Source organism: Plebeiibacterium sediminum (assembly GCF_026013605.1).
In the GTDB taxonomy this organism is placed as follows: domain Bacteria; phylum Bacteroidota; class Bacteroidia; order Bacteroidales; family Marinilabiliaceae; genus Saccharicrinis; species Saccharicrinis sediminus.
This window is the reverse complement of record NZ_JAPDPJ010000004.1, coordinates 57672-115342: the sequence shown is the minus strand read 5'-3', so window position 1 is coordinate 115342 and position 57671 is coordinate 57672. Positions and strand designations below refer to the sequence as shown.

Sequence of the window (57671 nt, the reverse complement as noted above, 5' to 3'; positions counted from 1 at the left end):
ATTTTTCAACAATGTACTTTTGGATAGATTATATCCTAATGTGATGGATCTAACTTTCATATATGATGATTTGAAATATCCAAGTGTTGATCCATATTTTGGATTATCACCACTTCTTACAGCAGCAGGATTTGGATATCTTGCATCAGTATTGCTTTCTGTCCAATAATCAACATCAACATTATTTCTTCTACCTGATAACATATTTAAGTAACCTGAAGAAGAATGTAATGTACTAATCAGTGTACCTCCATTTCTAAATGCTCCTACAGCAGTAAGATCTAAGTTTTTATAAGCTACTCTTGTGTTAAAACCACCTTCAAATTTAGGCTCAATATTAATTACCTGCTGATCATCTGGACCGATTGCTCTTACTGGAGTTCCATCTGCATTATACTCTCCGGTATATTGTACTTTAATCATACCTACATCACCTCCTGGTTCAAGAATATCTAGATATGGATCATCAGCTTGCCATAATCCTTCTCTTTTGTAATCATAAATCACATCGATAGGCTCACCTACGAACCACCATTGTCCAGTATTTTCTTTCTGCCCAGAATCTAATTTTACTAGTTTGTTTCTGTTTGCATACAAGTTAAAACCTGCATCCCATGACCATCCATTCTTATTGTCAATGATGGTACCGTTTAATGAAAGTTCAAAACCTTTATTTTGAGTCTCTCCAATATTAGCCCAGTAGCTATCTACACCAGCTGTCTGTGGTAGGTTAACTTCTAACAATACATCTTTTGTTTTGGTAATATAATATTCTAATGTACCAGAAAGTCTACCATTCAACAATGTAAAATCAGCACCATAGTTCCATGTTTCAGAATACTCCCAACCTAAAGCATCATTAGGTACTTGATTTACATAATAACCAGTTGTGTATAAGTCGTTGAAATTATATTTTCTATCTGCTAAACTTCCTAGTGTTGCATAAGGTGCAATTGCCTGGTTAGAAGTTTCTCCATAACCAACACGAAGCTTTAACATATCGATTGCAGTAATTGATTCCATAAATGGCTCATTTTTAATATTCCATCCAGCACTTACTGCAGGATAAGTATGCCATTCGTGTCCTGAAGCTAAAACAGAAGCACCATCAGTACGAACTGTTGCCGATAACATATATTTATTATCATAGGCGTACATTACACGACCCATATATGAAGTTAAACCACTTTTGTAGTAATCACCATCACTTAATGTCTTTTCACCTGCGGCTACATTTAAGTTGTAAAACTGGAAGTGATCAGAAGGAATGTCTTTTGCTGATGATCCAGATTTTGTATACATGGTTTCTTCAGCAGAATATAATGCAACTACGTTGAAATTATGCTTTCCAATAGTTTTATCATAGGTAATAATGTTTTCAACAGCCCAATTAGTTTTTAATGAATTGCTAATAGATGCCTCAGAAACGCGGTCAACCTGATCAGTAAAGATTCCCTGACCTCTGTAATTACCGTAATTTTCTAAACGTAAGTTTAAACCAAGGTTCATTCTATATTTCAATCCTTCTACACCAGGAATTTTTACTTCACCGTATACATTATTGTATGTACCAAGAGCTCTTGTTTGATTCTTATATTTATCCCCTAAATCATTTAGTGTTTTCTCTGTATATGCCCAGTTGTTATCAAGAGGCATTGAAATCACTGGATCAATAGTTCCATCTTCGTTATATGGAGAAGCAAGAGGAGACATACTCAAAGTGCTATATAATCCTAAATTAGCACCATTCATTGTTGAATAGTTGTTTGTTGTAGATAAACCAACACGGAAATATTTACCAATCTCCTGATCTAAAGAAGCACGTAAAGAAATACGTTCATAATCTTGTAAAGGAATTGGTGACTCATCTTTATAATAACCTAAACCAGCACTGTAATTTCCTTTTTCACTACCTCCAGAAACACCAATATCATGACTTGTAACTGCTGCAGATCTATATAATTCATCCTGCCAATCCGTATTTATACCTTCAGCCTCATCTTCTCCCATACCATAAATATCAGCTGCAGTTCTTAATTTCATCAACTGATCTCCATTCATCATTGGATATTTGATTGTCGATTTCATTCCATAATATCCATTGTATGTTACGGTAGCTTTTTCACCTTTATAACCTTTATTAGTTGTAATTAAGATCACACCATTAGCACCACGAGAACCATAAATAGCAGTAGCAGAAGCATCTTTTAAGATATCTACACTTTTAATATCACTTGGGTTAATATCAGCAATAGAACCTGCAAATGGAATTCCATCTAATACTACCAACGGATCATTATCGGCATTTAAAGAACGAGTACCACGAATACGAATCTGCATTACAGATCCTGGTTTAGATGAAGTTTGAGCCATTTGAACACCAGCAACTCTACCTTGTAATGATTGAGATACGTTTGCTGCAGGTACACTTCTCATTTCTTCACCTTTCATATTTGCCACCGATCCGGTAACAGCTTCCTTTCTTTGTGTACCATAACCAACAACAACAACCTCATCAATACCAACTACATCCTCTTCAAGAGTAACATTGATTGTTGTTTGTCCATTAACAGCTATAACCTGGCTGTTAAAACCTATAAATTGAAATGTTAATTGTGCATCAGATGGAACCTCAATAGAATATTTTCCATCGAAATTTGTAATTGTTCCTTGTGTTGTACCTTCAAGAATGATACTAACACCTGGTAATGGTTCTCCTTTAACATCAGAAACCGTTCCCTGAACTGTCACATTTTGTGCCATGGCAACAAAATGTATTGATAGAAAGAAAAATAACGTAGTCATTATTTCTTTCCAATGTAGACTTCTTTTTTTCATAAAAAACAATTTGATTATTAATTAAACTAATTATGGTGTGTCATATTAAATTTTAATTTTTTAAGATCTTCCAATTTATGAACCGGTTTAAAAAGTTCATGAGGAATAGGTCTATCCGAAAAGGTTTGAAAGTAAAGAACACATGCGTCTCTCCACCAAATTGCTTCCCGAACCTGAGTAGCTAATTTTTGTTGTACTTCCTTAAATCTATCCATATCCACTTTGTTTTGTAAAGTATTCCATGTTTCTTCAAACTGCTGTGCTTGTTCAACTCCAAGATTATAGCGATAGCATAGTTCCGTCCATAAATCCTTACCATTGTTTAATTCATAATCCCATGGTAAATGATGGAACCATAACAGTAATTCTTCCGGGCAAAGTTTTGGATCATCGTATACAGATTTTAGTGGTTCGGCATATTGCGCTACGGCATTTGTTCCTGTAGAAGATCTGTTGAAACCGAGACCAATACTATCTGCTTTATGATAATATGTAGGTAACCAATCCGGACGCGCGCCTTCAATTACACACCAGGGTTCTGGTCCGTAATGATGCCCCCAGCCCATCAAATGATGAAGTCCTAATGGAGTCATATAATTTACAACAGCCTCTCTTGATTCCATCATCACACGACTCATCGATGAAACAAAATCCTCATCATGAGAAAAGGTTTGCATTAACCATTCTTTAGCAACATCTCTTACCGATAACTGATTATTCCATGCTAATTTTCCGAAAACATACCAATTGGCTTGTGCAAAATGATGACCACACCAGTTTGTATCTAAACCTATATTTGCAACACCTGCAATCGCTGTGATAGAATCATTAAATACACTTCCATCAGTAACTTTACTCACAGTTGTATTTCTTCCTTCGGTATAAGTATCCGTATCCAAAAATTCCTTAAACAACGTTCCTAAAAAACTTAGGTGATCAGAAAAACCTAAATACTCCTTTGTTATTTGAAGTTCGGGCATTAGAGTTGTATGCTTCATTTGTCCAAATAAAGAGCTAATTGGTTCGCGAGGCTGAAAATCAACCGGACCATTTTTAACCTGTATAATCACATTACTTCTGAACTGACCATCCAATGGCATAAACTCATCATACGATTGTTTCGCTCTGTCATTTCCTTTAGGATTATAAACAAAAGCCCTCCACATAACAATTCCTCCATAAGGCTGTAATGCATCAGCTAACATATTGGCACCGTCAGCATGAGTACAGCCGTAATCATTAGGACCAGGTTGACCTTCGGAATTTGCTTTTACTAAAAAGCCTCCAAAATCAGGTATTATCGTGTAAATTTCTTTTGCTTTATCTTTCCACCACTGAATAACATCTGCACTTTTAGGATTAGCATCTGATAAACCACCAATTACACTTGGCGAAGCAAAATTTACAGATAGATATACTTTGATACCATATGGCCTGAACACTTTTGCTATTACTGAAACTTTGTTTAAATATTCTGTTTTTAGTATATCTGGACTAGCATTTACGTTGTTAAGTACAGATCCGTTTATTCCTATTGACGCATTTGCTCTGGCATAAGCTTCATATCTTGGACTTATTGTTGCTGGAAGTTCATCCCATTGCCATAATGAATGCCCTGCATATCCTCTTTCAACAGTTCCATTTAGATTATCCCAGTGATTTAGTAATCTTCTGTCATAAGAAGGAACTTCAACAATATTAAGATTAACTAAATCATCTTTTGAAGTCTGAAGTAATCTTATGTAATGATAAGTACCGTAAAGGGCACCTATTTCTGTATTGGCAATTATAATTGTATTATTATTTTTAACAGTTCTGATAATAAAACCATCATTTCCTAATTCTTTTAATTCACTATCAGAAAAATAAGTGGTTAGATTTTTTTGTGCTGTAGTTCCAACACATAAACTACCTGGTTTCAATTTTTTAATAACCTTCACATCTTTGTTAAACAAAGTGTTTAGATTATCCTGCAACTCCTTTTTAATAATATTATATGTTTCTGATTTTTGAGACAAATAAATATAATCAGGACATGCTTTTATAGTTTCTGCATTTAACTCTGTATTTGTAAACCATAATTGTGATCCGTCAATTTTTGTTTGACCTGTAGCTGGAGTACACAGGCTTGTAGAAACCAAAACCAACAAAATTACTATGAGAGCTTTATTATACATACTGAATATTTTTATTAAAACAAGCTTAAACTTACAATTTTGATTTTAACATCTATTTTACACTTTAGTGTGTTTAATATTAAAATGTGTTCAAATGCGTTAATTTATACAAACAAATATAAAACAGTTCTAAAAAACTCTGTAGTCCACTAGTTACAATGGTTTTTCTTTTCGTTACAGCTACTATTCTATTTGTAACATTTCCTTTTCTCTTTGTAACATTAGCGCTTTAATAAGCCTATTTGAGCGAATTTTTAACATTTTTTTCTACTTTAGGACTTGTGAAAAAAATGTGAAAACATGTCTCTTAAAATATATCTGGTCATACTCTTTTTATCAGTACCATTTTTGGTATTCTCACAAAAGAAAAAGCTTTTTGATTCAAACGATGGTTTATCAAATAGTTTAATCAATGAGTTATATCAAGATCACCAAGGCTTTATTTGGGTTGCAACAGAAGATGGGTTAAACCGATTTGATGGTATCAACTTTAAAGCATATTCCAAATCAAACCAGCAGAATTCACTTAAAAACAATTTTATTACAGCTATTACCGAAGATAAAAAAGGTAATTTATGGGTTGCACAAATAAATGCACTCCAAATATACAGCCATGAAAAAGAATCCCTTACTGAAATTAAGCTACCAATAATTGATCCAACCATACATATTAATATATCATGCATATTAGAAGCTTCAAATGGAGATTTATGGCTTACAACTTCAGGAAATGGATTAATTCACATAGATAAGGACACTTATAAAGCAAACATTCCAATAAATATTAATAATCGTTTAAATGCAGAACTCCTGGAGTACATTTATGAAGATTCTGATCATATTTTATGGATTGGTTCAAAAGATAATGGTTTAATTGCCTACAATCCTACAACTGATGAAATTACTCATTATAGAGAGAATATAAACTCTGATAATTCCCTACCCAGTAATGAAGTGTCATGTATCACTGGCGATGATGAAGGATATATTTATATCGGCTTTTTAAATGGTGGATTAGCCAAGTTAAATAAAAAGACCGGTGTAATTGAACAAATTAATTCCGCTAACAAAAATGAAAAAGCGCTACCCGTAAAACATATTTTACTTGATTCAAAAAATAGGTTATGGGTAGGCACTGATGGCTCAGGATTAAAAATATTAAATAGGAAAACAAATCTTCTGGAAACTTATATTTCTTCAAATACTTCTTTTGACTTTCAGAAAAGTAAAGTTCATACAATTATTGAAGATAAAGCAGGTAATATATGGCTTGGTATTTATCAAAAAGGCGTTTACTTAATCCCGGAATCCCCTGAAATTTTTATCAATTATGGTTATAGTACTATTAAAGAAAATAGTATTGGATCGAGTTCTATTACCAGCATAGATGCCAACAGTAAGGATATATGGATTGGAACAGATGGTGACGGTTTATATCATGTCAAGCGTAATTCAAATACAATTACACACTTGCCATTGAAAGACAGAACAGGTAATCTTTTAGGCCAAAATATATTAACGATCTACAATGATTCGAATCAAAATTTATGGGCCGGGAGATATATTAATGGCTTAATTGTTTACGATAAATCTTCCCAAACTTTTAAAACCTATAACGATAGATTTGACAGACCTAAAGATAACCTGTTCAACAATATTACTGCCATTCAAAAATTAAACGATGACCAACTCATTTTGGCTTCTTTAGGAAATGGAATAGGACGATTTAATATTAAAAGTAAAATTTTTCAACCAGGTTTGGGTATTCCTGATTCATTAAATAAACAAATTCCACAATGGGTTATTTCCTTATTTATTGATAATGATGAAAACATATGGTTTGGTACATATGTCGGCCTTTATTGTATCAATATTAAAGAAAACAAACTCACTCATTTTTCAGAAGAAAATGGTCTTTTAAAAAATAATACTGTAAACTGCATCCAGTCAGATAGCAAAAACAATATCTGGATAGGAACTTATGATGGCTTAGTAAAACTAGATCCAAAAACATTTAAAACCAAAATTTACAATACAGAAAACGGCATTTGTAATAATTCAATTTGTGCAATAGCAGAAGATGAGTATGAGCAATTATGGATTAGTACACATCACGGTCTATCGCGATTTAATCCTAAAGATGAATCTTTTACAAATTATTATTCATACGACGGAATACAGGCCAATGAATTTTCTCGAATGGCCGTATGTAAAACCAAAGAAAACGAGTTATTTTTTGGTGGAATAAATGGAATAACTCAAATCAAAAGAGATTACCTAAATTACTCACATCATCTTGATGATGTATTACTTACTGAATTTAGCCTGTCTAATAAAAACATTAAAATTGGAGATAAAACAGGAAATCATACCATTTTAAATAAATCTATTGTATTGGCCGACACCGTAAGAATACGAGAAGAGGATAACGTATTTACATTAGGCTTTACCTCTACCGAAATAGCTACTCAAACTCGTGTAAATTACGAATATACAATGAAAGGTTTTGATTTGGAATGGCATAAAACCGATGCTCAAAACCGAAGAGCCACTTATACTAACCTAAATCACGGAATCTATAAATTTTATGTGAGAGGCGTTTACAAAGATCAGTATTCTACTCCTCGTGAACTTACGATTATCATTTATCCTCCCTGGTATAAAACCTTTTGGGCAAAGTTACTTTGGACTGTTTTTGTTGGTTTATTCTTTTATGCCATTGTTTTATTTTACATGGAGAAAGTTCGGCATCAGCAGTCTGAAAAAGTCAATGAGATGAAGATGCAATTCTTCATCAATATTTCTCATGAAATTAAAACACCTTTATCTTTAATTATTGATCCTTTAGAAAAGTTATTACAAACAGATCCTGATGCAAAAACATCACGCTTGTATAAATTGATGCAACAAAATGCCTATCGCTTGCTTAGGTTAGTTGGTCAGATGATGGATATTAGAAAGATTGATAAAGGACAAATATTAATGAAATATCAGTCCACCAATATTTATAATTTCATTAATCAGTTGGCTAGTTCATACGAAACTTTTGCTCAGGATAAAAACATAAAACTAAGTGTGGATACAGTAGATCCGGACATTGAGGTTTGGATTGATACTCTTAATTTTGAGAAAGTCATCTTTAATCTATTATCCAACGCGTTTAAATTTACACCATCTGATGGTTCTATTGAAATTAATATTTCCAGAGAAACCATTGCTAATAAAACATCACACATTCATGATTACATTAAAATTGATGTAAGTGACACTGGTATTGGAATAAAAGAAAGTGATCAACAACGAATATTCGATCGTTTTTACCAGGCTAATAGCGAAGAAACCCGTCATGCAGGAGGTACTGGTATTGGCTTACACCTGTCAAAATCATTAGTTAATTTGCACAAAGGTGAATTAACCGTTACCAATAGGAAAGACCAACAAGGAAGCGTTTTTACCATTTTACTTCCTGTTGGAAATAAACATTTACCTAAAGAGGATTTACTAACACAAAGCAATGTTTTACCAACTCCAGGTAAGATTATTCCATTTGAGTCTCAAAGTAAAAAAGCAGATAGCGAGGATAAAACAAAACCAAAAACTCATTATAAAATTATGGTGGTTGATGATGAAGTGGACATCCGAAATTATCTTGTTACTGAATTATCGCCATATTATAAAATTGTTGCATGCGAAGATGGACAAAAAGCCCATTCAATAGTAATTGATGAAAAACCGGATTTAATTATAAGTGATATCATGATGCCTCGTATGGATGGTATTACTTTATGCAAGAGAATTAAATCAAATATTTTAACCAATCATATACCGGTTATACTTCTAACAGCATTATCAAAAGAAGAAGATAAAAACGAAGGTATTGAAACTGGTGCCGATATGTATTTAATAAAACCTTTTAATACTGAATTTTTAAAGAAAATTATTGATAACATACTTGAAAACCGAAGTAGAATTTATCAAAAATTACAACCTAAAGCAGAACTTGAAATCGATAATATTGAGCAAGAATCACATAATGAGGTACTGTTACAAAAAGTAATGACTGTTATTAAAAATAAAATTGGAGACAGTGACTTAAATGTAGAAATCCTTGCTGACGAAATTGGAATTAGTCGAGTACATATGCACCGCAAATTGAAGGAACTAACCAATCAATCAGCTCGTGATCTGATCAAAAATATAAGAATGAAACAGGCTGCCTATCTACTAACTACTCAAAAAACAAACATTAGTGAAGTGGCTTATGCTGTAGGATTTACAAACCTTTCGCATTTTTCAAAGTCATTTAAAACCTATTATGGAGTATCACCCAAAGAATATATTTTAAAACAACATAAAATTATTGATCCATCTGATCTGGAAGATGATGAGAATAACTAATGTATTAAAGTTCTTGCATTAGTTTGTAGTGATAGTTTTAAGCCATATTACAATTACACTTTTGTACGTTGTTTATTGAGCTAAAAGATGTGAAATTATTCAATTTAATAAGAATTATTACCTTTGCTGCGTGAACACAAAAAAAATGGCAAAAACAAGTACTTCTACAAAATCCAACTGGTTGTGGAAAATATTTATCTGGTTAAATAAGCATATCAATTTCCTGATGGGCAGTCTTTCGGGTATTGTAACCGGATCGATAGTATTCTTTATTAATTATGAACATGGCTTTAATCCAGCTTTATATAGTTTTTTCAAACAATTCTCTTTCAATTTATTAATGGGCGGTTTTAACATCAGAGTATGTGAAAAAATAACTCAATTAATACAATCAAGGAATACAGCAATAATGACCGCAACGATCATTCCATCCATTCAGGCATTCGTCATTCTGTATTCGATACACTATTTTGGTCAAACACCCAAACCAGGTGCCTCTACTTATTGGCAGTTTGGCGTTAATATGGTGGTGTTTTTCTGTATGGCTCTTTTTTATCGAGATAAAATTGAAAGTAAAGAACAATTTAAATCTGTACTGCAAAAGATTTACTTAAAGTTGAAACTCAAGTTTTAATTCTGCTGAAATTTCATTGTTAACATGTAGTTTATAACCTTATCAACTGAAATTAAGAAGTTTTAAACATCCATCTGTCAAGACTTCTGCTTAAAAGAAAATGGCATATTGAAGTCCTTACAAATCATTTGTGCTAAATGATTTCCCATAACTATAACCAAATTTAATCCGCCTGATACACCAGCCCATTGTCCTGTCATATAAAAGTTATTTAATCCTTTAATCTTCCATGCGTTGGGCTTTTTTGCAGTTTCCTTTTTTGCTTTCCAACTATTTTGTCCTCCTGTCCAATTACCTGTATACCTAATATAAGTTGCTGGCGTTGCCACATCAATCATTTCTACATGATTTTTAAAATCTCCTAAATGATCATCTAAAGCTTCTATTAATTGATTTGCCACACGTTGTTTCTGTTCATTATATGCTGTGATATCTTTCTTCCTGAGGTCAACCCAATATTCCCAGTCTAATGATTCTGGCATCAATGTAAGTAATGATTTACCTTTAGGCGCAGCTTTAGGATCATAACAGTAGTGTGTAAACTCAAGATGATCCAACGTGGTCTTTTGATCAATTTTAATCGGTTCTTTTAACAGAAAATAGGTTTTATGAGGTTCTTTCGAAAGGTCTTTGTTGACACCAATTGATACATATAAAGTTTTATCAATGGTTTCAAATGTTGATGTTTCATATCGTTCAACAATATGCTCATCTTTATATTTTCCATCAAGCAGATTATAAATGGTTGACTTACCATCTGCTGCAGAAATTACAATATCTGTATGATGTACTTCCCCATTTTCAAGTTCTATAGCTGTTGCTCTGTTATTATTGGTATGAATTTTAGAAACGCCTTGCTGGTAAGAAATAGTACCACCCAGATCAATGTAGTTATTGGCCACTAAAGATGACAGATGAATAGCGCCTCCTTTAGGATACCCCATTTGCTGATTGTGCCGCCAAACGAACATTAACATTGTAGAGAATACAGGAAGTTCATCAACAAAGCCTATTTGGAAAGCTTTTTTAAGATGCGGATTTTTTAGTTTTTCAGTAAATTGTTTATTGGATATTCTAAAAGCCTTAAGCATCCTTATCGCATAAGGCAGCATCATTTTTCCTACCTTCATTTTATCTGGCAAATCCATTATTTCAATGGGTTTGGATACGGGCAATTGAATGGTTAAAAATTTACGTATTCCCTTTATCAACCAAAGAATCTGCTTTTTATCTTCTGGAGCTTTTACCAGTAATTCTTTCTCCAGTTTATCCACGTTACTATAAAAAGTAATCGATTCTTTACCTTTATCCATTCTAAAATGACTATCATGATATACACAATCCAGCTTCTGCATATCAATTAATCCATTTAATATTGGATAAGTAGATTCTCCTTGACTTGTTCCAACCAAAAAATGAATACAACCATCTATTAAATAGTCTTTCCTTTTCCATGAGGTACACAACCCTCCTGGTAAATTATGCTTTTCAAAAACCTGAGTTTCAAAACCATTCATTTGTAAATAAGATGCTACAGAAAGTCCACCCAATCCTGCACCAATAATAATTGCCTTTTTCGGGGCCATAATTTGAAACTCTGGGTTAATCGTTAAAATATTCTAAATTATTACAAGAATACTTTAATTTACTGATATATCAATACTTTACATGATAAAAAAGCCTTAATAATAAGGAATTATTACTGAAACGCATTCTATAAGGATAAGCCAAGAACAATAATATGATTATCAACACAAAAGGAAATAGCAATCAAAACACAGGAAAAATCTATTGTTGGCCATAAGTTACTCTTCCATAAGCTTTTGCTTGTACTCTGTTGCATTCATTCCGTAAAGTTGCCTAAAGCACTTTCGAAAATGTGAAACATCGCGAAATCCAACAGCATATGAAATTTCATTTACTGTCATTTTATCTTGCTGAATTAATTGGGCTGCTCTTTTAAGTCGGATATTACGTATAAATTCTTTCACAGTCATATTTGTCAGAGCATCTAACTTTCTGTATAACTGCATACGGCTAACTCCAACTTCTTTGGCAAATGTTTCAATATCTAACTCGGGATTTGCAATGTTTTTTTCAACACTTTTTACAGCACGCTGCAGAAATTTTTCATCAGGTGAAGATACCTTTACATTTTTAGGTTGCAGTGTAATTTCATCTGAAAACTTCTTTTTCAGAGATTTTCTTAAAGCCAGTATATTTTCTAGTTTTGCCTGTAAAATATTAAGATCAAATGGCTTGGTAATATAATCATCCGCCCCACAGGATAATCCTTTATATTCATGTTTTGAAGAATGCAATGCGGTTAATAAAATAACCGGAATATGAGATGTTCTTTCATCATTCTTAACTTTAAAACAGAACTCATATCCATCCATTTCGGGCATTAAAACATCACTAATAATTATATCTGGTAAAGTATCTAAAGCACTTTCCCAACCTGCTATTCCATTAGTGGCCTCAATTACGGTATATTTCGACTCAAAGTGAGTTTTCAATAGCATTCTAACATCTGCATTATCCTCTACTATCAATAAGTATTTTGCTTTTGCTACTGGTTCAGATTTTACTGTGTTCAATTCATTCTCATTACTCTGATTTTCATACTCACTATCTTCAGAAATCCATAACTCTGAACAATCTGTAATGAGAGGAATGAGTACTGTAAACTCACTTCCTTTACCAGGCTTACTTGAAACGGATATTGTTCCGTTATGAAGTTCTACAAGCTCTTTAACGTAAGATAATCCGATTCCTGTTCCCTTCATTAATTCCCTGTCTTCAGCCTGATAAAAACGATCAAAAATTCGTTGAATACTATTTTGAGAAATACCTCTCCCTGTATCTTTTACAACAATCTTAATAAACTCTTTATCAATCTTTTGATTCATTTCATCTTCTACCGAATCAAAAATCAACGATAAATTAACCAAAACAGTTCCTCCGCTTTCAGTATACTTAAAAGCATTGGATAATAAATTATTTAAGATATTTTCAATCTTATCCACATCAAAGCAAGTCAACAATTTATCTTTTAAAGAATTAAAAGACAACTCGACTCCCTGCTCCTCTGCAAAACTTTTAAATGTATTTACCTCATCTGCAATAAACCGAACCAAATCACCCTGCTTTAATTGAAGTTTTAAATTCCCTGATTCAAGTTTTCTAAAATCAAGCAATTGATTAAATAAACGACTTAATTTATTGGCACTCTTCCTCATTATTTGAAGATGCGATTGTACTTCATCTACAGATAACTTTTGAGAGGTGAGTTTTTCGAGAGGTGTAATGATTAATGATAGTGGCGTTCTAATTTCATGAGAGATATTGGTAAAAAACTTCATTTTCAAATTTTCCAATTCTCTTTGACGTTTAGAATTCATTCGTTCGTAAATCACCTCATGTTTAATTTTTTGTCGGAAGATGGCAAATTGAATTAACACATAAATTAACCCAATAATTACTCCCAGAATAATTAATTTAAACCACAAGGTACGCCAGAATGGAGGTAAAATCGTAACGCTAATTGAAGCTTCATTACTATCTGGAGCTCCCGGAACAATACGTTTCACCCTGAATACATAATCATCAGGATCAAGGTTTGTATACGTAACTGAATGCTGCTTGCTTGGCTCACTCCAGTCCATATCAAATCCTTCGAGATAATATGAATATAAATTAGCTTCACTATTGGTATAATTTAAGGCTGCAAAATCGAGCGTAAATACATTTTGTTTGTAATCCAAAACAATATGATTTGTTTCTAATATACTTTGCTTGAGTACAGCATCTTGATCCGGACCAATTTTCACCTTTTTATTGAAAACTCGTAAATCCGTAAACACGATTGGATATTCATTTTTATCGGATTTTACATCTTCCGGATGAAAGATATTGAAGCCGGATATTCCTCCAAAAATAAGATTACCATCTTTTGTTTTATATGCAGCTCCATAAGTAAATTGGTTATTTCGTAATCCATCCTTGCTTGAAAAATTTCTAAAAACGCCAGTTTCCGGGTTAAAATTCGACAATCCATTAGAAGTGCTTATCCATAAAGTATTCGCATCATCCTCAAGAATACATAATGCCTGATTATTACATAAACCATCATCATATTGAAAATATCGGGTAGGACCTTCAAATCGCGAATATTGAACAATTCCTTTATCTAAAGTAGTAATCCAAAAACGACCTTTCGAATCTTCTAAAAAATTCCGGGAGTGCTCTTTAAACTTAGCTATTTCATTATTTCGCTGATTATAAATAACAACTTCATCCTGAGTTCCCAACCAAATATTTTCATGAGAGTCAATATCAATCCAAAACACTTGCTCCCGGGCTAATTGTGGATAGTGAATAAATTCTCCGGTTGCAGCATCAAATTTATCAACCCCTCCAGTTGTAGCTACCCAAATTTCATCATTATCATCTTTCATGATATCCCAAACCCGGTTATCCGATAAGGTTTTAGGATTATTCGGATCGTTCCTGAATTGAGTAAACTTACCTGTTTTAAAGTTTAAAACACTTATTCCACCATAGTAGGTCCCAATCCACAAATTCCCTTCTTTATCTTCTTGAAAAGCCTTAATACAATTTCTGGAAATTGAAGCATCAGGGTTATTTTCATCAACCTTAATATAGCTGTAGGTATTGGATTTAGGATCATAAATATTAATACCTCCATCTTCGGTTCCAACCCATATTTTCCCCTGATCATCCTCATAAAAGGCATAAATAACACTACTATTTAAGTATCGGCTTGATTTATCAGAAGGATGAGCATTATAATTATGAAATACCTGAGTACTATTTGAAATAAGATTTAATCCTCCTCTGGTACCAATCCATATTTTACCTTGTCGATCAGTAAAAATATCCAAAACAGAATTATTAACAAGGCTTTTCGGTTCTCTGTCATCATGACGAAAAACTGAAACTGCTCCTTTAACCTGATCATAGAAATATAATCCTGCCCGAGTACCAATCCAGTATTTCCCTTTTTCTTTAGAAACTATCGAACGAACAGTTCTGGATCTTTCAAATTCAGGTTTGAGATTTAAAAGCTGAGTTTGCTTTGTTTCAGGATTTAAGATAATAATCCCAGTGGTATAAGATCCAATCCAAAGATTTCCATCCTCATTTAAATAAATTTCCCATACTTCATGATTATGATTAAAGTCTTCATTATATGGCAAATCAATCTTTTCGTATTTGTATGATAACGGATTTATTACAAAGAGCCCATTATTGGTTCCTGCCCAAAGCTTACCATCCTTATCAAATTGCAACACCCTAACAAACTCCTCATCCTCACTATCTAATGGTATCCTTTCAATATCACCTTGCGGGTTTATCTTTAAGATACTTATGCTAGTTCCCAACCAAATATTTCCTTTATCATCTTTTTTTATTGCATTAACCGAAATGTCCCTGCCTTTAAAAAGATGATGCTTTTTAAGTGGTCTTTCAAAACGTTCCAATTTTTTATCGAACACATTGAGTCCACCACTCTCCATTCCAACAAGAATATGGCCCTTATCATCTTCATCAATGGCTCTTACAATTGTACCTTTAATGCTGAGACTATCGATATCTGATTCAAGAAAATTGACAAACTTATATCCATCAAAACGACTTAATCCCAGGTTTGTACCAACCCATATAATCCCTTTTGAATCCTGAAAAACGCATTGAACCTGATTATTAGGCAGACCATTTTCTTGCAAAAAAGAATCAAAACTGATATCACGCTGTGCAAAAAGTCCAACAGCAAGAAACTGAAATAAGAAAACTATTAATATACCAAATCTGAGTTGTTGATTCATTCCCTTCCTTAATTCTATATCAAGCTAACTTAGTAAATTTAATTTAAATATACTATTCTTTCTATATATGTTAATGAATCCAATCATAGGTATATATTTATTCTATATCACTTAATTTAACCTTCAACCTCACATTTTACTTTAAGATAACTTTCAACTGGTGCTGCATACATTTTTAGCAAACCGTCTTTTTGCTTTTTAATTCTGATTTGATCTGTTTCTCCTGATACTTTTTGATCTATAAGATCATAGAAATCATCAATATCCTGTTCAGAATATTTTGCACCCATATTTTGCTGACTTGTATTTAAAATATCATATGCCACATAATTAAATGGATTTAACTGATAATTTAACCAGATCTGCCGATCCATTTCGTCGCATACTTTTTGATGAATATTATTATTATCCAATTCATCTATATTTTCATCAATGAAGCAGTTAACCGGCTTTCCGAAAGCAATATGAACCCTGCCTTTCGTTCCGACTATTCCATTAAGAATACTATTGAAGTCTTCGTCTTTTTCCTTTACATATTCCTCTTCTGCTGAAGCTAGTCGCTCTCTTACCTTATAAATATCACAAGGTTCTAACTCATAGGAAATAGATACAGGACAGATATTAAACTTTTTTAAAGCTGCAATATGATCTTTTTCTTTTATGGTAAGCATCTTAAGCAAAGAGATCTGGGTTTTATCATACCCGTCTTTTGTTCTGCCATCACGTTGAGCAATCCAGGCAGACTCATTCTCTTCCGTTAATACTTTTTTAATATACGCTGAATGAATCAGTGCATTACGATATATATCAACTCTTGATCCTCCCCGGTAAAAAGTAAACATTTTATTTACCTTACCAATATCAATAATAAACTGACTACTCATTAAATTACTTCCAAAGGTAATTTGAGTAGTTCTATGTCCGTTATTAAGTAATACGCACTGCAAAATTGCACTATCTAAAACAATATCTCTATGATTTGAGATGAATAAATACGAGGTTTCCTTATCCAGATTTTCTACTCCAGAATAGCTAAAACTTGTGGCTGTTTTATTTAAAACTTCCTCCACAGCAATTTTACTGAACTTGGATTGGAAGTCATAAATACTTTTTATCGCACCCATTTCTTTAAGCGACTCTTCAAGAGAACGATTGGGGTAAACGTAATGTAGCACAGGATAAAATGCCTGCTCTTTTAATATTCTACTCATCGCCCCGGCAATTTCCTCATCTCTGTAAGGCCTCATCTCCTCGTAAACTTTCTCAAAATCAATCATAGTCTAGTTTCTGTTATCAACAAAAGTTATTGGTTTTCTACTCATTTCAGGGAACTGCATTTTTAATATTTCTGCAGGGGTATAAAAAGTTACATCGGGAGCTACTCTTAACTTAGCTCTGAAACAATCTTTTACTTCTTTTTTAAGAACATCTCCGGGTTTTGTTGTTCCTACTTTAATTTCAATATCATCTGTACCTATGGTATTTTTACTAATACACACCATGTAATTTTCCACATTTTCAATGTCGTTTAAAACATCGTATAACGCAGGTGGATAAAGGGTTGTTCCTTTATATTTTATCATCTGATTTTTTCGTCCGATAACAGAACCTAAACGGGTTGTGGTTCTTCCGCACTTACATTTATCCACAAAGTGGTTACAGATATCACCTGTTTTAAAGCGTAACAAAGGCATTCCTTCAACACCAAGTGTTGTAATGGTAACCTCTCCCGGAGTTCCGGGTGGAACAGGGTTCCCTTCATCATCTAAAAACTCAACAATAATCATTTCCGGATGATGGTGTCCTCCCATACCAAACTCACAATCGGTAAAGGCAGTACCCATTTCTGTTGAAGCATATGTTGAATACAATTCAATATCCCACTTTTCTTTAATTCGCTGACCTAAAGTATTCAATGAAAAATCTTCATTTCTAAGACTCTCTCCAATACAAACAGCTTTTTTAATACTCGAATTCTGGTAATCGATATGATGTTGTTCCGCGTAATCGATCAGCTTTAACAGAAAAGAAGGAACGGTTACCAATGCTGTTGGCTTGATTCTTTCTATGGTATCAAATTGCAATCCTGGATTACCAGGACCAACACGAACCACTCCGGCACCTAATTTTCTAATCCCCTCATAATAAGCCATCCCTGCCATAAATCTACGATCAAGAGTAACCATTAATTGGAAAATATCATCGGGCTTAGCAGTTGCACAAACAAACGAAATATACTCATTATAAGCCAATCGCTGTAAATCATTTTCTGTTTCGGCAAATACCACCGGATCTCCGGCTGTACCTGAAGTGGTTAAGTAATCAATGATTTTATTTTTTGGAACACATAAAAAGTCATTGTTGTACTTTTGAAGATCATCTTTAGTTGTTGTTGGTATTTTCTGAAGATCTTCAAGCGTTTTTATTTCGGTAATATCAACCTGATGTGTTTTGAAAAAGCGCTGATAATACGCAGAATTCTCACTTAAATATTGCAATAATTCCTGTAGCTTTCCCTCTTGAAAACGCTTTATCTCTGCCTGTGGTTTTAGTTCTATTTCAGGTATATACATTTGTTTGATTTTTGATACAAAATTTCGTCGTTATCAATGCGCTCGATCACATGAGCATTGTTGCCATTTTTTAATCCCTCTTCAAAAAAGGATAAAATTATAGAATTCATCCATTCTATAGCTTTTTGTCCATCAACTTCTCCAATAAGTTCATCTAATTTCTCATCATCAAGAATTACATTGTAATAAGGTAAATCTGTAAATAAGAAGTGCTTTCCTCCTTTTATCCGGGCATATTCAAGATGATTATAATCCTTGTAGATGTATTCATTGGCTATTCTCCATTTTATTTGCTGCTCACTTTCAATTAACATAAGAGGCTTATTGGTATATGTATTTGCAACATCCCCAAATTGAAAGCAATCTAAGTTAACTCCGGCTTTAATAAAATCGTAGGATACACATAAATGATTTGCCAGGGCTCCACCAAATGATTGTCCCATTGCACCTACTTCATCCAGATTCATTCGAGTATATAGCTCACTTTTATGATTCTCTTTTGCTGCTCGCAAATAATCGATCAAAAATAAAGTACTGCCCTCCCATTCCTTCAATACTTTGTTAAATCGCTTCAGTCTTTTAAGAAAATACTTACTCATTGAAACCTGATTTTCAGATTTCATATGGTCTTTAAAGTTAATTTTATCAACCCACCACCATTGTAAAAACGGCAGTGAAGACCGTGCTGTATGTAAAGCATTATCGTTTTTATCTGCAGCCTTTATAGAGATTTGTTGATTGATATGCGTAATGGCACAAACAATATATCCATTGCTGGCCAGGTTTTCGATATAAGCAGAATAAATATCGTTTAATCCGAAATAATATCCCGGAGTAAAAATAATCACAGGAAACTCTTCCTGATCATTGGAAACTTGTAATCCTTGCGCCGAATAGGTTGAATAACTAGCTAGCTTTTCAATATCTTCTTTAGTTACACCTTTAGCTTTGAAAAGCCGGTATATTTCATTCAGATCATATCCATCAAGATATTTATTAAAATGCGAATCCTTCTGTGAAGCTATTGCAGGATACCAAATCTTAATTGAAATCCGACTTTGATTTTTCTTTTTAGCAGCTGTAGTATCTCTCAGAATAAAAGATTCCGTCCCAACGGCATACTTACCCGTTGGTTCCGGTAAAAAAGGATTCTCGGGAGCATTATCCTGAGCAAAAGTTATCTGCCAGATAAAACTTAATAAGATAATTATAATGCAATGCTTTGATATGATCATAAAACAATCTCCTACTTTATGCTTCTAATTTTCTGCTAAAATATCAGATACTTCCTGTATCTTACTTTTCACTTGCTCTTTATCAACAACACGAGGAAACTGTAATTTTAATGCCTTATTAAAATAATTCAAGGCTTTTTTATACTCTCCTCTTTCTTTATAATACAATCCAACCACATAGTACCCATAATAAAAATCCGGATTCTTATTAATGAGTTGATCGATATACCCGGCGCCCAGAATTACAGATTCATCGGGAATAATTATTTTTTTTATTGAATCAATGCGGTTTCTGTATTTCCATATTTCCTCAACTCCATGATCATTATAAAAATCTGTTGCGTCAATTTTTAAACTATCCACATTAATTTCATTGTTTTTAATGTCGAAGTCATCATTAAATAGCTTATTTAAATCATAAGCAACAAACTCATTTTCCTGATAAGGAAACTCTGACACCCACATCAATCTTTTTTCAGGATTAAAAACCACGGAATGATGACAGATCAACTGGTTTACGGCAGATTCGTTACCAATACCTATAGATTCGTCATTTACCCCATTCTTATCTCTTAGGATATCCGCTACTTTTTGATAATTATACAAAGAGTCTCTATCTAATAACTCATGTGTTCTTTTTAAACGGTACAAGGAACACCCTTCTTCAATGGATTCAATATTCAGCTCAGTATTAGCCAATTCTTTACTTTGAAAATGATTGGTTAACACTAATTTTGATTCTCCTGATTCATAAATAGCAGTTTGTTCCTGGGATTTTTCAATCACAACAACTTTATGATCTGAGGCAGAACTCACCAAAAATGATTCTGAAACAAAGGTTTCATATCCACTTATAATCTGATAAGCTTCTTCAATGTTTTTGGCATGCTGTAATACATCTCTTGAAACTATACAAACTGGCGATTTTGCAGACATTGGGATCCCTGACTTTGCTGAATTGAGACTTATGGTTAAACCATGCTCGTTCATACCAGACAAAACTCCCATCATACCACCCCAGGAAATATATGCAAACTGATAACCCTGATCCGGTTTACAGAATACCACAATTTTATTTCGGGCAAAATCATCACCCGCTGAAAAATCAAGGTTTCTACCAACATAAATTGTACTATCTTCAGTTAATTCATCTTGTACACTAAAAGCAGTACAAGCCACTAAATTCATATTTTGTATCGTATGTCCAATATCATGAGCTGCGTGATAATTCAGTACCCGATGATATTTATCGCCAATAAAATCGTACTCATCTGATGCAAACATTGAAATACCATAAATTTCTTCTAGATATTCCTGATGGATATACTTATCCAAATCTTTATTGAAATACGTAATAAAATATTTCAGATAATTTAAAGTAGTTTCTGATGGAATCAATGTTTTAATGAAATCGATAAAATATTCCTCTTGTTTACCGGCTAATTCCTGAGTTAGCTTTCCATTTTTTACACCAAGTTCAAATGGCTTACCACTAATCATCAATTCATAAATGCCTCCATTGTTCTGATGCAACCAACTGTCTCCGCATACCGATAAACTATCAGATAATTGTTGCACCTCTAACGACAAGACTGATTGATCTTCAATTTCTGGAGGAGATAAAATCATTGACTTAAACCAAACATAAAGTCCACCTATTAATACCAATAATATGACAAGTATATATTTTAATTTCTTCATTGTTCTATCTTCTAATTCTTAACAACATGCTTTCGCAAATCTGACATTATCTTATTCATTCCCATGATCTCGCCACAGGTTAAAAGAGCCGCAACAGAAACACCTAAAACTCCATGCATATTCACATTCTGACCGGTAAGAAATAAATTCTTCACCCTGGTTTTAGGCATGATCTGAGAATCATATGGATTTCGGCTGTCTGTTAACACGCCATACATTGCTCCTCGCCTAACTCCTGTATAATCACGAAATGTCAATGGAGATGATGTAAACATCTCTTCAATGCAAGATCTGATTTCAGGATAAGTTTTTTCTACCATCTGAATCAACAACTCAGCTTTATCCTCCTTCATCTTTAAATATGATGCTCCCCTGTTTTCAATTCCGGTATTTTCCCATGGCTTCATTTCTGCAAAATCCATTGGCGAAATGATGGTTATATTTTCTGCAAATCCTCTAAATTCATCACTCTCGCTGAAATAAATCATATAACCCTGTGGCCAATTCTCAACAGAATAAGAATCCAACGCCCAAACATTTTTCTCGTCGTAATAATAGTAATTTGCATTCAAATAATTGAAAGTCTTCTCTTTCAATTTTATATAAACTGAAAAGCAAGAAGTTGTTTGTTCCTGCTCTCGTAATCTTTTGATAAAAACCTTTCTGATATTTGCACCTTCTAACATTTCCATTGTGGTTAATGGATCGATGTTAGATATATATTGTTTTGCTTTTATTTCTTCACCAGAAGCGAGTATCAGACTCTTTACCTCTCCTTCTTCACATTTTAAAACCTCAGCTTTGGCTTTTGTTCTTATAACTCCTCCATTACGTTCTATAACAGATTTAAATGCTCTGGCAATCTGACCTCCTCCTCCATCAAGTTTATAAGCACTTTGTAAGTAGAATAGTGTAATAATGGAATGTATGAACAGAGAGGCAGACTCTTTTTTTCCTGCATAAAGAGAATTTAATCCACACAAAATATTCTGTAAATCCACATTCGCGGTAATGGAAAAAACGAACTCAAAAACATTCTCATCCAAACCTTTTTTTCGAGGTAAATCATCAGTTGGGATATCTCTTAAATTAATCAAATCAACAGAATCATAAATATCCTGAAGCTTATTAAAATAAGTATCGATAGCTTTGGATTCATCCGGAAAATGCTCAACCAATTTCTTTTTAAAATTGACAACTCCCTGAGGTAAGGCAAACTCCTCGCCTGCAATATTAATTACATCAAATCCATTTTCGCTTAGTCTGCTTGCTTGTATCTTATCATAGATTCCAAAATATCGAAAAAGGGTATTCAGAATTTGTCCGTTTTCATAGCTGCCGATGTAATGCATACCTGTATCAAACACTACACCTTGTCGCTTAAAGTCCTGAAGACATCCTCCTATTTGATAATGTTGTTCAAGAATACATACTTTATAACCTTGCTGACTCAAAATACTGCCACAAGCCAGTCCTCCCAGGCCACTGCCAATAATTGCTATGTCAAAAGTATGCTCACTATTCATGTCTTAAACATGTATTAATTTATTGTACAAATACTCTTCGCCTAAAAAGCTTGAACAGGTTAAAACGGAACTTATTGAAACGCCCAAAATACCATGCATATTTAAGTTTTGACCAGTAAAATACAAGTTTTTTAATCTGGTTTTAGGCACTAAAATTGAATAAGTTGGATTCTTATAATCTTTAATTAATCCATAGGCAGAACCATTGGTAGAACCTGTATAATCGCGATAAGTTAATGGAGTTGATGTATAATAAGATTGTATATTTTGCTTCAACCCTGGAATTTTTCTCTCAGCCATATCCAACAATTGCTGCGCCTTTTCTTCTTTAAATCTTAAGTAATCGTCACCTCTTTCTTCGATGGTTGTATTACTCCATTTTTCAACATCGTTATAGCTCATGTATGTGATGATGGTTAAACCATCTGCATACTCACTCGTTTTTTTATTAAATTGGGTGTACAATAAAAAATTCTCAGGCCAAACCTTAGTCTCTGTTGTCCAAACATTATTTGTTCTAAAATAATGATGGTTATAATTCTGGTATTTTACAGTTCCCTTTTTAAGTACCACATAAACTGAGAACATTCCTATTGAATCTTCCAGTGACAGTACTCGCTTCTTAAACACTTTCTTAAATCCCCCCTCTTCAACCAGAGGAATCAGTGTTTTGGGGTGAATACTCGAAACAAAATTACTTCCTTCAACAACGTCTCCATTTCTAAGTTCCAGATGGGTTATATGTCCATCTGACACTTTAAACTTGACAACTTCAGCGTTCCTGATTACAGTACCGCCATTTTTACGTACGCCATTGGCTAAAACATTAGCTATTCCGCTTCCTCCTTCCTGAACCCGCCAGGAACTTTTTATAAAAGAATAACTGATTAAAGAATGTGTGTATAAGGGAGTCAGATCTTTTTGACCTGCATATAAAATATTGGTTCCAGCCAGTAAACCTCTTAAGTCAGGATCCTGAACCATTTCATTAATAAAGCCGGATGCAGACATAGCCATATAAGGACTGTCCATTGCAAATCCGGAGTATTGATCTTCTAACTTATATAAAGGAAAAGAATTACAAACTTCGGCCATCTTGTTCATATAAGCCTCTATTCCTTCAGCTTCATTGGAAAAATACGATTTAAGCTTTTCTACATAATTTCCGTGTCCCTGAGGAATAGTATATTCTTTGTTACCAAGCGTAATAATATCCGAACGGACCTCATCTAATTGTTTAAGTGTAATGTTTCCAATTAATCCAAACAATTTAAAATATCGATATAAAACCTCTCCTTCACCCAGGCTTTCTGTATAATTAAGACCTGTATTAAACACAACACCATCCCTTGCAAAAGACTGCATCATTCCTCCAATACGATCATTTTGGTCAACCACGCAAACATGATATCCTTCTTTACTCAAAAGATAAGCACACTGTAAACCTGCTAATCCACTGCCTATTACAACTATATCATATTTTGCCATCCCTACTCAGCCTTTTTTAATATGTAAGTTAAATTAGACGTATATTTTGCATTATCAACCTTTGTAAAATGCATTTGATGATCTTTAGCAAACTGTTCGATACTTTTTGAAGAAAAGAAAGACAGTTCATATTCCATTTTGTTAAAGCCTAACAATTTGATGGAGAAAAATTCAGTCAACTGAGTAAACTTAGTTCTTTCTTCTAATTCTGTATCTGCATCTCTGATAACAATAGAACCTCCATCATTCAAATGATGATATGCTTTATTTAAAACCGCCAACTGATGCTCCTGCGAAAAGTAATGAAGCACATCATTGAAAACAAAAACATCTGCAGGTTCAAAATCCTGAGTTACAATATCTTTTTCTGCAAATGAAACCTGTTTTGAATCCCTGGCAACTTCTTTTGCCACAGCAATCTTTTCACTATCATAATCCCATCCTACAATTTCTCTGGATTCTGCTGTGTAACTCAGCATATTCGATAAAAAGCCGTATCCACAACCAACATCTACAATCTTTCCTTTTTTAGGAAGTAACTCATCGTAAAATCGGTAATTTTTTTCCAAAGATATTTTCACTCTTAAGTACCACTCTAATACCGGACCTTTAAAAACATATTGGTTAATCAGTTTACGAGCAAAGAAATCCACGGTCTCCTTCTCCTTCCTCAGAAGAGCATATTGTTCGCGATAAAAGGCTGTCAGTTTTTTTGCCTGAGGTCTATAAGTAATTCCTTTTTCTATGTTAACAGGTTCAACTTTAATTCTATCAGAGAATTTCAATGTTACATGCCCAGCTCTTAGAAAGAATTCAGTTTTAGGCATGCAATTGTAAGCACCGTGTAACAGAATAGGCAAAATATCTAATCCCAAATAATCTGCTAAGCTAAAAGCCCCCTGATGAAAGCGTAAAATATTTCCATCTTTTGTCCGGGTTCCTTCAGGAAAAATCAGTACGGAATAGCCTTTCTCCACTTTAGCCTTAATCTTTTCGTATCCCTGATCGATACCTGTGTAAATTGGATAAAAATCAATATATCTGATGATCAATCCATAGAAAGGATTCTTCCAAACCCATTCGTTGGTCAATACAAATATCTTAGGACTCATCAACAATATTAATGCAATATCTAAATGCGACTGATGATTACAAACCAACACTGCAGGTTTATCCAGATTCAATTTATACTTATCGATGTATTCTTTTTTAAATAAGAAGTTTATTCCAACAACTAACTTGCAGTTCAGGAATAACAAGTAATGAATCACTCTCTTTTTACCATCTGAAAAGAAAGGCGTGTATTTAAAAAGTAATACTAAAACCGACAGAAATATAACTCCTGCAAGGAATACGGCAAATGAAACAAACGATACAACAATATCAAGTAATATGATAGGGAACTGACGTTTTTTATTCTTAGTATGCGTAAGCCAATTGAATAAGAACGGCAATATGGTAAAGGTGATAATGATCACCGAAAATATTCCAAATATGGTAACCAGTGCAATAGATTTTAAGGCCGGATGCTTTGCAAATATGAGTACTCCTACTCCAATAAGCGTTGTGGAAACACTTAAAATGATAGAAACCTTATATGGTAAAATACTTCGGCCTCCATATTTATAATTGTTCATTAATCCCTGCATTACAAAAATGGAGTAGTCAATGCCCAACCCAAAAATAAAAGTACAGATGATGATATTGAATATATTAAAATCAACATTGAACAATCCCATTAAACCAAGGGTCCACTGCCAACTTAAAGCAATTGGAATAAACGTAATTAATGCCAATTCAAATCGTCCCCAAAATATAAGAACAATTAAAAATACCACAAGCATAGAGTAGTTAATCAACTTATTAAAATCGTCTCTTAACAACTCAAAAAACTGATTGGTAAAAAATTGCTTATCTAATACCAACAAATCTTTTTCACCATTTAATGCGCTAAAAAATGCGTCCTTTTGAGATTGATCTACTTTACAAATGGTTACCAAAGAAACTTTAGCATCATGCTCACTGATTAAATTTGAAAGGAAAAGCTTTCGTATTAATGCGATGTCATGATCACTAATTGATGCATATTGCTTTTTTAGTACATGAAAGAATGATTTAAATGCACCTGTTTTAAAGTGATTATTAGCTCCGGCTTCATCGATAGTATTAATCGCAGAATCCAACCCTTTCTTTTCCCAAAACTGATTCCATTTTTCAATTTTAGCCTTCTGTTTACTTTCTGATACCAGTAATGAATTTACACCACTTAATGATGCAATAATTCCTTTCTCTTCAAGACTATTAAAAAGAGCTGCATGTTGTTCTAGCTTTTCAAGTGCGCCATTCAGTGAGGCATCATCCGTAACCACATAAATAGCACTTGCAGCAGCAGAACTAATACTTTTTAAATTCGTTTCAGCTTTGCTTAATTCTTTAGGAAGATAATTCAGATTAGCAATATCAGCATCAAAAGTTATATCTCTTCCCAACAATGAGAAAACGATGGTTAGAACAATAACTCCTGAAATCCAATATTTATTTTTATGAAAATCGTATCCAGCAAATTTATCAATAATGGTATTGTGCTGTTTCGGTTGGGCTTTTACCTTTTTGCGGAATAGCAATGGAAGTAATATCAAAACCAATACTGATGATGCCAAAACACTTATTCCTGCAAATAATCCCAATTGATTTAATGCCTGAGAGTTCACAACATTTAAGCACAAAAATGCACTTGCTGTAGTTAAACTACTCATAATAACAGGATCGGAAATATCCTTGATAATGCTTTTTGCACTATGTCCATATCGAACATGCGAAAAATAATGCAATGAGAAATCAATAGAAATCCCTATTAAAATAGCACCAACTCCTAAGGCTATTGCCGAAATAGTTGAATACATAAAGGACAGTAAAACTATTGAAATACCCACACCTAAAACAACCGGTAAAAATAAATATGCCAGTACTTTGATGTTTTTAAATACAGCTACAAAAAGTAACAGCAATAAAACAACAGCAATACTAATGGTTGTTATAATATCTTTTTGAACTCTATTGGCATTGGCCACAGCCACGGCTGTTCCTCCATAATATTCAACATGCACATCATCGGGTATTGCACTTGTTAAATACTGATCTATCTTTTTTATTAGTAGACGATTTTGCTTGGTGTTTTTTGAGGAATATTTCGGATCTAAAAAGGCTAAGGTATGCTTTCGATCTTTAGTGAAGATGTGAGATTTATATAAGCCAAAATTCTTATCCAATTGAAATGATTCCAGCTTTTTTAAAAACCTTGGAACAAGACTTAAGGGATCTTTTAAAATATATTTTCCAGTACCAAAACCTGTGGGAGCAATAATACTTCGATAATTCTTTTTCATTAGAGTATTAAGATGCTCTGCTGAAACAATCGTATCCAAATAGGCATAATCCGCATCGGTCATGTAAATGGGTAGATTTTTATAGAAAAAATCGTACACCTTAGCAGTTGCTGCTTCATCTACTGTATTTCTGATTTCTTTTACCAATGCAGTATCCTGCATTAAGAAATCACTTAACGAATCGACAACCTGAATTAATTTTCTTTCATCAACGGTATTGGTATCCTTTAATGAAACCGTAAATATCAGTTGATCTGCAAATTTTGAATTGGCAAATGTCTGGCTCATTTCTGATATCCTGTCATCCATAGGAATTAACGAAGTAATATCTTCTTCGAGCTTTACCTGATAGATAAAATATGAAAGCAGACCTATTAAAACCAAAATAGATGAAAACATCCATCTACCTCTATTTGCCAAACCCGAATATATCAGTGAAAAAAACTTATGCATTTTGTCTGTTCGACGATTTAAAAAGTGAAAGAATTAAATAGGAAAAGAAAAAAAACAAACCGCCCATAATAATCGACAAGCCTATTGCGCCATAAATATATTGCTTGATGTTGGTAGAAATGGATTCAATATTTAAATCTGTATCCACATGCCAACTTCCTTGTCCCATTAAAAAACTACCAGTTACATAACTTAAGTAAAGAATAAACGGAATCATTGGAGGTAAGCTGATATTTGCAGCAATAAAAAATATAGCCTTATTAAGTTTAAACCAATGTGCCAATAAAAAACCTATTAACAATTGATATCCCCAAACGGGGAAAATCCCCATAAATACACCAAAACCAATGGCTGCAGCAATTTTACCTTTGGTTTCGTTTGAATTTCGAACATGGGTATTATATATTTCTTTTATGCTTTTTCCTTTAAACTCACGAAAAATTAATTTAGGTCGATAAATTAAAAAAGCCAGTAATACTAAAATCGTATTTAAAACGCTGATTCTAAAGAAGTCTTTAAACGGTCGAAAATGTGTTACACGTTCCTCCTGACTTGGGTAATAAACGTCAATAGGCACGCAATCAACTTTTATTCCTTTCCATGCAGACCGAACAATCACTTCAATTTCGAACTCATATTTATTACAGAACCATTTTTTCTTTTCCAGGGCTTTGATCGGATATAAACGATAACCAGATTGTGTATCGGGAAGATTAATTCCGGTTTCAACACGGAACCAAAAATTGGAGAATTTATTGGCAAACCCACTGGATTTAGGCTGATCTTTTCCCTCCATAAAACGGGAGCCAATCAACAAACTATCCGGATTTTCTTTAATATTTGTAATAAAAACAGGAAGATCTTTAGCATAATGCTGTCCATCAGAATCCAATGAAATAGCATAATGAAACCCTAATTCAAGGGCTCTTTTAAATCCCTGACGAATAGCATAACCTTTTCCCTTATTATTGGAATAACTAACAACATCTACTCCAACAAATCCTTCAATAATCTGACCTGTAGAATCGGTACTTCCATCATTTACTACAATAATATTAGAGGTGAAAGCTTTTACATCTTCAACCACTCCTACTAAAGTTTGCTCATTGTTATATGTTGGAATAATCACGCAGCATTTTAGCAAATCAAACTCCTCTATCCAGTTGATATTTTTCACTTCCCCACTCATTATTACTTAGAAAATGTAGAACGCATTTTTAAAAAGTTAACACCCTCATTTACCATTAAAGCAGTTACAGAAAGAACTTCAGCTTCCTTTTCTTTTAGGGTCAATTCTAAATTTAATTTTGGTGTTTTGTGAGGATCAATAAAATTTAGAAACTTAATGTCCCTGGCACCTCTTAAACTATATTCCTGATCCAGAATATCACTAACCACCTCTTGAACGATTTGAACCTGACAAACACCTGGTGTTACAGGCAATCCAGGAAAGTGACCTTTATAAATGTTGTGTTCAGCATTAAATTCAAGCTGACAAGTCCATTTACCTTCTTCCTGGTCAATTACTTTATATGTAAAAAAATCATTCAATAACATATTAGCTAACTTTTAACAGAGACAGTTCCATATTAAACTTAATTCCTCTGTGTTTAAATTTTATACTTGAAGGAACTCCTTGTTTATACTTTTCAAGGTCAACAATAATTCCATTGATTAATCTTCTTTTTCTTATTCTCTGAACCTTTGCTTCTGTTCCTAAAGTATATTTTACTTTATCTGAGTTTTTATAAACACCTTCGGCAACTTTTTTTACTGCACCAAGTTCATATATCAGATATCCAAAATCTTCAGCAAGTGTTTTTTGTGCCATCTTGCTCTGGAACAAGCTACTTGCTTTTTTTACTTCTATTTGATTATTAACACAATAAAACTCACATAAAGTTAATCCTACTTCAGTAAGTAAAACTACGTTGTAATCATTATTTTCCTTATTGTATTTGAACAAAACCAGTCCTGAAAAAAAATTCCCAAACACCTTCATCTTCGCTTTATACAAAGCAGACTTGTTGCCTCCGGTTAAAGGTTGTTGAATTTCCTTATTGGCAGGAGCAAATTTCTTTGCTGATGAACACGAAGAAAAAGTTATACTACTTAGCAGTAAAAATATCGTTAGAAAAACTCTCATTAAACTTCTTATTTATAAAACTAATCTCCGTATAATTATCATCCATCTCGTACATTGTCACTTTATCAACTGAGAAGTCTTTTTTAGCAATCTGCATTTTAATTTTTTTCAAGACTTCTTTTAATTCAGCAATGTTTGGTTCCAGATAAATAACATACTGATTTTCACCTTCAAATGCTTTTACATCAAAATTAGTATCTGTAAAAATGGTTCCATTAACCGAACTTATTATCAATTCACTAATTTTTGAAAACATTTGATTCGACTCGATATCATAGTTATTTGTTTCACCATCAGTACTAATTGAAAACTGACCATTATTAATTGTAATCAAATATTCAAATGGTTCTTTGTATTCCCATCGTAAACGATTTTTGGTATCAAAAAACAATTTTCCTTTAGATGTAATTATAGTTTCAAGATACTCCATATGCTTATCCTGAATAAAATCACAACTTATGGTATTAACTCCGGCTGTTTTTTCTTTCATCACTTTCTGAAGTTCTTCAACAGTGATTGGTTTCCCATCTTGCTGAGCCATCGCAATACCAGAAATTAACAATACAAAAATCCCTAAAACAAAACGCTTTATCATGATACCACTATATTTCTTGTTCTTTATTATTTAAGGCAACAGGTGTAAAATTATGCTTTTTACAATACACCAATATTTCTCTCAATTCAACTAAAATATTAGAATTTGTATCGTGTAGAAGAATAATATCTCCGGCCTTTAGTTTCTTCTTTACCTTATTCACAACTTCTGCTACAGATTTGCATGTATCTTTAGTGCGGATACTCCAACCTACGCATTTTTTATTACTCTGCTTAATTGCTGTTGCTATTATATTATTTGTTACACCAAATGGTGGTCGAAACATAATTGTTGCTTCTAACCCAGCTTCTTTTAGAGCCTTATCTGTGTTCTTTATTGATTCTTTTATTTTCGTTACACTCCACCATGGAAACGAATTGGCATGTTCAAAGGTATGATTCCCTATGGCATGACCTTCTTCTATCATTCTTTTAAGAATGTCTTCCTGTCCTTTTACCTTACTCCCAATACAAAAAAAGGTTGCCTTAGCATTGAATTCTTTTAAAAGATCTAATATTTGAGGAGTGAATTTCTGGTCAGGACCATCATCAAAGGTAAGTGCTATCTCTTTTTTTTCTGTATAGATATTTGAACGTGACTGAATAAAAAAATTCAATCTCATAACTGAAACGCCCAATGCAATAATACCACTAAAAAATAAGGTAGTTATGGCAATCCATATCAGCTTAGTGCTGAGTGTTATATTCAACAATAGAATGCCCAAAACAACACCTATATATATGAATAAAAACACTCTAAATTTCATACGTTTATTTCTTTATCTATTAGTAAAATGAAAGTTGCCATAAAAAACTATCCTTCTCAATTGTGAGAACTATAGTCATGATCATTTCATTCTCGGATTAAAGTATGGTCTGGATAATTTACTTTGCCTTTAAAAGCATTAAACTATGCTCATTTCCAACACTGTTTATAACTAAAACATTTGCAATTCCATCAGGTTTCACTCCGTTTTTTATCCAACAGTCCGGAATTTCTTTTTCTTCAATAACTTTAGTTGCCATCCATAAAGCAATAGCAGATACTGTACCAAACTCTCCCATAAATGGCTTATACCATACATAAGATATATTGCCAAATAAATTGTTAGCATCAGTATAAGCTTTATCATCGGCAAAGTTATCTCCGCCAATAACTACATCAACATCCTCTGGTGTAAGACCGAATTGCTGTAATTCCTTTTCAAAATCAATAGCAGGTTCGTTTATGATTTTAACACCTTCGAGTTTTACTGGTGATTCTTCACTACTTAAAATAAAAAACCCAGCACCTTCTCCTGGCTTAGTATTTTTGTAGCAATCTAAATCTTTAATCAGATTAAAGGTATTTTCTGACATCTCATCCACTCCACCAACCAATACATTATTGGCTTTTTCATCAAGCATTAACATTTGAGCATCTAATAAAGCTGTTTCAAATGAATTATGCATCTGAGAAAATGTGAAATTATAACTGTGACAAGTCAGTAACAAAGCAATCTGACCAGCTATAGTGTTATGAGTGGATTGAATAAAATATGTTGGATTTGGTAATTCTTCGTTCTCCTCAATTAACTGAGTTAAAAAGCTGGTTGTATCTCGTAAACATCCCAATGCAGTTCCTACAATAATTGCATCCGGTTGCTCTAAATTAGCTTTATTTAATACTGATAAACTACACGCTACACCATTACGAATTATTGGACTCATACGTCGCAATAATTTTGGACTAATATACTTTTTGTACTCCGGCTTTATGCAATTGTAAAAGGCTTCTTCTGTAGTTTCATGAGTTGAAGGAAGTCCACTCTCAAAACTCAATTGCGCACTAATAGAATCCGATGATTTTATATAAATATCCATACTATTCAGAAAAAATCACAGTTGAGTTATTACCTCCAAACCCAAATGAATTTGACAATACATTTTTAACTTCCTTATCTTTTACAACTTCAGTTAATGGAACTAAATCCAAATCCTCAATTGGAGTTTTAAAGTTTAGATTAGGATACATCACATTATTCACAATAGCTAAAACTGAGAAAACAGATTCAATACCTGCAGCTCCGGCTAAAGTGTGTCCGGTATATGACTTTGTGGATGAAAAAGAAGGGACATTACCTTTTCCAAAAACACGATTCAAAGCAGTTCCTTCAGAAAAGTCGTTATTATCTGTTCCTGTACCATGAACATTGATATAATCAATATCCTCAGTTTTTAATTCACTCATCTCCAAAGCTTCAGTCATTGAAAGGTATGCTCCCTTTCCATCTGGTGAAGATGCTGTTTGATGATGAGCATCATTTGCATTTGCAAAACCGCTTACCTTACAAAAAGATTTTGTTGCTTCAGATTCTCTTTCTAAAACTACATACCCTGCTCCTTCAGCTAAGTTTAATCCTTTACGGGCAGCATCAAAAGGTTTACAGTAATCTGTATCCAGAATTTTTAGCGAATTAAAGCCGTTTAAGGTAAACATGGTTAAAGCATCTACTCCGCCAACAACAACCCTATCCAGAATTCCGTGTTTTAAGAGTCTCGCTCCATGAATCAAAGCATTGGTTCCTGAGGAACAAGCTGTGTTTAATGTGGTATAGTAAGTTGTTGCATCAATATATTCAGCAACTTTTTTTGTAGAATCACCACATGAATGGGTATATAAATACGAATAATCAGTTGTTTCTTTTAAGTATTTATTCTCGGTAACATCCATACCTCCAACAGTAGTCGATGATACAACTCCTGTTTTATCTTTGACTCCATTTAAATGTTTTGCCATGGTAATGGCTTCTTTTGCAGCCACCATAGCTAACAAAGTAGTACGACTGTGTAAATCTGATGAAGGTAAACCAAGTTGATCAGCTAATTCCTGATTACTCATTTTAACCTCACCTAACTTAAAAGAATCTTTGTGAACCGTTTTTAAATATTTAATACGATCTATTCCGGAACGTTTGTTTAATAACGAATCCAAACATTCATCAGCATTTGTGCCAATGGAACAGATGACTCCAAAACCGGTTACTACAATACCTTTTGACATAGATTATTCGTATTTCCCTCTACAATTACTTTCTGTTTTTTTCAATAAAATCAGCTAATGTTTGAACTGATTGCATGATATCTTTTCCTTTTTTAGGATCATCAAGCTTAATACCATATTCTTTTTCAAGCAAAACGATAATCTCTAAAGCATCAATTGAATCTAAAGCTAAACCTTCATCATCAAATAATGGATCGTTATCATCGATATCTGAAACTTCAAAGTCTTCAAGGTTTAACTGCTCTATTAATTTTGCTTTTAGCTCTTCTTTTAATTCACTCATGGTTTAAATTTTTACAAAATTATTTAGAACACAACATCAGTTGTGCATTATACTCGTTATTCATATCAACTTCCAGCCAACCTACAATTGCATATTTTGTATTGGTTTCGGCAAACAAGCTCTCTGTATATTTTAATAATTCTTCTTTGTTATATTCCGTCTGAATAAAGAACATATGTTCTCCATAAAACTTATGACGAATACTTATCTCTCCGATTACAATATTGGGTAGCGTATAAACAAAAACAGCCGGACTTGGAATATCAGCAATACTCTCCTGATAATTTGCATCTGTGTTTAATGAAGATGATGCATTAGCGAAAACCAAAGCTACTTCATCTGTTTCCGGAACAATTTCATTCGCTCCATCGATAAGAATTTCTGCTCCCAAAAATCCCAATTTACTGAGCAAATCCATTTTAAAATACTTACCGTATTTAAGTTCCAGATGCTTATATAATGATTTCAAAAATGGGCCTATTTCTGTAGATTCTCCCTTAAAAAACGTTTCGCCATTAAGTAAAACCGTACCCTGCTCTATAACAAGCTCCTTAATTATCTTACTCATGTTTTTTAAAGTAAACAGCGGCATTACAGCCACCAAAGCCCGACATCAATTTTAATAACTCTCTTGTTGATGTTGCAATATTTTCGTTTGCAACTGTAATAGGTTGAACAACACCTTGCTGTTGTATTCCTTTAGTTGCAATCACAACATTTTCTTTCAATGCCATGGTTGAAATGATGGACTCAATAATTCCGGCAGCACCTAAAGTATGTCCAAAATATCCTTTCAATCCACTCACTGGCACATCCGACAATCCACTTCTACTAATAGCATGCGATTCCATATCATCGTTATATGGAGTTGCAGTACCATGCGATGAAATCACATCAATACGGGCATTATTTCGTGTGGCTTGTTGTATTGCCCGATAAAGGCCTTCTCCTGTTCGTGATGGTCCTGAAATATGATTGGCATCATTACTGATAGCTCCGTTTACCACCTCAATTTCTCCTGAATTATCTTCACCCTCCTTTTTATAAAGGATGATAGATCCTACAGCCTCTCCCAATGACAATCCATCTCGGTTTGCATCATAAGGTTTACAAGGTTCCGCACTTAATGATTGAAATGACTGAAATCCAGAAACAATAAATTTGGATAAAATATCTGCTCCTAATAAAACCACCTGATCATAAATGCCTGATGAAATCATTCGTTTAGCAAACACAATTGCTGCCAAACCAGAAATACAAGCATTAGAAATCACATGAGGTGTATTCTGAAATCCAAAATAATTGGCTATCGATTGAGCTGTATTACCAAGATATACATCATTACCTGGCTCTTCTTCCTTCAAAAGATCCACATTGCCTTTTGTTGTGCTAAATACAAATCCTGTTTTGGGATTTTTTACATCAACATTAGCAATAATTTGTTTTAAGGATAAAATACACAACTGCTCCAACTTAGAATAACCCACAACATCAGGATACTCTTCCAGATGTTGTTGAATATCAATCTCCTTAATTTTAGCAACTGGAAAAGCTACATCCGACAATTCTTTATCGTCCTGAATTGTAAGTCCGGTTTTTCCTTCTAAAATATTTTTAAAGTTCTCCTCACTGGTCCACCCTAATGGCGAAATAATATTATTTGCTCCAAATACTATCATTTATATTAACCCCCATTTTTCTTTCCAGGAAGTATAAAAAGGAGGGTTGGTTAATTGTAAATCACCCTCCGTATCTAAAAACACCTGAATGGTTTTTCCTTTAGCAACAATCAATTTATCAGACACTTTTGAAATTTCATATCTGAAACAAATTTTAGCTGCATCAACACTCTCAAATATGGTTTTCACTTCAAGTTCTTCACCATATCTTACCTGGTTTTTATAGTCAATATCCACCTTTACAATTGGAGTCATATAACCTTCCTCATACACATCGTAATAACCAAGGCCATATTGTGATCCAAAAGCCTCACGACCATCTTCCAAAAATTTCACATAGTTTCCATGCCATACAATATGCATAGAATCCACTTCACTAAATCGGACCTTTACTTTTGTTATATTGACTAATTCTTTCACTCTTACTTATATTGTTTTTTCCAGGCTTTATATCTTTTTGCTGTAACGTCTTTAAAAATATAATATAACGATCCAGCCCAATAATTTCTTACACCAAAACCTGCAGGTTTGGTAACAAAACGCTCTTCGATTAATTTTTCTCTGGTTGCAATATTAAAAATTTCAAGAACATAAGAAGCTTCTGTAAATGATTTATCCAAATACTCTGCAATTATAACAACCCCTATTCCCTCATTGTAATTAAGGTTATAATTTTTTATTGCATTAGTAAGAACATCATCACTCAAAGGCATGGCTTTTTCTGCCTCTAAACTTTCGTAGGAACCTGTTTGATTCAGCGCCTCAATCATTTCAATATCATAAACCACCTCATCTTTATTCAGCATGTTTTCCACACTAAATTTTCTTCTCTCATTTTTAATAAGGTCATTCCAGGCTTTGAAATAATTATCTTTAATAAACTGTTTTGGCTCTTCTCCACCCATATTGGTGGCATAAAAATCACCTATCAGCTTCACATTTGAATAGTCTACACCGAACCAAACATACTGGTAATCATTGTCGGTAAAAAGGTCACTCGTTTTTTGTGCTTGTACATTAAAAAGCAAAACACAAAGCAATCCCAATAAAAAAATCTTTTTCATCATATTAGTTTTTTTGGTTATAAGCTAATTAAAGATGATTTATAATCAACAGATTACAAAAACCTTTAATCCTCTTTTAAAAAAATATTAAGCACACACTTTGCTACGATTTCATCAGAAGACTTTACAATACCTTCTGCTACATTTACTCCCATGGCATTGGTTAAAATATTAACCTGTGTCTCCAATATCTCCCCTACCTTTGGCGACCTGCTTATCTCTAAATTTTTTACCGAACCAATAAAGCCAACCTTCACCTTACAATTATTACTCTTTGCATTGCATCCTTCTAATGCAGCTGCAGATTGAGCAATATTTTCAATTAAACCAGCCTCCTGCATAAATCCATCAAATACCAAAGTACCATCCTGCTTTATTTCAAAAGATGTAGTTACAGATCCTTCTGAAAAATTCATTACTTTATCTACAAATACAAAAGGAGGTCGCTGAGGTATTAACTCTTCAATGGTCCACTGCATATCTTATTGTTTTGGTTCTGGTTCGAAATTACTTCTTTTTACAAATTAATAAGGTATGACTAACACCAATATTTCGAACAGTTTCTTCTACTTCTAATCCGGCTTTATCAACTAATTTCAACATATCTTCTGAATGATACATCTGACTGCAACCATTTGCAATATTTGTAAAATATAATGACGTTGCATGTAAGCTATATGTAGATGCAGGGAATTCCTGATCATCCCAATAAGTTTCAAGGATATAAACTCTTCCGTTTTCATCAAGAGCATTAAAAGATCTTGTTAAGAGCTGAAGAATATCTTCCTGAGAAAAACAATCCAGGAACTGACTCATCCAAATAATATCTGCTCCTTTTGGAAACGGATTTGAATGATCTAATAAATTTAACGGATGACCATTTACTCTATCGCTAAAACCGTTTTCTTCAATATTTTTATAAGCTACGTTTAACTGACCGGGTAAATCAAGAATGGTAACTTTTACATCCTCGTTATATTTTGCACACTGAATAGAAAATTTTCCTGTGTTACCACCAACATCTAAAATCTGCTTTGGATTATTTTTAAATACCAAAGGCATAATTTCAGGAAAAGCATAATCGGAATAGTAGTGATCAAATGCAAACCAGCTTTTTTTGGCTTTTTCTGGCAAATGAGCCAAACCTTCATATACTGTTGGCCAATCACCAAATACTTTTAAACCTGTAGGTTTTCCTTCTTTAATGGAATCTTCAAGAGTAAAAACACCTTCGTAATTTACATCCTGAGTAAAATCCATATTCACTCGGGTTAACTCATCACACTGAATATACCATCCGGTTTTTGTGAGTGTATACAAATCTTCTTCAACAGTAACCAATTCAAGACTTAATCCAGCTTCTAATAAAACTTTAACTCCATATACTGAAAGTTTAAGTTCTGAAGCTATATCTTCAATAGTGATTCCTTTTCTTTTATTCTTAATTAATTCAAGGATTCCAAGGTTTCGAAGTGAAAGTGCAGCTTGAAACATGATTGGTGCGAATGCTATCTTTTGAGCATCGTACTTTGCCTGAAGGGCAGTTTTGTTATCTTTTCCGTAGGTAACAGACATTAGGATTATTTTTTTTCGTTTTCCCAAAAAGGGTGATAATTAAACCACTGCAATGGATATTTCTCAACCTTCAATTGCAATTGATTTACATAATCGGTTAACATTACTTTAATTGACTCATCTCTTAAGGCCGGTTTCCGCTCCTTAGGATAAACTTTACCTTTTGTGGCAAAGAAATGATAGTGCGTATTGGTTTCTTTTACACTAAAAACAAAGGTAACCGGTATTGAATATTTACTGGCCAACACCATAGGTCCGATTGGAAATTCTGCCATCTCACCTAAAAAAGGTATTTTAACAGTTTGGTTTCCTTCTACAAACCGATCACCGTGCATGGCTACCAGTTCTTTATTTTTAAATGCTTCAATAACACTAAAAATATGCGACATGTCATCCTTTATTGGGATAACATTAACTTTTTTATCACCAATGGCTTCTTGTAAAACATCTTTTAATTTTTGATGCTCAGCCTCCACCATTAAGATATTAATTACGGAATCTACTCTTTCCAATAATTCCCCTGCCACTTCCCAGTTACCCATATGGGCTCCTAGCAGTAATCCACCTTTTTTGTCCTTTACCATCTGGTGCAAATGTTCCTCACCATCAAAGTTAAAGGTATATTGATCCTTTTGTCCGGAAAGAATAGCAATCTTATCGATCAGAACTTTACCTAAAAACACATAGTTTTTATAAATACTAACCATGGTTTTCAGTTTTCCATACTTTAATCGCTCTCTATAGAAATAACTTATAGATTCTTTATTCGAAAAGATTAAATAAAAAAACGAAACGGGTTTAAGTAACGCATAGGCTAAACGAACATCCACCTTTATTAAGGCAATGAATATCCTATAACCTAAGGGTGTTCCCTTTGACTTACCCGTCCATTTACTCATTTTAAATTATTTTCGATATAAGTATATAAATCATTTAAAACACGGATCTCTTTCATTTCTTCACGTTTCACCTTAAATCCGAACTCTTTTTCAATGATCACAACGATATCCACAAAATCAAGACTTTCTAAACCAAGATCGTCAATTAGATGTGCCTCATCACTGATTACATCCTCATCAATTTCGAACTCATCTATTAAAAACGCTACAACGATATCTTTAATCTTGCCTCTTTCCATTTTTCCTTATTTACTATATTTAGATAATATGATTGTTGAATTTGTACCACCAAATCCGAACGAATTTGAAAGTATAGTATTTATTTCTTTCTCTGTTGTTTTATTAACAATATTCAACTTTGCCGATTGCTCATCCGGATTTTCAAAGTTAATATTAGGGGCAATAAATGAATTTTGCATCATAAGTGAGCTATAGATCAATTCACTTCCTCCTCCCATCCACATTTCGTGACCTGTCATCGATTTTGTTGAGCTAATAGGTGTTTTACATGCTCCAAATACCGTATTTAATGCTCTTGCCTCCATTGCATCCCCAACAGGTGTTGAAGTAGCATGTGCATTTACATAATCAATATCTTTAGCAGCCATATTAGCATCTTTTAAACAACGCTGTAATGATTCGGTAGGGCCGGTTTCATTTGGAACTGAAATATGTTCTCCATTTGAAGAAAATCCATATCCCTTAATTTCAGCCACAATATCGGCACCTCTTGCCAATGCAGACTCAAGACTTTCAACAATTAATGAGGCTCCACCACCACTTGGAATTAATCCATCGCGATCTCTGTCGAATGGTCTGGATGCTTTTTCCGGAGCATCATGACGAATTGAAAATGCTGATAACCCATCAAAGCTGCCCATTGATTCCGGATTAATTTCCTGACCTCCACCACATAAAACAATATCCTGATAGCCATGTTTAATTAAAAAGTATGCCAGACCTACTGCATGCGAACTACTAGCACAAGCTCCACTTACTGTAAAATTGATACCTTTTAATTTAAAAATTACCGACAGGTTCATTGAAATAGTAGAGTTCATACTTTGAAAAATAGAACCTGAACCTAATAATGTAGTATCTTTTGTTTCTCTTATTCTGTCAATAGACTCAATAACAGGAATGGAAGAACTATCGTTGCCATACAAAATTCCTACTTCATTCTTTTCTAAGAAATCCATATCGATTTTTGCATTTTCAAAAGCTTCAAGAGTTGCCATATAAGCATATTCTCCCTGTTCCGGAATACCAACACGTTGACGGCGGTTTAATAGCTTCTTTAAATCCGGACGATCAAGAATACCAGTTAACATTGACCTAAAACCTAATTCCTTACGTTTTAAATCAAGGCCAATTCCTGACTTACCATTATATAATGATGAAGTTACTTCTTCTAAATTTTTACCCAGTACCGAATAAATACCCATACCGGAAATAACAACTCTTCTTTCCATTTTACAAAAGTCTCATTAGCTATACATTCCACCATTTACGGCAATCGTTTCTCCTGTAATATAAGCAGCCCCATCAGAAGCTAAAAAGCCAACTACACTAGCTACTTCTTCTGGTTTTCCAAAACGATTCAGGGGAATATGACGTTTCCATTCTTTTTCGTTAATAGCTTCTGTCATCTCAGTTTTAATAAAACCGGGAGCAACGCAGTTAACTGTCACTTTCTTTTTACCAACTTCCATTGATAATGATTTAGTGGCAGCAATAACAGCTCCTTTAGATGCAGAATAATTTACTTGACCCGGATGTCCTTTCTGACCAGAAAGAGATACGATATTAATTACTCTTCCCCATTTATTAACAACCATTCCTTCAAGCACTTGACGAGTAACAAAAAAGAAACTATTTTGGTTCGTTGATATTACCTTATTCCATTCACTATCAGTCATGAATACCATCAGGTTATCACTAGTAATACCCGCATTATTAACTAATACATCAATATGCTTGTCATTCTCCTTCATCCAGCCCCCTAGTACTTCTTCTACTTTTTGAGAATCTGAAACATCAAATGGTAATAGTTCTGCTTTACCTCCGGCTTCCTCAATCTCAGCTTTTACTTTCTGAGCCTCTTCATGAGCTGATCTATAATTAATAAGAACGTAGAATCCTTGTTGAGCTAATTGTATAGAAATTGCTCTTCCAATTCCTCTTGATCCTCCTGTAACTAATGCATTTTTCATAAACCTCAATGTGTTAATTGCACGAAAATAAGATCTCTAGATTAAAAAATAAATTTTAATCTAAAATTATTCCTGCGGTATTTCTACATTATTATTAAAAAGATAATCAACAACTTTTGCTAAATCTTCATATAATGGTCTGTCCTCAATATAAACAGGGAAGATAGCACGTAGTTGATCATAAACCTTTTTAGTAGCAGAAGATAATCGTGATGATACTTGCAAATAATCAATGGCCTGTACCAATGCCATCATTTCAATGGCCTGAACCTGATATGCATTATCAATAACACGCTTTGTAATCATCGCACTATTGGTTCCCATACTTACAATATCCTGATTATCATTATTTGTAGTGATACTATGAACATACATTGAGTTCGATAGTGTTTGATTTTCAGCAGCCGTAGATGTTGCTGTAAACTGCATTCCCTGCAATCCTAAATTAAGACCTAAAGTTCCTAAATTTACAAATGGAGGAAGTATCTCGTTTATTTTGCTATTAAAAAGAAACGCTGTTTGGCGCTCTGAAAGCATTGACATACGAGTAACTGCAAGCTTAAGCTTATCCATTTCAATTGAGATATAATCACCATGAAAATTACCACCATGATAAACGTTTTTATTCTCAACATCAACAATTGGATTATCACTTACTGAATTTGCCTCGTTTACTACAACTTTTTTAGCTGATTCAACAGCTTCATATACCGGACCCAATATTTGAGGTACACAACGTAATGAATAATATTCCTGAACCTTACGTTTAAAGATTCGCTCATCAACTTCTCCGGAAAAGAAATGCTCTTCACGACGAGCTATTAGGTTACTATCTTTTAGCAACAAACGCATACCTTTTGCAATTTCTTGCTGCCCTTCGTGCTTTTTAACTGAATTTAAAGTAACAGAAAAGTGATCATCAAACGACATCACAATTTCGTTCATCATAACAGATGCCATCAATGACCAGTTTAACAACTGCTTTGATTTAATTACATTAACTAAACCTACACCTGTCATAACTGAAGTACCGTTAATTAACGAAAGTCCTTCGCGAAGTTTTACCTCAATTGGTTCAATTCCCAATTCTGCAAAAACGTCCTTTGTTAATTTGAACTCTCCTTTATAGGTTACATGTCCTTCCCCAATTAAGACTAAGGCTAGATGTGCTAACTGAACCAAGTCCCCACTGGCACCAACGCCTCCATGTTCCGGGATAAAAGGATATACATCTGAATTAATAAGTGTTTCTAATAGTTCTAAACAAGAGGTATGAATACCTGAGTAACCTTGCATGATAGCTCTCATACGAACTAACATTGATGCCTTAGTATAAACATCAGGAATCTTTTGTCCGGCGCCTGCTGAGTGACTGCGAATTAAATTATATTGTAAGTCAACAAGTTTATCATCTTCAATACGATACTGAGCCATTGGCCCCAAACCAGTATTTATACCGTAAATTACCTTGTTCTTAGCGAATTTCTCCAGAAACTCATAGCTCTCTTTAACTTTTTGTTTGGTAGCAGAATCAATTTTAATTTCTTGATTCCCAAAAAGAATCTCCTCAACAACTTCAATTGTCAAGTCTTTCTCAACGCTCAGGTTAATCATATTTTAAACTATTACACACTTAGGTTATTTTATCGAAATGCAAAGAAAACAAATTCTAATTATTTCTTAATATTTATTAATAATAAACCTAAGGTGAAAGTTTATTTAGAACAATTTTAAACAATGTTCAAATGAACTATTATTCCATCTTCATTTCGAGTGCTACATAATCTTGCTTGTCAAACTCTCTGCCAGTAAGAATAACTGAATACATGTGTTTTACCGGTTTGAGTTCATTTAGTATTTCTCCTGTAAAAAAGGAATGCGTATCTCTAACCGGAAGTCTAAAACCAATCGTTTCTGATAGGTCGATGTAGTTTACAGTAGGAATTTTAAATCGATTGGTTTTGTTACCTAATTGACGTTTTGCCCTTGTAAAAAGCTGTAATCCTTTAAGCAGAAAATCATGATTATTATAAAGCACATAAGTTCGTTTTTGAATAGCTAGCTTTGACAACCATAACCCGTGCTTTCTGTCATTTACTGCGGCACTATTCAGTATCAAATTATCAAATACAGATTCTTCCTGTGCATATTCTTCCTGTGCATATAATTTCAAAAAATAATTTCCCAGACTATGAGCCATCATGGATATATTCATATGCATATTTCTTTGTCTTAATTCATTGGCTAAATCTACATACGCATCAAACACAGGTAAACTATTTTCGATTTTGTCATGAGATTGAAACAAAGTTGATGGCTTACCCTTTTCTGTTTTGTAGGGCCAAAAGAAAAACACAACTTTTACATCATATTCATCCTGCATTAGCAATGCTCTTTGGTACACTTCTTCTATTTCCTTTCCGTAACCATGTACATAAAACAAAACATTATGAACACCAAAATCCACATAATCCTTAAACAATTCTTGTTTATCAGATGGTCTAATTTTCATTTTATCATCAACTGACGAGGCAACATATACATTGGAGACATTTTTGTATGAAGTTGTATAGCCAATATTATAGCCATCTTGCTCAAAATCAATATTTGCACTTGTCATAAAATACACTTCGTTTGTATTGGCAATTGCATACCCGAATACCATATTTAAAATGATGATATAAATTAACGACCTCCTCATAACCTATTCATTTATTGATTAACGTTTTTATAAATAACATAAACAAACAAAAAAGGTTGACCTTAAATTAGGCCAACCTTCTCATCTGATGTATTTTAATAAATTACACTATAATGTTCAAATATTCATTTGTCTATTAGTTTGCAAAAACTTCATCCTGAATACCTTTGTTAACCAATACTTCGTTCACATTAATAGCAATTGATTGTGGTCCTACAGTTTGACTCATCACAACAGGAAACTTAACTCCATCAACATCTTTATATTCTGAATATAATGTTACACTGGAGCCTTGCCCCTGAGGCAAATTAACTACTTCTTTAACTTTTAGACCAGATTTAGCATCAAAGTACACTGTAGTTTCTTTTTTTACAGGATTTGTAATAATTAGCTTATAAACATCTTTACCATCTAATTTATCTTTACCTAATAATTGTAAATCATAACCCAATTCACTGTACTGCAATTCCGGGAAAATCATAGCCTGATATTCCATTTCTTTAAGCATATCTCCCTGAAGTTCCTGCTTCTGACCTTGCATAAACATAGATCCTTTTGCACCATCAAAAACTTGCTTACTCAATACATTATCGCCCATTAAAGTTTCAACACATATCTTATTAGAAGCTTTTTGATAAGTATTCAATGCCAGGTTCATCCCTTGAATCGACATTGTACATTTCATGGATAAATCGTGTATAGATTTCAGATGATCCTCACCCCCAAGTGCATCAATATAACCATCAATGACTTTTTGTGCAGTTAATCCTTTAGGCAAACCAGAACGAGCTACTTTGTTGGCATAATAATCGTACTCAACAACCTTAGCATCTCCTGATATATTTTCCATCAGAGATTCAATATTATTAACATCTCCAACAGCAAGATAAATGGCCTTATTTGGTTTTAAATATTTCTTAGCCATCTCTTTTACATCAGCTGATGTAACTGCTTCCAAACGCTCCATATAAGTTTCGTAATAATCTACTGGCAAACCATATTTATCAATATTTAAAGCAAAACGCGCCAAAGTAGAAGGATCTTCCAACGAACGACCAAAACTACCTGCCATGGCATTCTTAACCAAAGTCAGATCATCCTCATCTACATCTTCATTAATTAATCGGTCCATCTCCATTTGAGTTTCAACAAAGGCACTGTCGGTAATGCTACCTCTTACATTTGATGCCATTCGAAAATATCCCATATGCTCATCAGGATTTAATGATGAATAAGCTCCGTAAGTCCACGCTTTATCTTCTCGCAGATTTTTCATCAAACGCCCACTAAAACCATGACCACCAAAAATCTGATTCATTACTCTGGCTTTAATATCATCTGCAGAACCTGGTTTTAAATTAATAGGGTAAGAAATAGAAATATAAGATTGAGGAGCGCCATCTTTGTTACTCATAGCAAATATTGGTTTATCTAAATCTACCGGATTTTGAAACTCGTGTTTTGGTACATCGGCCGATTCCCAATCTCCAAAATATTTCTTAGCAACTTTCTTAGCCTCTTTCACAGTTACATCCCCAACGATTACCAGGTAGGCAACATTAGGTTTAAAGTAGCTGTTATAGTATTGTTTACAATCATCAATCGTAATATTCTGAATTGTTTCTTCAGATGAAATCTCACCGTATGCCGATTCTTTTCCAAACATTAACGCAGAAGTAATATTGGAAGTAATTGCCTGAGGTTCATCTTTCTGAACTTTCAACCCTGATAATGATTGCTTAACCAACTTATCTAACTCTTCCTGAGGAAATAATGGATGATATAGTACATCTGTCATCAGATCCAACAACTCATCCTCATGCTTTTTTAATGATCTGGCATAAATTCCGTTAGAAGATGTATTTAACGAAGCTCCTATAAAATCAATCTCTTCATCAATTTGAGATTTTGTTCTATTTTCAGTTCCGGCTCTTAATAAATCACCAGTAAAACTTGAATAACCGGCTTTATCTCCTTCATAAATTGGATCAATATCCAGGGATAATGAAAATGAAACCACCGGATGCTTATGGTTTTCAACCACAATAACTTTTAATCCGTTTTTAAGTTCAAATTTGGTGTAATCGCCCAGGTTTAGTTTTGTAGCAGGTCCGGCTTTGGGCGCTTTTGATCTGTCTAATTGCGCAAATCCAGTAACAACTGTCAATGCAAATAATATGATGAATGAAATTCTTTTCATTTTTCTTTAGTTTATGATTTAGTTTGCTTTTTGTGAATTTGGAAGATAATAAAGAACCACTCTGTTTTCTTTAGTATAGTATTTCTTAGCTACACGTTGAATGTCCTCACGAGTGACCGCCAAATATTTATCCAACTCTTTATTAACAGCACTTGCATCATTAAAATAAGTATAGTCAGTAGCTAAATTTTCAGCAACAGTAGCCAATCTCCTGCTGCCATTAACCATATCATTTTCTACCTGATTTTTTAACTTCTGAAACTCCCTTTCACTAATCAACTCATTTTGTAGTTTCTCAACTTCCGCATACATAGCCTTCTCAACTTCTCCATTATCCACACCTGCATTTGGTATAGCAAAAGCTAATGTAACACCTGGTTGTTGTAAACCCAGTGAGAAAGAACTGACTTGTATCGCTTTTTGCTGACTATCCACTAACTGTTTATACAAACGAGAACTTTGCCCTTTGGCCAATACATTATTTAGTAAATCCACTGCATAATAATCATCATCGCCCAAGGCTGGAATTTTATAGGCCTGAAGAATCATTGGCAATTGGACGTTTCTATAAACCGTATCTCTAATTTCTGACAACTGAGGTTTCTCAACAATATTTGGTCTTGTAATCTCCTTTATTCCTCTTGGAATATCAGAAAAATACTTAGTTACCATCTCCTTGGCTTTCGCTTTATCAATATCACCAGCAATTACCAAACATGCATTATTAGGAACATAAAAAGTATTGTAAAAATCCACAAAATCCTGATCTTTTGCACTTCTGATATGATCTGGATTACCTAGAATAGCAGTTCTGTATGGATGCTCTTTATAAACTCTATCGAATGTTAATTCCAGAATATCACCATAAGGTGTATTTTCTGTTCTTTCCTTTTTTTCTTCAATCACTACTTTTTTCTGTGTAGCAATTCCAATTGAATCCACTTTTGCATGAAGCATTCTTTCTGACTCTAACCATAATCCTAATTCTAATTGATTAGATGGAAGCACTTCGTAATAGTAGGTACGATCAAAACTTGTATTTGCATTTAAAGTTCCGCCGGCTTTTTCAACGTAATTACTATACTCATGACGAGGAATATTGTCAGATCCTTCAAACATTAAATGCTCAAAGAAGTGTGCAAACCCTGTAAGGTTGGGATTCTCATTTTTTGATCCAACATTGTACATTACAGAAACATTGACAATTGGTGTAGAATTATCCTGATGCAAAATCACATGCAGGCCATTGTCTAAATCAAACTCCTCAAAATTGATAGGTTTCATTTGAGCAGTCATACCAAAACTCACTAACAAAAAAGCAAGGATTAGTTGGTTTTTAATTTTACTCATTTACTACTTGTTTTAAAGTTTATACAAAAAGATTTGGTTGATTCTTTATTCAATCCATGTGCCTAAACCCTTTTGCAATTAATTATCAAGTAGTTAATATTTTTATTGTTTCGTACGAATGTTCGATTATGAACAATCAAAGATCTTTCTGTGTCCGATAACGAACACAATATTTATTTCAACAGATTTAAGAAGATAAAATTATTGCAAAGATTTGATCTAATATTCCTGATATACAACCAGATCTCCACCGGATATTTTTAATCCAAAATAATCATCCAAAGATTCATTTAAGGTTCCTTGCCAAAGCATAGAAAGACATTGATTGTTTAAAGGATACTTTAAGTTTGAAGTTGTTATTTTAATCTGAGGATTTGTGGCAAATATTGAAACCTGTTGCCCTTTGAAACTCTTATACTGTTGCGACGCTGAAATTGAAGTAAAAACACCATGGTCGGTATACATTTTCACTTTTATAAATCGAGTGTATTGGGGTAGTAAAAATACATTACCTATCATATGATCATCGCGGAGGCCTGTAGCGCCAACAATAGACACTTCGGTAAAAAGCTGATCTTTACACCAATTTACCGCCTTGGTTAAATCATTGGTTTCCTGATCTGAAAAATGATGGAGTATATCTTTATATTTAATTTTCAATTCATCGTGAAGAGAATCCAGGTCACCCACAATAGCATCAGGAACAAAAGAAGTTCCTGTTAACTTATTAACAGCACCATCACAACAAACAATAAACTCTGCCTTTTCTAACTGTTCTAAAGCAAATGGATTTGTTGGGAAAGCACCATTAGCCACAATAACTACCTTTTTTATCATTGATAAATTCTCTTCTGAAATAAAAATTTAAATTAATTGGTAACCGCAACTTTTGAAGGCTCTGTTACCAGATCTTTCTTCCATTGTAAGTAGCCAACTAACGAAAGTGACATATAGAAGAAATATAAAACTGAAGTTGGATACAAGCCTTTGTAAATATACAAGCCTAACGAAACAGCATTAACAATAACCCACACCAACCATTGTTCAAGTATTTTTTTAGCAAGCATCCAGGTTGCAACTATACTCAATGCTGTTGTAAAAGCATCCCAGTAAGGTATGGCTCCATCTGTAAAATTAACTAACACGTATGATATAAGTGCATAAATTGCTACACTTGCTAAAAACAAAGTAATATATAATTTCCGACCAAGACTAACCACAGGAAGCTCTTCTTTGTGATTACTTTTTCCTTGCGACCAAAGGAGCCAGCCGTAAATACTAATCACCACATAATATACTTGCAAGGACATGTCGGCATAGAGTTTAGCAGCAAAAAACACATAGATATACATTAAAGAAGTTATTAAACCAACCGGCCATAACCACTTGTTTTGCTTAATCTCAAGATATAAAAAAAGTAATCCTGAAATAGTTCCAATAATCTCAACCATGTTTTCCAATATCCAATCCATGCTTTGCAAATATAACACGATAAAAATCCCCGGAATAAAGACCAGGGATTATATCCTTATTTTTAAAATTTTAGTATTACTCCACCCAAACAGTTAATACCTGCCTGAGGATAATCATATCGCCAGGTCTTTTCATTGCCCTGCTCATACCAGTTTCCACCGTAAGCATTATTTTCATACTCGGCATCAAAAATATTATTTACCTGAAAATGGAAGGCAATCTCTTTTATCCACGCAGGATGAATTGCATAGTTTAAACGCAAATTATGTACATGATAAGCATCCAACATTCTATCAGAACTGGAAGTATTATCAAAATACTGTTCACCAACGTATTTGCTGATAAAACTAACACCAAAACCTTTAAACGGATTAAAAGCAATAATACTGCTTCCAATTAAATCAGGAGAGTAACTAATATCTGAATCACCTAGTTCTTTACCCTTGTATTCTTCATTCCAATTTTCATCATAGTACGTAGAATATTCCACAAAATCCTTAATCTTATTTTGACTTAAAGTAAGGTTCGCATCCCACTTTAACTTTGGTAATAACTGAACACCCCAAATCAACTCAATTCCGGCTCTATAACTCTTGTCTACATTAGTCATAATATCATAACCTACACTATTCTTTTCACCGGTAGGTACCAACTGATCCCTGTAATACATGTAATACACATTGGCACCAAAGGTTGCTTTAGTAGATCTGAACTCATATCCCAATTCATAATCAAATAATGATTCATCAACGGGTAACGATGAAGGATCTAACTTAGCATCTTTAAAATTAGCACGAGTTGGTTCACGATGAGCTACACCAAAAGATGCATAAATATTCTGGTTTGGATTTATGGTATAATAGATTCCCAACTTCGGATTAAAGAAATCAAATTTGTGTGACTGGATAAGATCCTCTAAGTCATCATCCATTCCATTCATATCATAATTGATATGACGATATTGAATATCTCCATACACATTTAATTTATCCGTTAAATCGTAGTTAATCTTAGCAAAAGCATTAAAATCTGTTTTTTCAGAGTCATTTAAATACCATTGATAATTATTATCAATTCCTCCATTCTGTGCCCACAAAATATTTCCAAAATGATCACCCTCATATTTATTCCATGCGGCACCAAAAGAGGCATCTACCCTGCTCTTTTTATAATTTAAAGAATAGGTAAATCCATAAAAATCATTCTCTAACCACTTCTGACGCGTTAAATCTGTTTGTGTAACTTCCGCTCCATTAATTACAGGGCTAGACAAACCATAATCAGCATAATATGTATCGTGATAATCATTATCATCATCCTGAAACTGCTCATAATATCCATGCCCTTGCGTATAATGCAATGCAGCATTCATGTTCAAACTTTTCGATAATTCCTGAGAGTAGAACAACTGATAATGCGTTTGTTTGTAGTTATCCGTTTGATTTTTATAGTAATGCACTTTACCATCTTCATCATAATATTCACCGGCAGGATTATAAGTTCTTGAATGCGTATCTCCTTTTACATGAATAAATTCATTCCCCCACCAACTAATTCCGGTTTGCTGATCGCCATTAATCACATTTGCCTTAATCATACCCTTTTCTGTATAATAAGTACCACTCACAAAAAAGGATTCATGATCAGAAAAAGCCCTATCTACAAAACCATCCGACTTCAACTTTGAATATCGTGCATCAAAACTAAACTTGTCATTAATTAAACCCGTTCCAGCTTTATAGGTATTTCGGAACGTATTAAAAGATCCGGCAACACTTTGTATCTCGGCATATGGCTTTGCATTTACCGTTTGTGTTTGAAAATTAATGGTGGCACCAAATGCAGCTGCCCCATTTGTTGAAGTTCCAACTCCTCTTTGTATCTGAATATTATCAACAGAAGAAGAAAAATCAGGCATATTAACCCAATAAACACCTTGCGATTCCGAATCATTCAACGGAATACCATTAATAGTAACGTTAATTCTTGAGGCATCCGTTCCTCTTATCCTCAATGCCGAATATCCAATTCCATTACCAGCTTCCGATGATTCAACAAGTGATGGTGACAAACTCAACTGATAAGGAATATCCTGACCAGTATTTTCTTTACTAATTTCATCTTTAGAAAAATTAGTTACTGCTACAGGTGCTTTATTACCTGCTCTGGTTGCGGAAACTAAAATTTCATCTTTAAAAATTGTCGAAGGCTCTAAAGTGAAGTTAACAGTAGCAGAACCATCAACAGAAACTTTCTTTTGAATAGATTCATAACCTATGTACGAAACTACAAAAACATAATCGCCGTTTTTAAGATTACTAAATTGATACTGACCTTCCAGGTTTGTTACTGTTCCCAGGTAACTACTTTTAATTACAACAGAAGCTCCAATTAAATCAGCACCCTCCTGGTCGGTGACTCTACCTTTTACCACATTTTGAGAAGTTGCAGTAAAACTGACCATTAAAACTCCACACAATACTAAAACTCCATATAGCACAGAGTTTTTCCATCTTTTAATCATTTTAAAAAAGTTAAAATTAAACAATAATAAAATGAGGTAATAATTAAGATCAAAGGGCGAAAAGTTAGTTCGCTAGTTTCCTACGCCGGTATTATCCGGATCAGGTTCATTACCAACCGCCATAATTGGTAAAAGGGTATGATCTCAGCCCGTAATATTAAGGCACCCCAAAAAAATCGAAGACAAAGATAAGTGTAATTATGCTAAAACGATAGTTTATAAGTACTTTTTAATCTAAAACATAAAATGATAACTTAAAATGAAGCACCTATTAAGAATAGTTCGTTTCTTAAATTTTATTAGCAAAAAGGTTTTTTAATAAAACCACAAACTAAACTTATTGAATGGTTCTATTTTTGTTAATATTGCAGTTTAAATATAAATTTTAGTTTAGATGGTTAATTCCTAATGGGAATGATTTGATCATGACCATTTGTTTGTTTATAAGCCCATCTAACAACTATAGCATTTGTAATAATGAAAATACTTTTTCAGGTAGCGGCCATCATGGTCCTGGTAATTATAATATCCTGTAATAATAGTGACGATTTTTGTTTATCAAACCAACAGTCGGTTCAAGCTTCATTTTATTCTTCAATCACATTAAATGATTCAACCGTGAGTGGAGTAACTATTACGGCTATTGGTTCTGTTGCGGAAGATGACACTATTTATAATTCAGAAGTTGTATCGGAATCATTTCTTCCACTTTCTATGATGAATGATACTTCCCGTTTTTTAATACAAATACTTAATCAAAGAGATACTGTATCCTTTGTCCACTCAAAAGAATTGAGTTTTATATCTGAAGAATGTGGATTCATTTTTAAGTTTGAGTTAGACACTGTTTTGCATAGTAATATTTCTTTTATTGATTCTGTTTCAATAGAATATCCATCAATTGTTTATAATGAAAGTACCGAAAATGTTAAGATATATCTTTACTAGTCTAGTTATTTTGGGAATCACAACCCTTATCAGTGCTCAAAATTATACAGAGGAGGGCAGATATTCTCAAAGTTCGCAAAATCAGAAACAACAAGAAGGAACCCCCAAAAAGAAGAAAGAAAAACTGCCTTATCCAAACAAAAAGAGAGGTACTGCCATTGGTATTGATGTAAGCCGTTTTTTAGTTCCGGTTCTCGATAATGACAGATATGCTTTTGAAGCCAACATTAAAACAAACTTTAAAAAGAGAATGTTTTTTGTTGGATCCTTGGGTTTTGAAAATGTTTCTTTTGATGACAAATCTTATGAATATAAATCGGATGGTATATATGCCAGAGTAGGCTTCGACTATGATATTTTTATTGTTGATGAACCCAACAACAATGATAATATTTTATTTGGTTTACGTTATGGTTTTGCGGTTCAAGATCATGGTTCTGATAAAATAACAGTTGAAGATCCTTATTGGGGAGATTACACCACTTCCATAAATTCATATGCAGTAAATTCGCATTGGCTTGAATTAGTAGCCGGACTTAGAACTGAACTATTCAACAACTTTTTTCTAAGCTTTTATGCCAGATTAAAAACTAAGATCGCATCGAACAATGCTGAGGTAATGGAACCCTACCGAATTCCCGGATTCGGAAGAGGTAGCAGAACCGTCAGTTTAGGATTTTCATATATTGCTGAATATCAAATTCCATGGGGAAATAAACGCCTTAAAAATAAGAGCCAATCAAATTAATAATTTAACTTGATTAGCTTATTTTCAAGAGCTTTAAAAATATACAAAGCATCTGCTGCAACACCTTTCAGATTGCAGCAGATTTTTATTACCTCCATTGCCATCATGCTTCCAATTATTCCGGGCAATGCCCCCATTACTCCAATTACATAGTCTTTAGGTAACTCCGGCTGAGATGGAAAAACATCTGAGTACGAAATTTTATTTTTATAATTGAATACAGAATACTGTCCTTCAAATCCTTCTACAGAACCATGTACAAAAGGAATATAAAGGTTTTGAGAATAGGTATCAATTAAATATCGAGATTCAAAATTATCTGTTGCTCCAACTACAACATCATATTCGCCCATTATATCTTCCACATTATCCTTATTTAAAAACGTATTGTAAATCTGAATAATGGTTTCTGAGTTTAGGTACTGTAACTTTTGTTGAGCTAAATGAGCTTTAGAAACACCTAATTCATCCTCTCTATATAATATTTGTCGCTGTAAATTAGAAATACTAACCACATCATGATCTACAATCCCAATTTTACCAATTCCAGCTGCCACCAGATATTGTAATACAGGACATCCCAAACCTCCGGCACCAATAACCAGAACCTTAGCAGCCTTTAATTTTAACTGCCCCTCTACTCCAACTTCTTTTAACAATAGTTGTCGACTATATCTTTCCTGATTTTCTGTACTTAATTTATTCATTAACACCTTTTTTAATTGATAGCTACATAACAAGACACTGATCCCAATCTTTCCATACAGCTTCAAAACCTTTATTTCTAATCACCCTTTCAATCTCATCAGAAGTTCTGTCATCAGAAACATCAAATTGTTTTAATTCTTTATCAGGATTTGCATACCCACCAGGTTCTGTCTTACTACCTGCACTCATACTAGTAACTCCAATTCCCATCATATGATCTCTAAAATAAGCATTTTCTCTTGTACTTAAAGAAATCTCCAATTCCTGATTAAAAATTCGGTAAGCACAAATTAACTGAACCAGCTGACGATCATTGATGGGATGATTTGGCTGAAAACTACCCACATGTGGTCTTAATCTTGGAAATGAAATACTGTATTTTGTTTTCCAGTATTTTTGCTCCAAATAATTCAAATGCAACGCAGTATAAAAGCTATCCGTACGCCAATCTTCCAATCCCAACAAACACCCTAGTCCGATACGATGAATTTCAGCCTGACCAATACGATCCGGAGTTTCCAAACGATATTTAAAATCGGCCTTTTTTCCTTTGGGATGGTATTCTGGATATCTATGCTTATTGTAAGTTTCCTGATAAACATAAACCGTATTTAAACCATGCTTTTTCAGTCTGTAATAATCTTCCAGATCCATAGGCGCAATCTCTATGGAGAGATTTGCAAACTCTGACTTTAATAAGGTCAATACTTCCTCAACATAATCTACACCGCATTTTTTCGGATGTTCTCCAGTAACCAAAAGCAAATGCTCAAAACCCATGGATTTTATATGCTTCACTTCTTCCAGAATCTGCTCTTTTGTTAGTGTACATCTGTTAATCTGATTCTTACAATTAAAACCACAGTATATACAGCCATTGGCACATTCATTTGAAAGATACAACGGAATATACATTTGTATGATCTTTCCAAAACGCCTTTGAGTTAGCTGAAAACTCTTTTGCGCCATCTGTTCCAGATAAGATGCTGCTGCAGGAGAAATCAAGGCTTTGAAATCTTCTAAATCAGGATTAACTGCATTTAATGCATTCTCCACATCAAATGCTGATTTTGATTGGATTGATACTGACACTTCATCCCAGTCGTATTGCTCATGTATATGATAAAAGCTCATTTTTTCTACTATAAAACTTAACTTAAAAAACTAGTCAAAGGACTGCTAGCTTCTGCATATGCACTTACTTTAGCCAATCCTGACAAATATGCAATTCTACCTGCTTCAACGCTCATTTTAAACGCACGCCCCATTTGTTTCGGGTTTTTAGCCACAGCTATCGCAGTATTAACTAAAACCGCATCTGCTCCCAGCTCCATTGCTTCTGCTGCATGAGAAGGAGATCCGATACCAGCATCAACAACAACAGGCAGATTAGATTGCTCAATGATTATTTTTAAAAAATCACGTGTTATAAGTCCCTGATTGGTCCCTATTGGCGAACCTAAAGGCATCACAGCAGAAGCGCCTGCATCCTCCAACTTTTTACACAACACAGGATCTGCATGAATATATGGAAGGATAACAAATCCATCTTTAGCTAATTCATAACACGCTTTTAAAGTTTCTTCTCCATCAGGTAATAAATATTTTGGGTCAGGATGAATTTCTAACTTCAACCAGTTCGTTCCTAATGCCTCACGAGCCAATTGAGCTGCAAATATTGCTTCTTTAGCATTTCGAACACCACTTGTGTTAGGTAGCAAGTTTAATCCGGGAATATTCAGATGATCAATCATATCATCATTATTCCCTTTCATATCAACACGTTTTAATGCAACTGTTACCAACTCTGAGCCTGATGCTTGAATAGCTTCAGCCATCATTTCATTTGAGTTAAACTTACCTGTTCCTGTAAAAAGTCTTGATTTAAATTCTTTGTCGGCAATTCTTAATATATCCATTGCTTATATTTTATTGAACTCCTGCACCACAAGCAGCAGTTTGATTTTCTATTTTATCTCTAACTTCTCTGTTTGCTCTCATGGAACAAAAATGTTCGCCGCACATGGAGCAAAAATGCGATACTTTATCTTCCTCATCAGGAAGTGTTTCATCATGATCTGAGATTGCTTTCTCAGGATCCAAAGCCAATGCAAACTGATCGCGCCATCTAAAATCAAAGCGCGCTTTACTCATGGCATTATCTCTGATATCTGCTCCCGGAAAACCTTTTGCTAAATCAGCAGCATGAGCAGCTAATTTGTAGGTAACCACACCTGTTCGCACATCCTCTTTATTAGGTAAACCCAAATGTTCTTTTGGTGTGACATAACATAACATGGATGTTCCATACCATCCAATCATTGAGGCTCCTATGGCACTTGTTATATGATCATACCCAGGTGCAATATCTGTTACCAATGGACCTAAGGTGTAAAACGGAGCATCATGACAAAGACGCAATTGCTCTTCCATATTCTTTTTTACCAGATGCATTGGCACATGGCCGGGACCTTCAATAATCACCTGAACATGATGCTGCCAGGCTACTTTTGTTAATTCTCCAAGTACTTTCAACTCCCCAAATTGGGCTTCATCATTTGCATCATAAATACTTCCGGGACGCATTGCATCTCCTAAAGAAACAGCCACATCATACTGAGCAAGAATATCACAAATTTCTTCAAAATGAGTATAGGTAAAGTTTTCCTGCTCATGAGCCATACACCATTTAGCCATAATACTCCCTCCTCTTGAAACAATACCTGTCTTCCTATTTTTGGTCTTGCTTACCAAATCCTTAAGCATTCCGGCATGAATCGTGAAATAATCTACTCCCTGCTCACATTGCTCTATCAGAGTATCCTTGTAAATTTCCCAGGTTAAATCTTCAGCTTTTCCATTTACTTTTTCTAAGGCCTGATATAAAGGAACAGTACCTACCGGAACAGGTGAGTTTCTGATAATCCACTCTCGTGTTTCATGAATATTTTCTCCCGTTGATAAATCCATAATGGTATCTGCACCCCACCGAAAAGCCCAAACGGCTTTCTCTACTTCTTCCTCAATGCTTGAAGTTGTAGGAGAGTTACCTATGTTGGCATTAATTTTAACCAGAAAGTTTCGTCCAATAATCATAGGTTCAGCTTCCGGATGATTTATATTACCGGGAATAATAGCTCTTCCTGAAGCTATTTCATCTCTCACAAATTCAGGAGTGATAAAAGGAATATTCTCCAGCTGCTCAGAACTTAGTCCAATTGACTGATAATACTCTATTGCATTTTGATTTTCACGAATAGCT

44 protein-coding genes (2 of these 44 cut by a window edge) are annotated in these 57671 nt (G+C 33.8%); 4 read left to right on the top strand and 40 right to left on the bottom strand.

Translation table 11 applies throughout. The features are described 5' to 3' along the window. Together OM075_RS03805 and OM075_RS03800 are read right to left on the bottom strand one after the other, a co-directional pair. Positions 1–2838: the 5' portion of a SusC/RagA family TonB-linked outer membrane protein gene (locus OM075_RS03805; RefSeq protein ID WP_301189144.1), read on the bottom strand. The gene continues 216 nt to the left of window position 1, outside the view; 2838 of the gene's 3054 nt are visible here — the first part of the coding sequence; it begins with the start codon at positions 2836–2838; the stop codon falls past the left edge of the window. Positions 2839–2864: 26 nt separating this feature from the next. Beyond that, on the bottom strand, positions 2865–5015 hold the full coding sequence (locus OM075_RS03800; RefSeq protein WP_301189143.1) for an alpha-glucuronidase family glycosyl hydrolase: 2151 nt from the start codon (positions 5013–5015) through the stop codon (positions 2865–2867). Between the two features lie 300 nt (positions 5016–5315). Here OM075_RS03800 and OM075_RS03795 point away from each other — a divergent pair, with 300 nt between their 5' ends. Further along, positions 5316–9413: a two-component regulator propeller domain-containing protein gene (locus OM075_RS03795; protein WP_301189142.1), complete on the top strand. Its 4098-nt coding sequence runs from the start codon at positions 5316–5318 to the stop codon at positions 9411–9413. Between the two features lie 145 nt (positions 9414–9558). Continuing rightward, positions 9559–10047 (top strand): hypothetical protein, encoded by a 489-nt coding sequence (locus OM075_RS03790; RefSeq protein ID WP_301189141.1) that lies wholly within the window; start codon positions 9559–9561, stop codon positions 10045–10047. Positions 10048–10124: 77 nt separating this feature from the next. Here the strand turns inward: OM075_RS03790 and OM075_RS03785 are convergent, their stop codons facing one another. The 34 genes from OM075_RS03785 to OM075_RS03620 all read right to left on the bottom strand — a co-directional run bounded on the left by OM075_RS03785 (position 10125) and on the right by OM075_RS03620 (position 52005). Beyond that, the gene (locus tag OM075_RS03785) at positions 10125–11633 is read right to left on the bottom strand and encodes a phytoene desaturase family protein (RefSeq protein ID WP_301189140.1); all 1509 of its coding nucleotides are present in this window, start codon (positions 11631–11633) and stop codon (positions 10125–10127) included. 219 nt (positions 11634–11852) lie between these two features. Further along, on the bottom strand, positions 11853–15899 hold the full coding sequence (locus OM075_RS03780; RefSeq protein WP_301189139.1) for a two-component regulator propeller domain-containing protein: 4047 nt from the start codon (positions 15897–15899) through the stop codon (positions 11853–11855). Between the two features lie 116 nt (positions 15900–16015). Beyond that, positions 16016–17176 (bottom strand): lysophospholipid acyltransferase family protein, encoded by a 1161-nt coding sequence (locus OM075_RS03775; RefSeq protein WP_301189138.1) that lies wholly within the window; start codon positions 17174–17176, stop codon positions 16016–16018. A gap of 3 nt (positions 17177–17179) precedes the next feature. Continuing rightward, complete coding sequence (flxY, locus tag OM075_RS03770) at positions 17180–18472, bottom strand: flexirubin biosynthesis putative acyl-CoA ligase FlxY (protein WP_301189137.1); 1293 nt, start codon at positions 18470–18472, stop codon at positions 17180–17182. Further along, positions 18454–19707, bottom strand: a complete 1254-nt coding sequence (locus OM075_RS03765; RefSeq protein WP_301189136.1) for an alpha/beta hydrolase — start codon at positions 19705–19707, stop codon at positions 18454–18456. The genes flxY and OM075_RS03765 overlap by 19 nt, the downstream gene beginning before the upstream one ends. A gap of 24 nt (positions 19708–19731) precedes the next feature. Beyond that, positions 19732–21408 carry a C45 family autoproteolytic acyltransferase/hydrolase gene (locus tag OM075_RS03760; protein ID WP_301189135.1) on the bottom strand — a complete coding sequence of 559 codons (1677 nt, stop codon included), beginning with the start codon at positions 21406–21408 and terminating at the stop codon, positions 19732–19734. Positions 21409–21419: 11 nt separating this feature from the next. Beyond that, a complete protein-coding gene (locus OM075_RS03755) occupies positions 21420–22934 on the bottom strand; it encodes a phytoene desaturase family protein (protein WP_301189134.1) in 1515 nt (504 codons plus the stop codon). A 3-nt stretch (positions 22935–22937) separates the two neighbouring features. Then, a complete protein-coding gene (locus tag OM075_RS03750; protein WP_301189133.1) occupies positions 22938–24422 on the bottom strand; it encodes a phytoene desaturase family protein in 1485 nt (494 codons plus the stop codon). 2 nt (positions 24423–24424) lie between these two features. Beyond that, entirely contained in the window at positions 24425–28261 is a 3837-nt protein-coding gene (locus OM075_RS03745; RefSeq protein WP_301189132.1) for a trifunctional MMPL family transporter/lysophospholipid acyltransferase/class I SAM-dependent methyltransferase, read from the bottom strand. Then, positions 28254–29450, bottom strand: a complete 1197-nt coding sequence (locus OM075_RS03740; protein ID WP_301189131.1) for a DUF2062 domain-containing protein — start codon at positions 29448–29450, stop codon at positions 28254–28256. The genes OM075_RS03745 and OM075_RS03740 overlap by 8 nt, the downstream gene beginning before the upstream one ends. Before the next feature lie 2 nt (positions 29451–29452). Beyond that, positions 29453–29818 carry an ApeI family dehydratase gene (locus tag OM075_RS03735; protein WP_301189130.1) on the bottom strand — a complete coding sequence of 122 codons (366 nt, stop codon included), beginning with the start codon at positions 29816–29818 and terminating at the stop codon, positions 29453–29455. A gap of 1 nt (position 29819) precedes the next feature. Then, positions 29820–30407 carry a flexirubin biosynthesis protein LolB2 gene (gene lolB2 / locus OM075_RS03730; protein WP_301189129.1) on the bottom strand — a complete coding sequence of 196 codons (588 nt, stop codon included), beginning with the start codon at positions 30405–30407 and terminating at the stop codon, positions 29820–29822. After that, positions 30370–30948 (bottom strand): flexirubin biosynthesis/transport protein LolA2, encoded by a 579-nt coding sequence (gene lolA2 / locus OM075_RS03725; RefSeq protein ID WP_494515753.1) that lies wholly within the window; start codon positions 30946–30948, stop codon positions 30370–30372. Before lolA2 ends, lolB2 begins: the two co-directional genes overlap by 38 nt. 61 nt (positions 30949–31009) lie before the next feature. Then, positions 31010–31768: a polysaccharide deacetylase family protein gene (locus OM075_RS03720; protein ID WP_301189127.1), complete on the bottom strand. Its 759-nt coding sequence runs from the start codon at positions 31766–31768 to the stop codon at positions 31010–31012. Between the two features lie 118 nt (positions 31769–31886). Further along, on the bottom strand, positions 31887–32864 hold the full coding sequence (locus OM075_RS03715; protein ID WP_301189126.1) for a beta-ketoacyl synthase chain length factor: 978 nt from the start codon (positions 32862–32864) through the stop codon (positions 31887–31889). 1 nt (position 32865) lies between these two features. Then, the gene (locus OM075_RS03710) at positions 32866–34044 is read right to left on the bottom strand and encodes a beta-ketoacyl-[acyl-carrier-protein] synthase family protein (protein WP_301189125.1); all 1179 of its coding nucleotides are present in this window, start codon (positions 34042–34044) and stop codon (positions 32866–32868) included. Between the two features lie 25 nt (positions 34045–34069). Continuing rightward, positions 34070–34327 (bottom strand): phosphopantetheine-binding protein, encoded by a 258-nt coding sequence (locus OM075_RS03705; protein WP_301189124.1) that lies wholly within the window; start codon positions 34325–34327, stop codon positions 34070–34072. 19 nt (positions 34328–34346) lie between these two features. Further along, positions 34347–34895: a hypothetical protein gene (locus OM075_RS03700; protein ID WP_301189123.1), complete on the bottom strand. Its 549-nt coding sequence runs from the start codon at positions 34893–34895 to the stop codon at positions 34347–34349. After that, positions 34888–36006 carry a beta-ketoacyl-[acyl-carrier-protein] synthase family protein gene (locus OM075_RS03695; RefSeq protein WP_301189122.1) on the bottom strand — a complete coding sequence of 373 codons (1119 nt, stop codon included), beginning with the start codon at positions 36004–36006 and terminating at the stop codon, positions 34888–34890. Before OM075_RS03695 ends, OM075_RS03700 begins: the two co-directional genes overlap by 8 nt. Then, positions 36007–36426 carry an acyl-CoA thioesterase gene (locus OM075_RS03690; protein WP_301189121.1) on the bottom strand — a complete coding sequence of 140 codons (420 nt, stop codon included), beginning with the start codon at positions 36424–36426 and terminating at the stop codon, positions 36007–36009. A 2-nt stretch (positions 36427–36428) separates the two neighbouring features. Continuing rightward, entirely contained in the window at positions 36429–37073 is a 645-nt protein-coding gene (locus tag OM075_RS03685; protein ID WP_301189120.1) for a hypothetical protein, read from the bottom strand. 62 nt (positions 37074–37135) lie between these two features. Continuing rightward, positions 37136–37549 (bottom strand): hotdog family protein, encoded by a 414-nt coding sequence (locus tag OM075_RS03680; RefSeq protein ID WP_301189119.1) that lies wholly within the window; start codon positions 37547–37549, stop codon positions 37136–37138. A 28-nt stretch (positions 37550–37577) separates the two neighbouring features. Continuing rightward, on the bottom strand, positions 37578–38645 hold the full coding sequence (locus tag OM075_RS03675) for a methyltransferase (RefSeq protein ID WP_301189118.1): 1068 nt from the start codon (positions 38643–38645) through the stop codon (positions 37578–37580). Between the two features lie 5 nt (positions 38646–38650). Further along, positions 38651–39544 (bottom strand): lysophospholipid acyltransferase family protein, encoded by an 894-nt coding sequence (locus OM075_RS03670; RefSeq protein ID WP_301189117.1) that lies wholly within the window; start codon positions 39542–39544, stop codon positions 38651–38653. Further along, a complete protein-coding gene (locus OM075_RS03665; RefSeq protein ID WP_301189116.1) occupies positions 39541–39783 on the bottom strand; it encodes an acyl carrier protein in 243 nt (80 codons plus the stop codon). Before OM075_RS03665 ends, OM075_RS03670 begins: the two co-directional genes overlap by 4 nt. 6 nt (positions 39784–39789) lie before the next feature. Beyond that, the gene (locus tag OM075_RS03660) at positions 39790–41016 is read right to left on the bottom strand and encodes a beta-ketoacyl-[acyl-carrier-protein] synthase family protein (RefSeq protein ID WP_301189115.1); all 1227 of its coding nucleotides are present in this window, start codon (positions 41014–41016) and stop codon (positions 39790–39792) included. A 15-nt stretch (positions 41017–41031) separates the two neighbouring features. Next, a complete protein-coding gene (flxB, locus tag OM075_RS03655; protein WP_301189114.1) occupies positions 41032–41757 on the bottom strand; it encodes a flexirubin biosynthesis SDR family reductase FlxB in 726 nt (241 codons plus the stop codon). 66 nt (positions 41758–41823) lie between these two features. Further along, positions 41824–43371 carry a flexirubin biosynthesis tyrosine ammonia-lyase FlxA gene (gene flxA, locus OM075_RS03650; RefSeq protein WP_301189113.1) on the bottom strand — a complete coding sequence of 516 codons (1548 nt, stop codon included), beginning with the start codon at positions 43369–43371 and terminating at the stop codon, positions 41824–41826. Positions 43372–43510: 139 nt separating this feature from the next. Beyond that, positions 43511–44458 carry an alpha/beta hydrolase gene (locus tag OM075_RS03645; protein ID WP_301189112.1) on the bottom strand — a complete coding sequence of 316 codons (948 nt, stop codon included), beginning with the start codon at positions 44456–44458 and terminating at the stop codon, positions 43511–43513. Positions 44459–44594: 136 nt separating this feature from the next. Then, positions 44595–46658, bottom strand: a complete 2064-nt coding sequence (locus tag OM075_RS03640) for an insulinase family protein (RefSeq protein ID WP_301189111.1) — start codon at positions 46656–46658, stop codon at positions 44595–44597. 18 nt (positions 46659–46676) lie between these two features. Next, the gene (locus OM075_RS03635; RefSeq protein WP_301189110.1) at positions 46677–48008 is read right to left on the bottom strand and encodes a M16 family metallopeptidase; all 1332 of its coding nucleotides are present in this window, start codon (positions 48006–48008) and stop codon (positions 46677–46679) included. Positions 48009–48227: 219 nt separating this feature from the next. Continuing rightward, positions 48228–48845: a thiamine diphosphokinase gene (locus OM075_RS03630; RefSeq protein WP_301189109.1), complete on the bottom strand. Its 618-nt coding sequence runs from the start codon at positions 48843–48845 to the stop codon at positions 48228–48230. Between the two features lie 32 nt (positions 48846–48877). Next, positions 48878–49480, bottom strand: a complete 603-nt coding sequence (pnuC, locus tag OM075_RS03625) for a nicotinamide riboside transporter PnuC (protein WP_301189108.1) — start codon at positions 49478–49480, stop codon at positions 48878–48880. 62 nt (positions 49481–49542) lie between these two features. Then, on the bottom strand, positions 49543–52005 hold the full coding sequence (locus OM075_RS03620; RefSeq protein ID WP_301189107.1) for a TonB-dependent receptor: 2463 nt from the start codon (positions 52003–52005) through the stop codon (positions 49543–49545). Positions 52006–52482: 477 nt separating this feature from the next. Here OM075_RS03620 and OM075_RS03615 point away from each other — a divergent pair, with 477 nt between their 5' ends. Further along, positions 52483–52953 (top strand): DUF6452 family protein, encoded by a 471-nt coding sequence (locus tag OM075_RS03615; RefSeq protein WP_301189106.1) that lies wholly within the window; start codon positions 52483–52485, stop codon positions 52951–52953. Next, positions 52931–53701 carry a DUF6048 family protein gene (locus OM075_RS03610; protein ID WP_301189105.1) on the top strand — a complete coding sequence of 257 codons (771 nt, stop codon included), beginning with the start codon at positions 52931–52933 and terminating at the stop codon, positions 53699–53701. The genes OM075_RS03615 and OM075_RS03610 overlap by 23 nt, the downstream gene beginning before the upstream one ends. Here the strand turns inward: OM075_RS03610 and OM075_RS03605 are convergent. The 4 genes in view from OM075_RS03605 to thiC are tightly spaced (at most 22 nt apart) and all read right to left on the bottom strand, a layout consistent with a single transcriptional unit that may run on beyond the window. Further along, on the bottom strand, positions 53698–54408 hold the full coding sequence (locus OM075_RS03605) for a HesA/MoeB/ThiF family protein (RefSeq protein ID WP_301189104.1): 711 nt from the start codon (positions 54406–54408) through the stop codon (positions 53698–53700). The genes OM075_RS03610 and OM075_RS03605 overlap by 4 nt on opposite strands. 22 nt (positions 54409–54430) lie before the next feature. Next, entirely contained in the window at positions 54431–55543 is a 1113-nt protein-coding gene (gene thiH / locus OM075_RS03600; RefSeq protein WP_301189103.1) for a 2-iminoacetate synthase ThiH, read from the bottom strand. Between the two features lie 17 nt (positions 55544–55560). Beyond that, entirely contained in the window at positions 55561–56328 is a 768-nt protein-coding gene (locus tag OM075_RS03595; protein WP_301189102.1) for a thiazole synthase, read from the bottom strand. A 10-nt stretch (positions 56329–56338) separates the two neighbouring features. Continuing rightward, positions 56339–57671, bottom strand: the 3' portion of a protein-coding gene (gene thiC, locus OM075_RS03590; protein WP_301189101.1) for a phosphomethylpyrimidine synthase ThiC. Its footprint extends 449 nt past the window's final position; 1333 of the gene's 1782 nt are visible here — the last part of the coding sequence; its start codon lies beyond the right edge, outside the window; its stop codon occupies positions 56339–56341.

Bases quoted from the DNA above. Each gene is read 5' to 3' on its own strand.
- OM075_RS03630 (WP_301189109.1), bottom strand. From the start codon at position 48,845: ATGATAAAAAAGGTAGTTATTGTGGCTAATGGTGCTTTCCCAACAAAT.
- OM075_RS03705 (WP_301189124.1), bottom strand. From the start codon at position 34,327: ATGAGTGAATTAAAAGAAGAGCTAAAAGCAAAATTAATAGAGCAGTTA.
- OM075_RS03675 (WP_301189118.1), bottom strand. From the start codon at position 38,645: ATGTCTGTTACCTACGGAAAAGATAACAAAACTGCCCTTCAGGCAAAG.
- OM075_RS03745 (WP_301189132.1), bottom strand. From the start codon at position 28,261: ATGCATAAGTTTTTTTCACTGATATATTCGGGTTTGGCAAATAGAGGT.
- OM075_RS03645 (WP_301189112.1), bottom strand. From the start codon at position 44,458: ATGAGGAGGTCGTTAATTTATATCATCATTTTAAATATGGTATTCGGG.
- OM075_RS03610 (WP_301189105.1), top strand. From the start codon at position 52,931: ATGTTAAGATATATCTTTACTAGTCTAGTTATTTTGGGAATCACAACC.
- OM075_RS03740 (WP_301189131.1), bottom strand. From the start codon at position 29,450: ATGAGTGGGGAAGTGAAAAATATCAACTGGATAGAGGAGTTTGATTTG.
- thiH (WP_301189103.1), bottom strand. From the start codon at position 55,543: ATGAGCTTTTATCATATACATGAGCAATACGACTGGGATGAAGTGTCA.
- OM075_RS03720 (WP_301189127.1), bottom strand. From the start codon at position 31,768: ATGAAATTTAGAGTGTTTTTATTCATATATATAGGTGTTGTTTTGGGC.
- OM075_RS03755 (WP_301189134.1), bottom strand. From the start codon at position 22,934: ATGAATAGTGAGCATACTTTTGACATAGCAATTATTGGCAGTGGCCTG.
- OM075_RS03660 (WP_301189115.1), bottom strand. From the start codon at position 41,016: ATGGAAAGAAGAGTTGTTATTTCCGGTATGGGTATTTATTCGGTACTG.
- OM075_RS03750 (WP_301189133.1), bottom strand. From the start codon at position 24,422: ATGGCAAAATATGATATAGTTGTAATAGGCAGTGGATTAGCAGGTTTA.
- OM075_RS03635 (WP_301189110.1), bottom strand. From the start codon at position 48,008: ATGAGTAAAATTAAAAACCAACTAATCCTTGCTTTTTTGTTAGTGAGT.
- OM075_RS03620 (WP_301189107.1), bottom strand. From the start codon at position 52,005: ATGATTAAAAGATGGAAAAACTCTGTGCTATATGGAGTTTTAGTATTG.
- OM075_RS03790 (WP_301189141.1), top strand. From the start codon at position 9,559: ATGGCAAAAACAAGTACTTCTACAAAATCCAACTGGTTGTGGAAAATA.
- flxB (WP_301189114.1), bottom strand. From the start codon at position 41,757: ATGAAAAATGCATTAGTTACAGGAGGATCAAGAGGAATTGGAAGAGCA.
- OM075_RS03710 (WP_301189125.1), bottom strand. From the start codon at position 34,044: ATGTCAAAAGGTATTGTAGTAACCGGTTTTGGAGTCATCTGTTCCATT.
- OM075_RS03615 (WP_301189106.1), top strand. From the start codon at position 52,483: ATGAAAATACTTTTTCAGGTAGCGGCCATCATGGTCCTGGTAATTATA.
- OM075_RS03670 (WP_301189117.1), bottom strand. From the start codon at position 39,544: ATGAGTAAATGGACGGGTAAGTCAAAGGGAACACCCTTAGGTTATAGG.
- OM075_RS03780 (WP_301189139.1), bottom strand. From the start codon at position 15,899: ATGAATCAACAACTCAGATTTGGTATATTAATAGTTTTCTTATTTCAG.
- OM075_RS03775 (WP_301189138.1), bottom strand. From the start codon at position 17,176: ATGATTGATTTTGAGAAAGTTTACGAGGAGATGAGGCCTTACAGAGAT.
- pnuC (WP_301189108.1), bottom strand. From the start codon at position 49,480: ATGGATTGGATATTGGAAAACATGGTTGAGATTATTGGAACTATTTCA.
- OM075_RS03700 (WP_301189123.1), bottom strand. From the start codon at position 34,895: ATGAGTAAGATAATTAAGGAGCTTGTTATAGAGCAGGGTACGGTTTTA.
- flxA (WP_301189113.1), bottom strand. From the start codon at position 43,371: ATGATTAACCTGAGCGTTGAGAAAGACTTGACAATTGAAGTTGTTGAG.
- OM075_RS03680 (WP_301189119.1), bottom strand. From the start codon at position 37,549: ATGCAGTGGACCATTGAAGAGTTAATACCTCAGCGACCTCCTTTTGTA.
- OM075_RS03665 (WP_301189116.1), bottom strand. From the start codon at position 39,783: ATGGAAAGAGGCAAGATTAAAGATATCGTTGTAGCGTTTTTAATAGAT.
- OM075_RS03800 (WP_301189143.1), bottom strand. From the start codon at position 5,015: ATGTATAATAAAGCTCTCATAGTAATTTTGTTGGTTTTGGTTTCTACA.
- lolA2 (WP_494515753.1), bottom strand. From the start codon at position 30,948: ATGGCTCAGCAAGATGGGAAACCAATCACTGTTGAAGAACTTCAGAAA.
- OM075_RS03785 (WP_301189140.1), bottom strand. From the start codon at position 11,633: ATGGCCCCGAAAAAGGCAATTATTATTGGTGCAGGATTGGGTGGACTT.
- OM075_RS03715 (WP_301189126.1), bottom strand. From the start codon at position 32,864: ATGGATATTTATATAAAATCATCGGATTCTATTAGTGCGCAATTGAGT.
- OM075_RS03735 (WP_301189130.1), bottom strand. From the start codon at position 29,818: ATGTTATTGAATGATTTTTTTACATATAAAGTAATTGACCAGGAAGAA.
- flxY (WP_301189137.1), bottom strand. From the start codon at position 18,472: ATGTATATACCTGAAATAGAACTAAAACCACAGGCAGAGATAAAGCGT.
- OM075_RS03685 (WP_301189120.1), bottom strand. From the start codon at position 37,073: ATGATGAAAAAGATTTTTTTATTGGGATTGCTTTGTGTTTTGCTTTTT.
- OM075_RS03765 (WP_301189136.1), bottom strand. From the start codon at position 19,707: ATGATCATATCAAAGCATTGCATTATAATTATCTTATTAAGTTTTATC.
- OM075_RS03605 (WP_301189104.1), bottom strand. From the start codon at position 54,408: ATGAATAAATTAAGTACAGAAAATCAGGAAAGATATAGTCGACAACTA.
- OM075_RS03760 (WP_301189135.1), bottom strand. From the start codon at position 21,408: ATGAAGAAATTAAAATATATACTTGTCATATTATTGGTATTAATAGGT.
- OM075_RS03595 (WP_301189102.1), bottom strand. From the start codon at position 56,328: ATGGATATATTAAGAATTGCCGACAAAGAATTTAAATCAAGACTTTTT.
- OM075_RS03695 (WP_301189122.1), bottom strand. From the start codon at position 36,006: ATGATAGTATTTGGAGCAAATAATATTATTTCGCCATTAGGGTGGACC.
- lolB2 (WP_301189129.1), bottom strand. From the start codon at position 30,407: ATGAGAGTTTTTCTAACGATATTTTTACTGCTAAGTAGTATAACTTTT.
- OM075_RS03640 (WP_301189111.1), bottom strand. From the start codon at position 46,658: ATGAAAAGAATTTCATTCATCATATTATTTGCATTGACAGTTGTTACT.
- OM075_RS03795 (WP_301189142.1), top strand. From the start codon at position 5,316: ATGTCTCTTAAAATATATCTGGTCATACTCTTTTTATCAGTACCATTT.